Source organism: Paenibacillus sp. XY044, from assembly GCF_002257645.1.
Taxonomy (GTDB): Bacteria; Bacillota; Bacilli; order Paenibacillales; family Paenibacillaceae; genus Paenibacillus_AQ.
This window is the reverse complement of the sequence record NZ_NQMO01000003.1, coordinates 403700-461370: the sequence shown is the minus strand read 5'-3', so window position 1 is coordinate 461370 and position 57671 is coordinate 403700. Positions and strand designations below refer to the sequence as shown.

The 57671-nt window shown below is 52.8% G+C and carries 47 protein-coding genes, 1 pseudogene and 1 riboswitch (2 of these 49 running past the window's edge); of the genes and pseudogenes, 10 read left to right on the top strand and 38 right to left on the bottom strand.

The window, feature by feature from the left end:
- The 3 genes and pseudogenes from CJP46_RS15810 to CJP46_RS37405 all read right to left on the bottom strand — a co-directional run.
- Window positions 1-123 carry the 5' end (the start) of a GntR family transcriptional regulator gene (locus CJP46_RS15810; protein ID WP_094596554.1) on the bottom strand. Its footprint begins 243 nt before the window's first position, so the window shows 123 of its 366 coding nt (coding positions 1-123); the start codon lies at window positions 121-123; its stop codon lies off the left edge, out of view.
- A complete protein-coding gene (locus tag CJP46_RS15805) occupies window positions 120-776 on the bottom strand; it encodes an ABC-2 transporter permease (RefSeq protein ID WP_094596553.1) in 657 nt (218 codons plus the stop codon). Before CJP46_RS15805 ends, CJP46_RS15810 begins: the two co-directional genes overlap by 4 nt.
- Window positions 769-1621: pseudogene (locus tag CJP46_RS37405) on the bottom strand (ABC transporter ATP-binding protein). Before CJP46_RS37405 ends, CJP46_RS15805 begins: the two are co-directional and overlap by 8 nt.
- A gap of 349 nt (window positions 1622-1970) precedes the next feature.
- Between CJP46_RS37405 and chrB the strand changes: the two are divergent.
- The gene (gene chrB, locus CJP46_RS15795) at window positions 1971-2570 is read left to right on the top strand and encodes a chromate efflux transporter ChrB (RefSeq protein WP_256992357.1); all 600 of its coding nucleotides are present in this window, start codon (window positions 1971-1973) and stop codon (window positions 2568-2570) included.
- On the top strand, window positions 2554-3090 hold the full coding sequence (chrA, locus tag CJP46_RS15790) for a chromate efflux transporter ChrA (protein ID WP_094596552.1): 537 nt from the start codon (window positions 2554-2556) through the stop codon (window positions 3088-3090). Before chrB ends, chrA begins: the two co-directional genes overlap by 17 nt.
- Window positions 3091-3341: 251 nt before the next feature.
- On the opposite strand, the gene CJP46_RS15785 is transcribed toward chrA, so the two are convergent.
- The 10 genes from CJP46_RS15785 to CJP46_RS15740 form a co-directional block, all read right to left on the bottom strand.
- The gene (locus tag CJP46_RS15785) at window positions 3342-3782 is read right to left on the bottom strand and encodes a MarR family winged helix-turn-helix transcriptional regulator (protein ID WP_094596551.1); all 441 of its coding nucleotides are present in this window, start codon (window positions 3780-3782) and stop codon (window positions 3342-3344) included.
- Between the two features lie 217 nt (window positions 3783-3999).
- Window positions 4000-4668 (bottom strand): SGNH/GDSL hydrolase family protein, encoded by a 669-nt coding sequence (locus CJP46_RS15780; protein ID WP_094596550.1) that lies wholly within the window; start codon window positions 4666-4668, stop codon window positions 4000-4002.
- A 43-nt stretch (window positions 4669-4711) separates the two neighbouring features.
- Complete coding sequence (locus tag CJP46_RS15775) at window positions 4712-7756, bottom strand: alpha-mannosidase (protein WP_094596549.1); 3045 nt, start codon at window positions 7754-7756, stop codon at window positions 4712-4714.
- Window positions 7749-10340, bottom strand: a complete 2592-nt coding sequence (locus CJP46_RS15770; RefSeq protein ID WP_179281179.1) for a glycoside hydrolase family 38 C-terminal domain-containing protein — start codon at window positions 10338-10340, stop codon at window positions 7749-7751. Before CJP46_RS15770 ends, CJP46_RS15775 begins: the two co-directional genes overlap by 8 nt.
- A 2-nt stretch (window positions 10341-10342) precedes the next feature.
- Window positions 10343-11194, bottom strand: coding sequence for a sugar phosphate isomerase/epimerase family protein (locus CJP46_RS15765; protein ID WP_094596547.1), 852 nt, complete (start codon window positions 11192-11194; stop codon window positions 10343-10345).
- A 72-nt stretch (window positions 11195-11266) separates the two neighbouring features.
- Entirely contained in the window at window positions 11267-12892 is a 1626-nt protein-coding gene (locus tag CJP46_RS15760; protein ID WP_094596546.1) for a hypothetical protein, read from the bottom strand.
- Window positions 12893-12959: 67 nt separating this feature from the next.
- Window positions 12960-14579 (bottom strand): glycoside hydrolase family 183 protein, encoded by a 1620-nt coding sequence (locus CJP46_RS15755; protein ID WP_094596545.1) that lies wholly within the window; start codon window positions 14577-14579, stop codon window positions 12960-12962.
- Between the two features lie 58 nt (window positions 14580-14637).
- Window positions 14638-16269: a type 2 periplasmic-binding domain-containing protein gene (locus CJP46_RS15750; RefSeq protein WP_094596544.1), complete on the bottom strand. Its 1632-nt coding sequence runs from the start codon at window positions 16267-16269 to the stop codon at window positions 14638-14640.
- Between the two features lie 79 nt (window positions 16270-16348).
- Window positions 16349-17245, bottom strand: coding sequence for a carbohydrate ABC transporter permease (locus CJP46_RS15745; RefSeq protein WP_094596543.1), 897 nt, complete (start codon window positions 17243-17245; stop codon window positions 16349-16351).
- Window positions 17246-17256: 11 nt separating this feature from the next.
- Complete coding sequence (locus CJP46_RS15740; protein ID WP_373558009.1) at window positions 17257-18111, bottom strand: ABC transporter permease; 855 nt, start codon at window positions 18109-18111, stop codon at window positions 17257-17259.
- 585 nt (window positions 18112-18696) lie between these two features.
- Between CJP46_RS15740 and CJP46_RS15735 the strand changes: the two genes are divergently transcribed.
- Window positions 18697-19779: a GntR family transcriptional regulator gene (locus tag CJP46_RS15735; protein WP_094596541.1), complete on the top strand. Its 1083-nt coding sequence runs from the start codon at window positions 18697-18699 to the stop codon at window positions 19777-19779.
- Window positions 19780-19952: 173 nt separating this feature from the next.
- Here CJP46_RS15735 and CJP46_RS15730 read toward each other — a convergent pair whose 3' ends face one another.
- The 4 genes from CJP46_RS15730 to CJP46_RS15715 are packed head-to-tail and all read right to left on the bottom strand — an operon-like array spanning window position 19953 to window position 25228.
- The gene (locus CJP46_RS15730; RefSeq protein WP_094596540.1) at window positions 19953-21731 is read right to left on the bottom strand and encodes a glycoside hydrolase family 35 protein; all 1779 of its coding nucleotides are present in this window, start codon (window positions 21729-21731) and stop codon (window positions 19953-19955) included.
- Window positions 21732-21764: 33 nt separating this feature from the next.
- Window positions 21765-23297, bottom strand: a complete 1533-nt coding sequence (locus CJP46_RS15725; protein WP_256992356.1) for an extracellular solute-binding protein — start codon at window positions 23295-23297, stop codon at window positions 21765-21767.
- Window positions 23298-23335: 38 nt separating this feature from the next.
- On the bottom strand, window positions 23336-24223 hold the full coding sequence (locus CJP46_RS15720; RefSeq protein ID WP_094596539.1) for a carbohydrate ABC transporter permease: 888 nt from the start codon (window positions 24221-24223) through the stop codon (window positions 23336-23338).
- A 30-nt stretch (window positions 24224-24253) separates the two neighbouring features.
- Entirely contained in the window at window positions 24254-25228 is a 975-nt protein-coding gene (locus CJP46_RS15715; RefSeq protein WP_094596894.1) for an ABC transporter permease, read from the bottom strand.
- A gap of 424 nt (window positions 25229-25652) precedes the next feature.
- On the opposite strand from CJP46_RS15715, the gene CJP46_RS15710 reads away from it, so the two are divergent.
- Window positions 25653-27995 carry a helix-turn-helix transcriptional regulator gene (locus CJP46_RS15710; RefSeq protein ID WP_094596538.1) on the top strand — a complete coding sequence of 781 codons (2343 nt, stop codon included), beginning with the start codon at window positions 25653-25655 and terminating at the stop codon, window positions 27993-27995.
- Between the two features lie 131 nt (window positions 27996-28126).
- On the opposite strand, the gene CJP46_RS15705 is transcribed toward CJP46_RS15710, so the two are convergent.
- Both CJP46_RS15705 and CJP46_RS15700 read right to left on the bottom strand, forming a co-directional pair.
- Complete coding sequence (locus CJP46_RS15705; RefSeq protein WP_094596537.1) at window positions 28127-29017, bottom strand: aldo/keto reductase; 891 nt, start codon at window positions 29015-29017, stop codon at window positions 28127-28129.
- A gap of 268 nt (window positions 29018-29285) precedes the next feature.
- The gene (locus tag CJP46_RS15700) at window positions 29286-29771 is read right to left on the bottom strand and encodes a GNAT family N-acetyltransferase (RefSeq protein WP_094596536.1); all 486 of its coding nucleotides are present in this window, start codon (window positions 29769-29771) and stop codon (window positions 29286-29288) included.
- A 184-nt stretch (window positions 29772-29955) separates the two neighbouring features.
- On the opposite strand from CJP46_RS15700, the gene xerS reads away from it, so the two are divergent.
- The gene (gene xerS, locus CJP46_RS15695) at window positions 29956-31038 is read left to right on the top strand and encodes a tyrosine recombinase XerS (protein ID WP_094596535.1); all 1083 of its coding nucleotides are present in this window, start codon (window positions 29956-29958) and stop codon (window positions 31036-31038) included.
- 292 nt (window positions 31039-31330) lie between these two features.
- Here the strand turns inward: xerS and mobB are convergent, their stop codons facing one another.
- From mobB to CJP46_RS15660, 7 genes are all read right to left on the bottom strand, one after another.
- The gene (gene mobB / locus CJP46_RS15690; protein WP_256992354.1) at window positions 31331-31858 is read right to left on the bottom strand and encodes a molybdopterin-guanine dinucleotide biosynthesis protein B; all 528 of its coding nucleotides are present in this window, start codon (window positions 31856-31858) and stop codon (window positions 31331-31333) included.
- Window positions 31855-33129 (bottom strand): molybdopterin molybdotransferase MoeA, encoded by a 1275-nt coding sequence (locus CJP46_RS15685; RefSeq protein ID WP_094596533.1) that lies wholly within the window; start codon window positions 33127-33129, stop codon window positions 31855-31857. Before CJP46_RS15685 ends, mobB begins: the two co-directional genes overlap by 4 nt.
- A 127-nt stretch (window positions 33130-33256) precedes the next feature.
- Window positions 33257-34018, bottom strand: coding sequence for a DUF4247 domain-containing protein (locus CJP46_RS15680; RefSeq protein WP_373557998.1), 762 nt, complete (start codon window positions 34016-34018; stop codon window positions 33257-33259).
- Window positions 34019-34029: 11 nt separating this feature from the next.
- Window positions 34030-34536, bottom strand: a complete 507-nt coding sequence (locus CJP46_RS15675; protein WP_094596531.1) for a DUF4178 domain-containing protein — start codon at window positions 34534-34536, stop codon at window positions 34030-34032.
- A 48-nt stretch (window positions 34537-34584) separates the two neighbouring features.
- A complete protein-coding gene (locus CJP46_RS15670) occupies window positions 34585-34989 on the bottom strand; it encodes a DUF350 domain-containing protein (protein ID WP_094596530.1) in 405 nt (134 codons plus the stop codon).
- A 112-nt stretch (window positions 34990-35101) separates the two neighbouring features.
- Window positions 35102-35770 carry a PspA/IM30 family protein gene (locus CJP46_RS15665; RefSeq protein ID WP_094596529.1) on the bottom strand — a complete coding sequence of 223 codons (669 nt, stop codon included), beginning with the start codon at window positions 35768-35770 and terminating at the stop codon, window positions 35102-35104.
- 260 nt (window positions 35771-36030) lie between these two features.
- Complete coding sequence (locus tag CJP46_RS15660; protein ID WP_094596528.1) at window positions 36031-37053, bottom strand: NADH:flavin oxidoreductase/NADH oxidase; 1023 nt, start codon at window positions 37051-37053, stop codon at window positions 36031-36033.
- 265 nt (window positions 37054-37318) lie between these two features.
- On the opposite strand from CJP46_RS15660, the gene CJP46_RS15655 reads away from it, so the two are divergent.
- Complete coding sequence (locus CJP46_RS15655; protein ID WP_179281178.1) at window positions 37319-38161, top strand: polysaccharide deacetylase family protein; 843 nt, start codon at window positions 37319-37321, stop codon at window positions 38159-38161.
- A gap of 74 nt (window positions 38162-38235) precedes the next feature.
- Here CJP46_RS15655 and CJP46_RS15650 read toward each other — a convergent pair whose 3' ends face one another.
- From CJP46_RS15650 to CJP46_RS15635, 4 genes are all read right to left on the bottom strand, one after another.
- Entirely contained in the window at window positions 38236-38895 is a 660-nt protein-coding gene (locus CJP46_RS15650; RefSeq protein ID WP_094596527.1) for a 3D domain-containing protein, read from the bottom strand.
- A 3-nt stretch (window positions 38896-38898) separates the two neighbouring features.
- Window positions 38899-39052: riboswitch (cyclic di-AMP (ydaO/yuaA leader) on the bottom strand.
- A 237-nt stretch (window positions 39053-39289) separates the two neighbouring features.
- Complete coding sequence (locus tag CJP46_RS15645) at window positions 39290-40012, bottom strand: amino acid ABC transporter ATP-binding protein (RefSeq protein ID WP_094596526.1); 723 nt, start codon at window positions 40010-40012, stop codon at window positions 39290-39292.
- A complete protein-coding gene (locus tag CJP46_RS15640; RefSeq protein WP_094596525.1) occupies window positions 39999-40658 on the bottom strand; it encodes an amino acid ABC transporter permease in 660 nt (219 codons plus the stop codon). The genes CJP46_RS15645 and CJP46_RS15640 overlap by 14 nt, the downstream gene beginning before the upstream one ends.
- A gap of 166 nt (window positions 40659-40824) precedes the next feature.
- Entirely contained in the window at window positions 40825-41634 is an 810-nt protein-coding gene (locus CJP46_RS15635) for a transporter substrate-binding domain-containing protein (protein WP_094596524.1), read from the bottom strand.
- 469 nt (window positions 41635-42103) lie between these two features.
- On the opposite strand from CJP46_RS15635, the gene CJP46_RS15630 reads away from it, so the two are divergent.
- Window positions 42104-43852: an alpha-glycosidase gene (locus CJP46_RS15630; RefSeq protein ID WP_094596523.1), complete on the top strand. Its 1749-nt coding sequence runs from the start codon at window positions 42104-42106 to the stop codon at window positions 43850-43852.
- Window positions 43853-43952: 100 nt separating this feature from the next.
- Here CJP46_RS15630 and glgA read toward each other — a convergent pair whose 3' ends face one another.
- Both glgA and glgB read right to left on the bottom strand, forming a co-directional pair.
- Window positions 43953-45383 carry a glycogen synthase GlgA gene (gene glgA, locus CJP46_RS15625; RefSeq protein ID WP_094596522.1) on the bottom strand — a complete coding sequence of 477 codons (1431 nt, stop codon included), beginning with the start codon at window positions 45381-45383 and terminating at the stop codon, window positions 43953-43955.
- Window positions 45384-45395: 12 nt separating this feature from the next.
- Window positions 45396-47501, bottom strand: coding sequence for a 1,4-alpha-glucan branching protein GlgB (glgB, locus tag CJP46_RS15620; RefSeq protein WP_094596892.1), 2106 nt, complete (start codon window positions 47499-47501; stop codon window positions 45396-45398).
- A 196-nt stretch (window positions 47502-47697) separates the two neighbouring features.
- Here glgB and CJP46_RS15615 point away from each other — a divergent pair, with 196 nt between their 5' ends.
- A complete protein-coding gene (locus tag CJP46_RS15615) occupies window positions 47698-48918 on the top strand; it encodes a glucose-1-phosphate adenylyltransferase (RefSeq protein WP_094596521.1) in 1221 nt (406 codons plus the stop codon).
- Window positions 48919-48991: 73 nt separating this feature from the next.
- Here CJP46_RS15615 and CJP46_RS15610 read toward each other — a convergent pair whose 3' ends face one another.
- The 5 genes from CJP46_RS15610 to CJP46_RS15590 form a co-directional block, all read right to left on the bottom strand.
- On the bottom strand, window positions 48992-50440 hold the full coding sequence (locus CJP46_RS15610; protein ID WP_094596520.1) for a sensor histidine kinase: 1449 nt from the start codon (window positions 50438-50440) through the stop codon (window positions 48992-48994).
- Complete coding sequence (locus CJP46_RS15605) at window positions 50437-51135, bottom strand: response regulator transcription factor (protein WP_094596519.1); 699 nt, start codon at window positions 51133-51135, stop codon at window positions 50437-50439. Before CJP46_RS15605 ends, CJP46_RS15610 begins: the two co-directional genes overlap by 4 nt.
- Complete coding sequence (locus CJP46_RS15600) at window positions 51128-52459, bottom strand: hypothetical protein (RefSeq protein WP_094596518.1); 1332 nt, start codon at window positions 52457-52459, stop codon at window positions 51128-51130. Before CJP46_RS15600 ends, CJP46_RS15605 begins: the two co-directional genes overlap by 8 nt.
- Before the next feature lie 42 nt (window positions 52460-52501).
- Window positions 52502-53227, bottom strand: a complete 726-nt coding sequence (locus CJP46_RS15595; protein WP_094596517.1) for a phosphonate ABC transporter ATP-binding protein — start codon at window positions 53225-53227, stop codon at window positions 52502-52504.
- A gap of 117 nt (window positions 53228-53344) precedes the next feature.
- Window positions 53345-54532 carry an MFS transporter gene (locus CJP46_RS15590; RefSeq protein ID WP_094596516.1) on the bottom strand — a complete coding sequence of 396 codons (1188 nt, stop codon included), beginning with the start codon at window positions 54530-54532 and terminating at the stop codon, window positions 53345-53347.
- Window positions 54533-54653: 121 nt separating this feature from the next.
- Between CJP46_RS15590 and CJP46_RS15585 the strand changes: the two genes are divergently transcribed.
- On the top strand, window positions 54654-55571 hold the full coding sequence (locus CJP46_RS15585; RefSeq protein WP_094596515.1) for an ArsR/SmtB family transcription factor: 918 nt from the start codon (window positions 54654-54656) through the stop codon (window positions 55569-55571).
- 13 nt (window positions 55572-55584) lie between these two features.
- Window positions 55585-56349, top strand: coding sequence for an HAD family hydrolase (locus CJP46_RS15580; RefSeq protein ID WP_094596514.1), 765 nt, complete (start codon window positions 55585-55587; stop codon window positions 56347-56349).
- A gap of 71 nt (window positions 56350-56420) precedes the next feature.
- Here CJP46_RS15580 and CJP46_RS15575 read toward each other — a convergent pair whose 3' ends face one another.
- Window positions 56421-57671, bottom strand: the 3' portion of a protein-coding gene (locus CJP46_RS15575) for a type IA DNA topoisomerase (protein WP_094596513.1). Its footprint extends 999 nt past the window's final position; only the last 1251 of its 2250 coding nucleotides appear in the window; its start codon lies beyond the right edge, outside the window — the gene reads right to left on this strand; it ends in the stop codon at window positions 56421-56423.

Genomic DNA, 57671 nt, shown 5'->3' with positions numbered 1-57671 from the left:
TTGCCGGATCGGCGGTAAACTATAACCGCTTTCCAGCCCCCCTTTCAAAATTTGGGCGCTGATTTGTTCGAAAAGCTGCTGGTAGATCGGTTTTTCGGATGTGTTGGAAATGGCGATGTTCATTGGATCTCCACTTTATGGAACCGCTTAGCCGCAATCCGGTATGCAATCATCGTGAGCGCAATAAAAATAACGATTCCGGCGATCAGGATGGATGCTTGAAGTGCCGCATTGTGGACGCCGTCCCCATTGAAAATGTCGGACATCAAAGAATTCTGGATTCCGATCCATTGCGCAAGTCCGGCAAAAACCATCGCTCCGGCAACTCCCGCAGTCGCTGCCCCGCCAAATTTATACGCCGTTTTGTAATACATGGGGATAAAGAGCACATTGAAGATCGCAAGCATAACCAAGCACAGCCCCCAAAAACCTGGATACGGACCGAAGAAATAGTAGGTCAGATCCGGGTATAGCAGGAGATTGATGATACCGAAGATCACGGCCGGAACCAAATGCAGCAATTCCAGGATGACAATGACGAGCACCCTTGCTTTTACCATGTCCGTTTTGGTTACAGGCATCATCGAAGTAAACATCAAATCGTTTTGCGCCCGGAATTGGCCAAATATATTGGGAACCGTGATCCAGCAAAAATACAGCAGCACAATAAAATAGAGCCAGCTCGGAATGAGCATCAAAGCGCCTAACACGACAGGCAAAATAAAGAATAACGGATTGATTCCCAGTTTTAAATCCTTCATCACCAAGTTATACATACATATCCTCCTTTTTCGCGAAATAAATCATAATTTCCTCGAGAGTCGGCCGGGCCGCTTTCAAATCTAACGTTGGATCGAAGTCTTCGGCATGGATCAATCCCGTAAAACCGAACGAATTCGTTTTGTAGGAAATCAACTGCTCCTTCACCTGACCCAGTTGGCTTTCACTGCCGTTCAGCAAACGGTAGGAATCAATAAACTCCTCTTTTTCGGCGCTGTTGATGATGCGTCCGTTATGGATATAGGTAATATAATCCGCGCACTTTTCCAAGTCCGATGTAATATGCGTTGAGAACAGGATGCTGATTTCACCTTCTGCGACGAGCGATTGAAAAAGATCGAGCAGATCATCCCTGGCTATCGGATCAAGCCCGCTTGTCGGTTCATCGAGAATAAGAAGCTTCGCGCCATGGGATAAGGCAAGGGCCAAATTGTACTTTACTCTCATCCCTGTCGACAACTCGACGATTTTTGTTTTCATCCAATTTGAATCTTCTCAAATAATATGAATAGATTTCATCATCCCAATTCGCATAGAACTTCTTCACTACATCCGTCAAGGTTTTTATTTTGCTTCGGGTATAAAAGTCGATGCCGCCAAACGCATAACCGACTTCCTGTTTCAATTCGATTTCGTGTTCGGTGATGTTTTTGCCGAAAATACGCACCTCGCCGCTGTCGGTATGAATCAGATTCAAAATCGCTTTGATCGTGGTCGTCTTCCCTGCGCCATTTGCGCCGATAAAACCCATAATATAACCTTTTTCCAGCTGAAACGTCACGTCTTTCAACTGGAAATTCGGGTAGGTTTTACTTAAGTTTCGAATGTCTAATGCCAGCATACCGTTCCTCCTCGATAAATTGTGTATATCGTGTATGCACAATATACCATCACGAGAATGATGAAGTCAACGGATGGATACCCGATGGTTTGAAAAAGTTTTTTACATTCAGCCAGCATCCCGCTTTTACCCGCAAGCGGTAATTATTCTTCCGAACGATACGGATTGCTGCTAAAATCAAAATATTGAGCATTTTGGACATTCATAGGGATGATCCCCAGCTTCAGAAGCGGTCAAGCTTTCCTCCCATGCTGCCGGAGCTTTGCCCGAAAAGTGCGGCCCGCCCGCATCCCATCTAAACGGGGATTTGAATGTATCATTCGTTGAACGACAAGGAAGGAAGTGCACCATGCTGAAAACATACGCTGAATTATCCATCGCCATGTTCCGGACCGGAGTCCTCGGGTACGGTGGCGGTCCTTCGACCATACCGCTCATCCGGCACGAGGCCGTCGCCAGGTATAGGTGGATGGCCGATGAGGAATTCGGGGAAGTGCTGGCCATCGCCAACACGCTGCCCGGACCGATTGCGACCAAGCTGGCCGCCTATCTCGGTTACCGCCTGAAAGGAACCCTCGGCGCGCTGGTCGGGGTGCTGGCCCATATTCTTCCCAGCGCGGTCGCCATGATCGCACTGGTTTCTTTTATCGACGTCTTCAGCTCGTCGCGCATTATCCATGGCATGATCGAAGCTGTCGTTCCGGTCGTGGCCGTCATGCTGGCCCAGATGTGCTATGAGTTCGGCGAAAAGGCGGTCAAGGGCCTTGGCAAATATACCGCGCTTGCCTGCGGGGTTATCGCGTTTGTCCTGCTCGAGTGGGTGCAGCTGCATCCGGCGATCCTGATCGCCATCGCGCTCGCCTACGGCTCGGTCCATTTTAAACTCATCGGCAAGCTGAAAGAAGCCCGCGCGCGGAAGGAGGAACACCACCATGGAGACATGGATTGAGCTCCTGATCGGGTTCTTTCTTGCCAACGTGTTCGGCTACGGCGGCGGCCCCTCCTCTATTCCGCTCATGCATAGGGAGATCGTACCGCATTACCACTGGCTGTCTGGCGCCGAATTTTCCAACATGCTCGCCCTTGGCAATTCGCTTCCGGGACCGATTGCGACGAAAATCGCCGCTTACGTAGGCTATGATGCAGCCGGGTGGATGGGAGCACTCGTCGCCGAAGTAGCCACCATTGTGCCGTCCGCCGTTGCCTTAATCGTTTTGATGCGGATTTTGCAGAAATACAAGCAGTCCCAGGCGGTCAAAGGCATGACACTGCTCGTGCAGCCTGTGATCGCCGTCATGATGCTGCAGCTCACCATCCAGAGCTCCAAAGAATCGATCCTGTCCATCGGCTGGATCCAGTTCGGCGCCATCGCCCTCATCGCGTACTGGCTGATGCAGCGCCGCAAAGTTCATCCCGCGCTTGTCATTGTGGGGGCATTTATATACGGAGGCATCTTCTTGGGAAAATAGCCCGGTGCAGCCCTTTCGCAAGGGCTCGCCTTTCCATTCAAGGATCGCAAATAAGCATCCCCTTCGGCCGGTCGCCCCGGTCTCAGGAGGATGCTGCTGCGATATGGAGTTAGACGTCAGAGGCAAGCTGCCTTTTTTCCAGTATAGATCCGCAGAAATGGTGACTCAGGCGATATGGCCTAGGTATATGCCGATTCTGTTTTCTTTTGTGAATTTTTCATATATTGTTTTTTTTAACATGATTGATATAGTTAGCCTTCGAAGCCCTTTGCGTTCATATGGTCGATCAATCGGCTAAGCACGTTTACCGTTGTTTCGTATTCCTCTTTCGTGATCGGTGCGAACATGTGTACGCCGGCTTCCTTTACTTTGGCAGCCACCTTAGCATATATTTTGTCGCCGGCGTCCGTGAACTGCAGTTTGGTTTCGCCACGCTCGGATGGTTTAACGATCCGCACCCATCCCCTCCCGATCAATGAATCGATAACTTCATTCAGCTCATCCGCTCCGAGATAATGGCGGGCATACAGCTTTTCTTTGACGGCCAAGCCGCTCAGATGTATTCGGTTCATGATCTGCCAATGAAAACGGGTTAGGCCGATTGTCCGCAAAGACTGATACATATAACGCGTCATGGCTCGATCCGTTTCGTTCAGGTACCATCCAAAACCGTACGATTTTTCGCCTTCCATATACGATCCTCCTTCATTTCTTTATAAATGATTATAGGAGGATTCGCGCCAAGGAAACATGACCTTTTTAGACATCAGTTAATAACCCGGAGTGTATAAGCAGGCAAAAAAAAGCGATCGTACACGAACCGGTCGCCTTTTCCTATATCTATTGTGAGTTTTTCATATGCTGAATTATTAAAATATGACCAGATGAAATCCTTATTCGATTCATCAATCAAGCATCGCCGCCCATGCGCTTCCAATCGAAGCCGATCGCCTGCAGGAAGGCGCGTGCGATCAGCATGTGCCCGGTCAAGCTCGGGTGTACCCGGTCTGATGCGATGGCGGTAGGATGCACATAGCCCAGCATCGGTTCAAATACCGCTTGGGTATTCACGAATAGCGCTCCAAAGCGCTCGGCAACCCTTTGGGAAGCCCGGCCATACTCATCCATCCGCCGTCTCATCCCATCTTCCGCATTCGGTTCGATATAAAACGGTGTCATGATGACAAGACCTTTCAAGCCGGGGAGCGCCTGCTCCGCCAATTCCGCCAAGGTGTGTTCATACTCTTCCAGGAGCACATGCGATTCCGGAATCGCCGGTTGATCGAACTGCCGCCACACATCGTTGATGCCGATCATGATGGACAGCCAATCCGGCTTCAGGTCCAAGACGTCCGTTTCCCATCTTGCTTTCAAATCTCTGACCGTATTGCCGCCGATCCCCATGTTGGTTACGCGAATATCCAACTCCGGATATGCCGTCTGAAGCAAGGTATCCACCAGCGACACATACCCTTTTCCTACGCCTTGAAACAACCCTTCCCCGTAAGGAAATTTACGATCGCAGTCCGTAATCGAATCACCGATCATGACCAGGCGCTGTCCTTTATCCATCTTCATCTTCGCCATTCCTCCCATCTTTGGTCCCTTTGCTCTTTCACTGCTACTCATCGTGTAGTACAAGCCGAATCGTTTTCACTTCGAAGGGGCGGAACTCAAGCTTCAGCTTCCATTCAGCAACCGGCAGGTCGGACGTCACTTCCTCCAGCATGTTGGTTTCGTACGCTTTTTTGACGGGAAGACCCAACGCCAATCCGCACGATACCGTGGCCCCCTTGCTCTCATAGGCCCGGATGACCCAATCTCCCGAACCGTCTTCCGCAAGCTTGATCGTCTCCGCGATCACGTTTGCACGATCCGCCTGCAAGAGGGAGGTATGACCCAACCGGCTTCCGCTTTGGACGATGCTTACCGGGTAATTCAGCTCATACGCCTCCTGAACGACGGGACTGTCCAGAAACGCCCCGTTCCATACGAAAAATCCGTAAGTAAACTGATGCGTTCCCTGATCGGACCTCTCGTCCGGATATGTTGGCGAGCGAAGCAGCGTCAAGCTCATCGTGTTGTCCTGCACGGCAATCCCATACTTGCAATCGTTCAGCAGCGCAAAACTACGGTTGGCCTCCGCAAGCACCGCCCATTTATGCTGGCATACTTCGAATCGGTCGGCATCGTGCGGCCTGGAAGCATGATTCGGCCGTTTGACGTAACCGAACTGAATTTCCTGCATCGATTCTTTCGCATGAATGCGTACAGGAAAATCGACCCGGAGCATTTTGTTCTTTTCATTCCAATGCACCGTCGTATGAAATTCAATTCGGCGGCTGCCGGCCCGGATCCGGATGTCCTGAATCATTTTGGAGTGATGAAGCGCGCGTTCGACGCGGATATTGGCAAACAGGGGACCCTGAGCGGTGACATACACCTCGGCCTTCTCACCCAGCGTTACCGCAGATGCTTGATAGTCCCGGTCGATTTCCCACGCGTCGAACGCCGACGGCTGATCGCGGTACATCTTCATGGCGTTGCAATTTCCCGCCGTCCATTCCGTCCCGGTTTCCTTGTCCACAATGCTGACGATCTCGCCGCATTCATTGATGCCAATGGTCAGGTATTCATTCTCGAGGCGCGATTTCGTTGCAGTTATCACTGCTCTTCCCGGCGCTACCGGCGCTGACTCTGCCGCTGTAACCGTGTATGTCGCCCATCCCGTAGACGGCGTTTCAACCTCCGTGAAACTTATGCCGTCATGCCACTGCACAGGGCGCGGTTTACCGTCCCGATCCGCTATGCCTAGGGCGCCTTCGGGCAGGGCAACCAGCTCTTTTCTTGCCCATGAGAGCGAGTTAAACGCCGTGATGCCGGTACGCTCGCCATCCGCAAGCGCCTCTCTTGCACCGGATGCCATCGTATCGACGAGCCCGTTCAATTCCGTCAGCTCAGCCTGCGCCTCCTCATGCACGCGATGGATGGACGTGCCCGGCAAAATATCATGAAACTGATGCAGCAGCAGCTTCTTCCACAGCCGATCCATCTCCCCATACGGGTAGGTCCGGTGCTGAAGCAGACTTGCGGCGGCTCCCCACATTTCGGCATCGCGAAGCCCGATCTCCGCCTTCCGGTTTAACCGCTTGAGCTGAGCCTGCGTCGTATAGGTTCCACGGTGCGCCGGATAGTACAGCTCTCCGACGTATTTGGCATCGGGAATGCCTCTTTCGATCTGATCCTCAAAATAGTCGATCGGCGAGCCATGCGTCGTGCGCGGAACGCCTTCCAAATTTTCAAGCCGACGTAAGAATTCCAAGTCGTCCCGGTTGGCTCCGCCACCGCCGTCGCCGTGGCCGAACTGCACAAGTCTAGTCGCGATGCCGTCTTTCTGCACCCGCTCATTCCATTGACGGATGAGAAACGACGGGTTGACCCGTATCGGAAAATCACCATAATCCAGCAGATGGGTAAGCACCTGCGAGCCGTCGATCCCTTCCCACAGGAAGGTATTGTACGGGAACGGGTCCGAAACGTTCTCATACGTCTGGAACATTTTCACGGAAGCAAAGTACCGGAGCCCGCAGCCCTTCATAATTTGCGGCATGTTGCCGGAGTACCCGAACACGTCGGGGAGCCACAGCATTTCGTTCTCCTTGCCGAATTCCTCCTTGAAAAAGCGTTTGCCGTGCAGCATTTGCCGGATCAGACTCTCCCCGCCGGGCAAGTTGGTATCGGATTCCACCCACATCCCGCCTTCCGGAATGATCCGTCCTTCTGCCACTGCTCGTTTGATGCGCGCATACAATTCGGGATACAGGTCTTTGGCAAGCTGGAACAAATACGGCTGGCTCTGGACGTAGCGGTAATCGGGATATTCCTCCATAAGCGTAAGCTGATTGGACATCGTCCGGGCGATTTTCCGCTTCGTCTCCTCCATCGGCCACAACCAGGCGATATCGAGATGAGACTGTCCCATGAGGTACAGCAAGGGTGCTGTCGATCCGTTCACGCATGCCAGGAGCGGCGCCATCCGCTGCCGGCATTGTTGAACGTTCGCCGTCAGCGCATCCTTCGCAAGCCCCCAATCGATCGTCCGGACGACCTCTGTCAGGCAGCGGTCGATTTCCGCCGCGCGAAGCGAATCCGCATCGATATGATTTCTGACCTGAACCAAACATTCTAAATCGATGTAGAATTGATAGACCTCTTCTTCAAACAGGCAAAGATGCGATTCGCCGAACACCGGCTGTCGGCCCGAATGGCCGGCGTACGCTTCGGCGACGATTTCAAACCGCTCGCCGTGCTTAGCGCTGCGTGTCAACGTTACATCATGGTGCTGAAGATCCAGCGCCCCCCGTACGATTCCGTTCACATAGACCGTCGCCTCGGAACCGAAATCGGCCCGAATGACCAAACGTTTGCCTTCGGCCTCTAGGGGGGCGGCAACCGATGAACGAAGCCATCCATACATCCAGTCGCCGCCCCACCGGTCGCCGGGCCCTATCGCCTCAAATCGGATACCTTCTATGTTCTCGCAAGAAAGCCGCTCCTCTGTGACGAAGCAGGAAAAATCGACCGGCGAGATGACTGAGTACATGTAGCGGTGTTTATCCTTCAGCAGCTTCTCGACATGATATAGAATCTCTTTTCTCTTATCCAAATGACGGATCACATCCTATGATTTGATCTGGGTTGCAGCGGATGTCGCTGTACCGGAGCGTGGCGAGACCATGCTGCTGCAGCGACAGGTTTACTTGAGAGGCATGGTCCGGTAATGCTATGCTTTGTAACCGCTCTTTAAACTTGCCGTCCAGTTCGACGGCTGTAACGTCGCCGAATTCCGCGCTCATCTTGATGGAGAAGCTAGCCGGCTCGGACCCGGAATTGTACAAACGCACGAGGAGGTCCCGGCCGTCCCGCGTCACAGAGCTGACCACGATGGACGGGTCGGACACGTCCAACAGGGACCACGAGCCGGTTAATCCTGCATTTGTGCGGCCATACACCGCAAGGAGCGGCTCCGTCCAATTCGTGCATTCCTGCTGAATGCCGGCCCGGTCCCAGCGTCCGGCGTGAGGCATGATCGCATACCGCGTCTCTTGAACGCCGCGGAGCGGACGCTTGCCCCACCAGAAGCCGCCTTCCCCTCCCCAGCCGAGGGTAAGGGCTAGGGGGTCTTCCTGCGAGTGGGAATATCCCGTCGTATGATCGGAAAATATGGAAAGTCCCAAGTCGTGCTGCTCGTCATACACATCGACCCAATTCAGAATAACGCTGTGCACGATCTCGTCCCACCGCTCGAAATGCGTATCGTCATGACGGCTTTCCGTTACGTCGAACGCGGAATTTTTGTAGACCTTCCGGTTTCCGAGCGCAACCGGAAATTGGGCCTGCAGCTTATACCTTGCGTTATGATGCGACTTTCTCCGCTCCGTGGATCGATTTTCCGGCGCCATCTCCCAGGGATCGCCGATCCATATGTCTTCCTCATAACGGAAACGAACATGGCAATCGATCGCTCTCCGGCCTTTTGCGGCAATAAGTGTCGTTAAGAATTCGACATTCGCGAACCGTCCCTTCATCTCCAGCACGACCCGGAGCGGACCGTTCTCACTCACCGTGACGTCAACGGGGGACTCGGTGCTGCTGAACCAGCGTTCCTCGCGAATCAGGTAGCCGGTAAACTCATTGAACGGCCGGCTCACAGTAACGAAGGATTCGTTCAGCGCTTTGTCAAACAGCTGTGTGATGACTCCCCCGCGTGCTGTATCGATCCGGATCTCGTACAGATCGGTGGATATTTGAACCTCGCCGTCAAGAATGACGGCAAAGGCACCGTCCTGTACCCTGTTTGCCTGGTCATCCACCGGACCCGCAGGCAAGGCCTCCTCGATCAAGTATGTTCGGTAGCCCATCGCGGGAGCCTCCGCTTCGAAGATGAGCCGGCATGCTTGGACACTTCCGTCATCAGGACGGACCCTCGTCGGCACAATCTGATGCGGAATCGGCGTTCCATCCGTCTCCCGTAAATGAACGGTCTTCTCCCCTCCTTCAAGGGGGATTTCAAGCTCCGTAAGTTCCTTCCGCGGAGTGCCGGACGTATTAAACACCCGGATCGCGTATGTATTGGGCTGACCAACCGCCGCGTCGTCCTGCCGGAAGCCGTCCAGCGCGGATTCGCGGATCTCGTCTGACAGCAGCTCCGCCATCCAGCTTTGCGCGCCCGCCTGCCATGCCCACTGCTGGCGTCCTTCCCGGGTCGTCGCACAGATCCATGCATCATGATGCTGTGACAAGAGCAGTTGATCCCATGCGGCTTGAAACTTCTCCGCCGGATAATCCAATCCGCGGGCTACGCTCGCGACGGAAGCCAGCTTCTCCGCCGACACGATCGCCTGCTCTGCCGCCCGCACCTCCCGCGACATCCGCTGCAAGGTCCCTTCACCCCATGGCAGCGTGCACCGGATGTCCTCTTGGGTAAAATGCCATTTCGCGGAAGGCGCTTCCGCGATTTCATCCATGTACTCGCGCCATGTCACGTATTGGACATCTTCCCCGTCCAGCCGCGGATTCGCCGGCCAACCCAAATCCTGCAGAAAGCTGCCAACAGGATGAGAAATCCCGTGCGCGAGGCATTTACCGGCAAATGCCGGCTCCATTTGGCTTGCTTCGGTCTCCCAGCAGTTCTGCAATTCTTCGCAAGCATATCTCGGTACGCAAGGAATCGAGGTTCCGTCCGGCCCAACCCACAATACGGTTTCGTGGTTGATCCCGGAGGCATAGCCTGCCCAAGCGGTTCCGGGGTTTTTGAGCACGGCCCGTTTGTAGCCAAGTGACCTCAGCATTTGCGGGTAGCTGCTGCTCCAGCAAGGCTCCTGGGTGGCATAGGTGTCCACGGTCAAGCCCGGGAAATGCTCCTGAACGATCTCTTTGCCGCGGATCAAATGCCGGATATTGCTTTCGCCGCCGATGACCCAACCGAACGGCTGGGCATAGCTTGCCGCTACCATCTCCATCCGCGGTGTGCCGTTCTCCAGCAGATGTTTCCTGATCCATTCATACGAGCGCGGATCGGTTCGGCGCAGCGCCTCCCAAGAAATCGGTTCGATGTCGAGGCACAGCTTCCATTCCGGACTGAGACTGAGCCGTCGGATCACGTCCGTCCAGGATCCAAGGGGCATATGCCCCTTAATCCCGCCATGGTATCCGTCTACAAAATACGATTTTACCGTTTGCTCCTTCACCTTCATTTGCCTTCCATACCGATTCCGGCAGCGGCAAATACGCGCTCGAACCCGGCTTTGGAGCGGAGAATCAGCTGCTCCGGCGTATCTTCCGGCATAGCTGGCGTCAAAACTTCTTGCGATACGATACCATCGTATCCAATGCGCTGCAGCGATCTTAAAAAGCCCTCCAAGTCGATGACACCTTCCCCAGGGTACAGACGCTCGTTATCAAGCACGGCCTCGACCGGCAGATCCGGCGCGTCGTTGATATGCACGTGAACGATTTGCTGCGGCTGCAGCCGCTCAATGTCGTCTGCGGACAGTCCGTTCGTGTGCCAGTGATACGCATCCAGCAGCAAGCCGACATTCGACTCGCCGATCGCGTCGATCCAGTCCAGCGTCTCTTCCATCGTCCAGATGAAAGGGTATTTCCAGGCCGTCCGCAAATGATGCGGACCGACGAATTCCAGGGCAAGCCTGATGCCATAGGAGCCGAGAATTTGGGCGCAGATGCGCAGACGCCGGGTGGCGAGCGCCATGAAGTGCGCCGGTTTGGCGTCGGTCGATGGCAGGATGTACGTGCAGCAGCGCGTGCAGCCCAGCGACCGGGCTGCGGCCGCCGCTTCCGTTAGACCGGTCAGCCCTGCCAGAAACTCGTCCTCGCCAACCCTCCATTCCACGGGCAAGCCGATCGCGCCGATGACGACTCCGTGCTGCTCAAGCTTTTTTAAGGCCCTATCTGTTCCCAGCCGCTCGATCAATCCCCTGGCATCCACGTCAACCGCTTGAAAACCGCCCGTACCCGCCAGTTCGATGAACTTCTCTTCACTTTCGACTGCCCCCAAACCGGCAAGCGTCAATCCCTTCAGCATTTGGATGTTCCTCCCTCAATGTTGTTTAATAATGACTGCATGATTTCAAATCTGCCGGAGCGCCGAGGCGCTCTATTTCCCGGTCGTATCTTGAACCGGTGTCAGCCCAAGCTTCGGATTGGCCAAGTCGAGCTTATACATGACCTGATTGTAATTATAACGCGGCGTAGGCGCATGATCCGTAAACGTATTCGTATAGGTACCTTCGAAGTAGATGACCCGGCCGCCCTCCTTATTGAAAAACTTATGCTGGGCTACGTTATAAAAAGTATAGTTGTTATGCGTGACGATCTTTTTGGCCGTGATCCAGGGACCTTGAGGCGCAGGAGCTTCCGCGTACCAGATTTCCCCGAGTACCGACGTTTTGCCTTGCGTCTGCTGCCCGATCATCACGTAACGCTGCCGATAATCGTTCCATTCGAAGGAGCTTGAAGCGATTTTGACCGTATCGCCGGTATCGGCATCTTTCAATGAATAGTAGTGCGGGTCGTTCGCCTGAATCAGACCGGAATCGATCAGCTCCCTCTCTTGATCCTGGCTGAGCGGCGGAGTGTTCTTTTTCCAGCCCCATACGAGCTTGCCGTTCGCGTCGCGTTCGAGCGACGTTTGGGCCCCTTGGTATGACGTTCCCGGCGTTAGGCACGTAAACGATTCGTATTGAGTATAGTCGATGATGGCGTCATAGCTGGCGGCCACGCGCAAGTTCGGCATCTGATGTTCGGTAAAGAGCCAGTAACCCTTGCCGTTCTCCTCGTAATAAGTCGCCTGCCCGCCCGGGTGGCGCCAATCTTCTTTGGAAGGGAACTGGACGACCTGCTCGAACTCCTTCTTGTCGTCGTTAAAAGCAACAATGCCAAAGGCGCTGAGTTCGGGATTATGCGTGCTGTAGCCGGCGAGCAGGCGCTCTTGTCCGTTGCTGTCCTTGGCGGTCATCAAACCGAACACCCAGGCGATTCCGGCACCATCGGGCAGCTGCGGCACCAGACTTTTAACGAAACCGTCTTCTTTCGTAAAATAATCCATATCGACGCCTATATCGGGATCGAGACCGCCCTTTTCCGGCAGCTTCGAGGTGGCCCCCGCCACGCGGAAGTTCCCCAGCGGATAGGCCGGTCTGTCCGTATCGCCCCAAAACCAGTACAGACGGTTGCGGTACTTGATCGATTGGACGGAGTCCTGCCCCATCACCAGCCCGTTCAGGAGCGGCTCCTTGATCGGTGGCTTCTGGCCTAGCAGGACGCTGTCCCGATAGATGCCCTGGCCCGTAACCCGGTATAACCGCTCGGCGATATTGACCCGGTTCATCTTCAGCGTGACGCTTCCGCCCGGTGTCACTTCAACAGCCTGGCCGCGATAGCCGAACATGTCCGTCGGCACCTCGTAGCCGTCGCTGGACAGATGGAAGAACACTTGCTGATCCATCAGTCCTGGTTCGTTGAAAGCCACGATTCCGGCGCTGTCCGTGTAATATAAAAGATTGTTCGTCGTCTTCAGCTCAACGAGAGGAATCCCCCTGCCCGTCTCGGCATCCACAACCTTGATCATAAACGGCTTCCGGACAATCTTCTTTGCACCGCTTGCGTCCGGCTTGGCATTACTTCCCTCCGTCTGCGCTGCCATTGCGGCGCCCGGCGCCGTCATGACCATCAGCATAACGCAAGTCCATATTCCCGCGCTCTTCCACGGCTTCCATTTCATTTCGTTTACCTCCTGGGCGGATTGTCCTTTTGAGATCGAAGAATACGGTCCTATTCAGCGTCAACCCTCACTTGCTGCTCTGCACCGGCTCAAGACCAAGCCGCGGATCGTCAAGATCCAGTTTGTACATGACCTGATTGTAGTTGTAGCGCGGTGTCGGAACATGGTCCGTATACGTATTCGTATAGGTCGCCTCGAAGTAAAGGACGCGTCCGCCGTCTTTAAAGAAGAACTTGTGCTGGGCCGGGTTGTAGAAGGTATAGTTGTCATGCGTGATGATCTTCTTGGCTGTCGTCCAAGGGCCTTGGGGCGAATCTGCTTCCGCGTACCACAGTTCCCCGAGAACCGACGTCTTGCCCATCACCTGCTGTCCGATCATCACATAGCGCTGCCGGTAATCATTCCATTCGACGGAGCTTTGGGCGAGCGAAACCTCTTCGCCGGTATCGGCATCTTTCAGTTGATAGTAGCGCGAATCATCCACTTTGATCACGCCCAGCCCGATCAGCTCTTTCTCTTGATCCTGGCTGAGCGGCGGGGTATTCTTTTTCCAGCCCCATACCAGCTTGCCGTTCGGATCGCGCTCGAGGGACGTATTGGCGCCGTCGTAAGTCGCTCCCGGAGCCAGGCACGTAAACGCCTCATATTGGGTATAGTCGATGATAGCGTCATAGCTGGCGGCCACACGCAAATTCGGAATCCGATGCTCTGTAAACAGCCAATAGCCCTTGCCGTTCTCCTCGTAATAGGTCGCCTGACCGCCCGGATGGCGCCAATCGTCCTTGGAAGGGAACTGGACGACCTGTTCGAACTGCTCTGTCTGATCGTTGAAGACCAGGATGCCGCGCGCGACGATATCAGGATTGAGCGTCGTGTAACCCGTAAGCAGACGCTCTTTTCCCGTGCTGTCCTTTGCCGTCATCAGGCCGAAAATCCAAGCCATGTTCCCCCCGTCGGGAAGCGTCGGCACCATGCTTTTTGCAAATCCGTCCTCTTTGGTAAAATATTTCAGGTTAACGCCGACATCCGGGTCAAGGCCGCCGTTTTGCGGCAATTCCGATGTCGCACCCGTCGTTCGGAAATTTCCCAGCGGGTAGGCCGGTCTGTCCGTATCGCCCCAGAACCAATACAGCTTATCGTTGTATTCGATCGTCTGTACGGAATCCTGACCCATGATCAGTCCATTGATCACCGGCTCTTGAATCGGCGGATTCAAGCCGAGGAGCAGACTGTCGCGGTAGATGCCCTGGCCGGTCACCCGGTACAGCCGCTCGGCGATGTTCACCCGGTTCATCTGCAACGTGACGCTGCCACCAGGCGTGATCTCGACAGCCTGCCCGCGGTTGCCGAACATGTCGGCAGGGATCTCATAGCCATCACTGGACATATGAAAGAAGACCGTCTGATCCATTAACCCGGGTTCGTCGAACGCCACGACTCCTGCGCTGTCCGTATAATACAAAATGTTGTTCGTCGTCTTCAGCTGCACGAGCGGAATGCCCCGGCCCGTCTCGGCATCCACGACCTTAATCATGAACGGCTTCTGCACCTTTTTCACCGCAATTTCCGCTTCTTGATTCGCGCTGCTTCCTGCAGCCTGGGCTGGCGTAACTCCCGGTGCCATCGTAACCAACAACAGTGCGGCGCAGGTCCACGCTCCCGCTTGTTTCCACATCTTCAATTTCATCTTCGCTTCCTCCCGACGTTTTTGTCGTTTTGTCACTGGTGAAATTGTCATGATGTTGTTAGGGTGTTTTGGACAGGATTCTTTGAGCAGCATCGTTGTAAATTTTCAACACTTTGTCGATGTCCCCCATTTTTTTAACTTGGTCGATAAATTTGGGCCAGTTGTCAAAACTCTGCTTCCCGGCAACAAACTTCGCCTGCTCCTCCGTAACGAACGTTTTGATCGGGTTCATGATCTCGGATATTTCCTGGCTTTCGTCCGGTGTGAATTGGATGGCCGGCTCACTGTACCATGATGGTACATAATCGTTGTTTGGCATCGGTAAACTTGTTAAATACGGCGACTTTTCAAGCGGAACTTCCTCATACTTGTTATTAAATACGGTATAATCCGTTGCAGCAAAGTCTACGAACGCTCTGGCATCATTGACCATTTGCAAGCCTGGATTGTAATTTTTACTTGCCCGGATTCCGTATTTATCTCCTTCCACCCATGGATCCTTCGCCGTCTTAAACGAATCAACAAAGGTCGGATTGCCGTCCTCTCCGATTTTGTAGGTCGTTCCTTCGATTCCCCAAGTCACGAGTCTAATGTTTTCGTCAGAATATTGTAAATCGATAAGCTTGATTAATTCTTCCGGATTTTTGGCTTTGGCGCTGATGCAGAATGTGGCCCAGCCCAAGTCCGGGGTGTTTCCGTTCGTCGCTTCCTGCCACGCTGTTCCGTACTTCGGATTATCCGGGTACAGCGACACTGCAAAAATTTTGCCGTCATCAGCGTTCCTTGTGTAATCTCCCGGCTCAGTAAACCACTGTGTCAGCCACATGAAGGTATCCCCATTCATAGCCTTCTTCCGGATCGTATCGTCCGTATCAATCGTATACTCAGGATCCAGCAGTTTTTCCGAATACAGCTTATTTGCGAACTGAAGGGCGTCTTTATATCCCTCATTGAAAATACCGTATACGTATTTGCTGCCATCCCAGTAGATGTCGTCCTTGATGTGATTCGCGGAGAAGAGCGATCTCAAACTGTTCCACTTGGTATCCACCGGATACTTATCGGGATAAAGTTGTTTCAGCTTTTTGGCTGCGTTATAGAAATCATCCAGCGTTTGCGGAATATTGATGTTGTTCGCCTTGAATACATCGTATCTGTAAGCGGATACGTTTTGGATCAGCAAGCCTTTATCCTCAGGAAATCTGGGCGTCGAAGTTTCTTTGAAAGAGTACATTTTACCTTCGGAATTGGTTACTCGTGCCATACCATTCTTCACCTTGCTGAGGTAGTTCATATAGTTGGGCATTAAATCCTTATATTGACTGAGCTCGAGGATTTGGCCTTGTTTAGCCATGTCCGTGATATCGTAAAACAAAGGCGTCACAAAGAAGTCCGTCATATCATCGCTTGCAATCATGAGCTTCACTTTTTCGTCATATTCCGATGACGGAATATAATTAAACTTAATATTCAGTTTTTTGCCAAGCTTGGCTTCCATCTGCTTCTTCCACTCTTTTCCGATCATGCTGTTCTCGTTATCTACCCCGCTCGACGGAAGCGTAACGGAAAAAGATAAGGTGTCACCATCAGCAGAATCTTTGGAAGGTTCGTCGGACTTGGTGCAAGCCGTTACGGAAAAGGCCAGCATACATGCCATGATCAAGCTGAATATTCTTGCTTTTTTAATCATCCCAATTCCTCCTATGGATAAAGTTTTTATATATGGCGTAAAAGAAAATTCCCTTCTACATCCATCCTGAAGCCTCTCGTCAACCCTTAATCGCTCCCACCAATACGCCCTTTGTAAAGTGCTTTTGAAAGAATGGGTATATCGCCATAATGGGAAACATCGTAATGATGATCACACTCATTCGGATGGCCTTAGGATCTAGCGATGATCCCGATGAATTGATGGCCACGTTACCGGCGCCTACCCTTCCTTGTATCGCGTTGGTATCCAGCGTAAATAAATAGTTTCTCAGAATCATTTGCAGCGGATACTTATCCTGATCCTTGAGGTAGATTAATGCTTCAAACCAGCTGTTCCAGCTTCCTACCAAACCAAACAAAGCAAACGTCGCAAGAAGAGCTTTCGACAACGGCAACACGATTCGAAACAGGACGACGACATCGTTGGCTCCATCCATGACCGCCGATTCTTTCAGCTCAGCCGGCACATTCGAAAAGAACGTTCGGAACAAAAACACATTGTATGCCCCAACCGCGCCGGGAAGGATCATCACCCAAACCGTATCGAGCAGATGCAGACTGCGCATAAGCAAGTAGGTAGGAATTAATCCTCCACTGAAAAACATCGTGATCATCAGAAAGATGGTGATAAACTTCTTTCCCGCAAAACCGGGAATGGTCAGCGGATAAGCCAGTAAAGAGGTAAACAGCAGCATGATGCCGGTAGAACCTACGGCGTAAATGATGGAATTCACATACCCCTTATAAATCAGCGCGTCTTTGAATACGTCTGCGTAAGCCTGTACGGTAAAACCCTTCGGCCAAATCGTAACGCTTCCCGAGGAGATGTACTTCCCGCTGCTAAAGGAAGTAGCGACAATATTCAGAATGGGGTACAGCACAACGACAAGGATCAACAGCATGATGAAAATATTAAAAGCATCAAAAACTCTGGAACCGAAGCTGATTTTTCTCAAGATTCTCCCCCCTAAAACAAACTCGTCTCCGAAACTTTGCGGCTGACCCAATTGGAAATGTACAAAATGATAAAGGATATGACCGACATGAATAATCCGATGGCCGTGGTGTACTCGTATCTTGCGCCGAGAATCCCCTGACGGTATACATAGGATCCAATGACGTCAGCCACGCTGTAAGTTTCGGGCGAATACAGCAGGATAATTTTCTGAAAATCGGATCCCAGAATTCCTCCCAAGGCGAAGATCAGCAGGATGATCGTCGTCGGTTTGATCGACGGCCAAGTAATGTGCACGATTTTTTTCCACCGGCTCGCTCCGTCCACTTCCGCCACATCATAATAGGTCGGATCGATCCCGCTCAACGCGGCAAGGTAGATGATCGTTCCAAAACCAATCCCCTGCCATATGCCGGAAGAAATGAAGATCGTTCTGAAATAACCCGGCTCCAGAAGAAACATGATCGGGGTTCCGCCGAAGTATGTAATGATTTGATTGAACAGGCCGTCTCTGGCCGTAAAATCCTTAAGCATTCCCGCAACGATGACCACCGAAATAAAATGGGGAAAGTAAGAAACCGTTTGGACGAATTTTTTAAAGTGCTTGTTTCTCAGTTCGTTAAATAACAACGCGAGGATAATGGGAGCAGGAAATGACCACAGCAGCGTATACAGACCTAGAAGTAACGTGTTTTTTAATACACGGAAGGCCATCGGATCATGAAAAAACGTGGTGAAATATTTGAAACCGACCCAAGGACTCCCCATGATCCCCTTTGATGCGTTGTAATCCTTGAAGGCGATGGTGATTCCATACATCGGAAAGTAACTGAAGATAAGCACCGTAATCAAACCGGGCAACACCATCAGGTAAAGATATCGGTGTTTCCAAAGTTTGGACCATCGCTTTTTATTGGTTGCTGCCAACACAAACACCCCTTTTCTAGTAACTTCAAGCCATCGTTTGAACCCCGGCCGTTCTTCCACTAAAAAGTCACACGGGAGCGGACCTCAACAGTGGAAGCGCATTCAATTGCAGTTGTTTAATACCTGCATGCAAAATCGAAACGCTTTCAAACATGCGCGCAGGCATGGATCGCAAAGGATCCGCCATAACGATGATGAAACACTCGAGCATGCACATCATGCAGGTAAATCATATGCTTTTTCTCCGGAGTTATTATGCTAAGCGAAGGATAACACATACCATTTTTGACGTCAATATATAGATTTTAATTTTACAACAACAAAGTTAGTATACTTAGAAAAGATCATGGTAAACAGCTGAAATACACAACAAAAGTCTATATTTTGGAGTTTTTCGGTACCAAATCCCTGCCCGATTAGACCGGATTCATAAGTGATAGTTGAGTTTATCATTACAACTTGGTATACTATTTATTATAACTTTCGGTATAATTAAGTATATGTCCATTTAAGAGGTGACCCTGCATGAGCAAGAACGATACAACAATGACCAAGTACCAGCTGGTGAAAGATTATGTTCTGTCACAAATAGAGAATAATGAGCTCGGCGAGGATGACCGGATTCCTAGCGAATCAGAGTTTTCCAAATTGCTGGACGTCAGCTCCATTACGGTGAGGAAAGCGCTGGCGGAGCTCGTCAATGAAGGCGTCATCTACCGGATCAGAGGAAAAGGCAGCTTTGTCGCCAATCAGGCGGAATCTGTTAACCCAACGTCCAACTACGTGACCTTTATCATCTCCGGCAATGATATGTACGACAGTTCGTATATGAAGATCATCAAAGGCGTACAATCTTTTCTGAACCAACAAGGCTGCAAACTCATCATTGAATTCGTGGAAAATGATGTCGAGCAAGAGCGGGAGCTAATCCTGAAGCTGATTCAATCCGAGAACCGCGGGCTGCTTATTTATTCTGCCAATCCCGACGCGGCAAGGGAGTACTTGAACGAAATTCGAAAAAAATCCGTTCCGTTCGTCATGCTCGACCGCTTTCCCGCCGGTTATCCAGTCAACTGCATAACAAGCAATAACCATGACGGAGCTTATGAAGCCGTTGCTTATTTAATTGCCCAAGGCCATCGGAAGATCGGATTCGCCGCTTATGATTTTCATTTGAGCACGGAGGTTGAGCGGTACAACGGATACCGCCATGCCATGGCGGACGCCTCGCTCGGTCCGGATGACGATGTTTTGTATCTTCAGCGGGATTTAGATTATACGAAGCTGCAGCGGCAAATTCAAAGAGGCGAGCTGACTGCCCTCTTTTGCGTCAATGACAGACGGGCACTCGAAGTGATTGGGCAGCTTACGCAGCAAGGGGTCAACATTCCGGAGCAAATATCGATTATGGGATTCGATGACGTTGAGAGTTCGAAATATGCCAAAGTATCTTTGAGCACCGTCAATCAACCCTTCGAAACGCTGGGCTATGAAGGGGCGAAGCTGCTGTTCGAAGGCAGCAAAGACACTTCCGGCGGGTTCAAAAAAATCATGCTGTCCACCAATCTCGTCATCCGCGATTCGATCAAAAAAAATGTAGAGCTATGACGCTCTGCCGAACTATTATGAAATTTTCATATGATGAATGAATATCTTCAATTCAAAAAGGGAACGGCCACTGATGGCCGTTCCCTTTTTCCCGTTCAGGAGATGATGATCCTGATGTACACTATAAGTTCATGTATACTGCTCTTTATCGCAGGAATTAAACTTTGTTTGCTTTATCCCAGCCGTGCCTGATCCACAAGGGTAACGGACGGCTGCCGCGTGCCGTGCAGCTCGAACAGAATGATTTCATTCCGGCCTTCGCGCAGCAGCGGTGCCGGGATATACAGCGTGGACTGCGGTCCAACCTCCCAGTACCGGCCCAGGTTAAACCCGTTTATATAAGCGACGCCTTTCGTCCAACCCGTGACGTCCAAAAAGGTGTCGGCGGTTCCGTTTACCTCAAAGGTCCCTTTGTAAAATGTCGGGGTGTTCTGGCTCGCTGCATCCAATCCGGCGGCAACTTCTTCTTTCAGATGCGGCACAAAGACCAGCTGCTCCAGGTTGTTCAGCGGGAGGGTATGGATCGTCCATCCGAACAAAAACTGGTTGCCTAACCGGACCCCTTCGGTAATCCCTTTCGGATCGTGCATGAACGGCCCGTAATTAACCCTTCCGAGGTTCTCTACCAAGATTTGCAGCTTCGCGCCGCCGGCCGGGACCCTCAGCTTCAGGCTGCGCTGCTCGTCCCATCGCTGCACGACGCCCTGGTACTCCCCATCGACAAAAATGAGTGCACGGTCCCGCACTTCCTGCAGGATCAAGTCGGCTTCGCCGCGCGGTCCCGAGACGAAGGTCGTGTACAAAATAAAACCGTAGTCCTGATCCAGCTGCTCCATCGTTTCCGGCACAGCCCGCTCCACCGCGTCGGACAGATCGGAGAGCGAGTCGAATAAGTCTACCCGATCAGTCAGGCGCACCTCGCCGTATCCCTTCCGCTCAATCGGATCGGGAAGCTGCAGTTCCGGCAGGTCCTCATATTTGGCCAGAACGTCCCGGACCGCATAAAATTTCTCCGTCGGCTCTCCCCATTCGTTCAGCGGGGAATCGTAATCGTAACTGGTGACGGTCGGCGCGTACCCTTCTTCGCCGCAGTTCGCGCCGTTATAAAAGCCGAAGTTCGTCCCTCCGTGGAACATATAGAAATTGACCGAAACCCCGGCCGCAAGCATGTCCTCGAACACGTGGGCGGCATCCGCCGCATCGCGGGTATGATGCGGCTTGCCCCAATGGTCAAACCATCCGTTCCAGAACTCCATGCACATATACGGCTTGTCCGGCTGATAGGCCTCGAGTTCCTGAAAGGCTTCAACGGCACGCGACCCGAAGTTCACCGTCTCCAGTACGTCCTCAACCATGCCGCCCTGCAGCATAAAGTCTCCGGGGCCGTCCGAGGTGAACAGCAGCACGTCCACGCCGCGGGATGTAAGCCCTTTCTTCAAGTGGTTCAGGTACGTCTTATCATTGCCGTAGCTGCCGTATTCGTTCTCGATCTGTATCGCAATGATCGGCCCGCCGTTCGTGCTGAGCAGCGGAAGCAGCCTCGGAATGAGCACGTCATAATAATCATCGACGTGGCCCAGGTACCGCCGGTCATCGCAGCGGAGCCGGAGTCCCGGTTCCTTGAGCAGCCAGGCGGGCAGACCGCCAAACTCCCATTCAGCGCAAATATACGGGCTGGGTCTTACTATGACATGCAAGCCGAGTTCACCGGCCGTTTCGATGAAGCGAACCAGGTCCGCTCCGTGATCGAACACGAATTCCCCTTTTTTGGGCTCATGGATATTCCAGGCCACGTACGTCTCAACCGTGTTAAACCCGCAAGCCTTCAGCTTCGTTAACCGGTCCCGCCAGTACTCGGGAACGACCCGAAAATAATGGATCGCCCCGGAAACCAGACGGATGGGCTCACCGTCCCACACAAACTGCTTGCCTTGAACACTTAGTACACTCATCGTTTCGCCTCTCTCATGAATGGGATTTGGAGGTTACTTTCTTTCCATTTTTTTATGATAAGCCTCTGTCATCTCATCCGCAACCTGTTTCAGCGTCGGATCACTGCGGAGCTGCTCGATCAGCTTGTCATAGTTTTCGATCGTGTCTTTGCCGATGATCACCTTGGTCCGCATATCGCTCACTTTTTTCGAAATTTCCGGATAATATTTATTATAGGCCTCGGAGTACAACTCATTGCCTGGATTCGGGGTTTTGATTTGTTTACGCTCATTGACGATTTCCACATTGCGGTTGTACACCTCATCCGGCATGCCGACCGCCCCGATCGACATATCATCGCTGATGAGGTGGATCAGGTTGTTCATGTTGCCGTCTCCCACCTGGTCCTTGGCTGCCTGCGGCGTCGGGATTTTGCGGCCGTTCTCGACCGTGTAATCCACGCCTTCAATGCCGTACGTCGCCAGTTCATTGCCTTCTTTGCCATAAGCATAATCGAAAAATGCAAGGATTTTCTTCACCTTGGCTTCCGGCACTTTTTTCGGAATCAGGTACACACCGTAATACGGCGATCCGGATGGCGTATATTTCTCCCCGTCCGCGTTTTGCAGATAGGTAATCGGCATGTAATCTGCCGTCGGCACCACTTCCCTGATTTTGGAACCCGTCACCCAGGCATGGTTCATCGACTGCGAAGTGCCGCCCGATTTGCCGCCGCGGATCAGGTCGACCGTCTGGGAGTACTTCAGGATCGCAAAATCTTTCGGGAACAGTCCCGCGTCATACGCTTTTTTGATCCATAGGAGCGCATCCCGCGACGCATCTTCCGTAATCGTCGGCACCAGCTTGTCGTCCTTCAGCTTCCAGGCTCCCTGCACGCCGTTGAACACGCCGTACACAAAGCCCATCGTATCGCTGTTGGCGGCATACGGAACTTCGTCCGCCTGGCCGTTTCCGTTCGGGTCCTTGTCCTTGAACGCCTTCAGCACGTCGAAAAATTGGTCCATGGTGGTCGGGGTTTGCAGCCCCAGCTTGTCCATCCAGTCCTTGCGCAGAATCGGGAACGCCCCTCCTCCATAGCTCGGATAATAACGGGGAATGCTGTAATTTTTGCCGTCGACCTTCGAATCCGTCCACATTTCGGCTAGCGCGGGCTGGCTCAGGTTCGGATAATCCTTGATGAACGGGGTCAGGTCCCAGAACACGCCCTGGTCAATCATTTTCTGCAGCTGCGGATTCAGAAGCGATTCCACGAACGTCACTTCCGGCAGGTCGCCGGATGCCAGCATGACATTGATCTTCTCCTCGGACGTGGTCGGCGACAGCCAGGTAATATCCAGCTGCGTGTTCGTGCGCTTCTCGAATTCCTTCCAGATCGGGTTCGTATTGTCGATAAACTCCGTCGCATAATTCAGCGTTTGCATCTGAATCTTGGTCGGGGCCGAAGAATCCCCTGAGCCGCTCTTTCCCCCTCCGCCGCAGGCGGACAACAGCAGGCTGGTGCCCACCGCCACAACCAGCGTTTTGATGTACCAATGCCTGGCTCTCTGTTCTGCTTGTCTTTTCAATGCAGTAGCCTCCTTTTTATTGACCCTGTTATATATCATCATTCCTTGACCGAACCCACCATCGCTCCTTTGGCGAAGTGCTTCTGGAGGAACGGATATACCAGCATAATCGGAACCGTCGCGATGACCACCGCGGCCATTTTGAGCGTCTCCGTCGGCATCTGCCGGTTCATCGTAACGCTGATATTGGCGTTCTCGCCGCCGCCCATCGTCGTCGGATCGACGAGCATATTTTGCAGGAGCACCTGCAGCGGCCATTTGTTCTGCTCATTGATGAACATGATCGCGTTGAAATAGGTGTTCCAGTACCCCACCGCAAAAAACAGCCCGAAAGCGACCACTGCCGGCAGAGACAAAGGGATGATGATCCGCCAGAACACGCTGATTTCGGTGCAGCCGTCGATCCGCGCGGCCTCTTCCAGGCTGTCCGGGATGCTGTCAAAGAAGCCTTTCATCAGCAGCACGTACCAGCCGCTTGTCAGTGACGGTAATATCAGCGACCAGACACTGTCGATCAGGCCGAGGTTTCGGACCACCATATACAGCGGCACGAGTCCCGGCGTGAACAAAAACGTAATCAGGATCATGACCATCATCGTCTTGCGGAACCGGAGTCGGCGCACTGAGATGGCATAGGCCAGTCCCCCCGTCACCAGCAGGCTGAGCAGCGTGCCTACTGTTGCCAGAAACAGGCTGATCAGCACCGAATTGACGAACAAACCGTTGCTGAGCAAATAGCGGTACGCGTCCATCGACCAGTGGTGCGGCCACAAAATCAAATCCCTCGTATAATACTCCGTCGGATCCGTAAACGAAAGCACAATCGTATAATAAATCGGAAACACCATGGCCAGGCTGAACAAGATCAGCAGCCCGCCGTTGGACAGGCTGAACAGGCGGTCTTTCCAGGTCAGGGACAGTTCCATCCGCTGCAACTCTCCTTTCGAAGTTTTACCTTAGTACAAGCTGTCTTGACCCAGGCGCTTTGCCGCCTTGTTCGCAAGGACGACCAGAACGACGCCGACGACCGATTTGAACAGCCCGATGGCCGTGCTGTAACTGAACTCGCCTTGGCGGATGCCGACCCGGTATACATAGGTATCGAACACTTCCGCTACCTCCGTTACCGCCGCGTTCATCATCAGGTAGACCTGCTCGAAGCCTGTATCCATAATCGTGCCGAGGCGCAAAATGAACAGGATCATAATGACATTGCGCATCGCCGGCAGCGTAATGTGCCACATCCGGCGGAACCGCCCGGCCCCGTCCATAACGGCCGCTTCATACTGCTGGGGATCGACGCCCGCGATGGCCGCCAGGAAAATGATTGTCCCCCAGCCTACTTCCTTCCAAATGGACTGAACGGTCAGCATTCCCCAGAAATAATGGGGATTCGATAAAATATCGACGGTGCTCCTCCCACTCGCTTCCAGCAGCTTATTGATCAGACCTTCCGACTGGGAGAACATCAAATACGTCAGCCCGTAGATCAGCACCCAGGACAAAAAATGAGGAATATAAATCAGCGACTGAACCGACCGCTTCATGATCTGGCTTCTCACCTCGTTCATCATCAGCGCCAGAATGATCGGAGCCGGAAAGAAAAACACCAGATTCATCAAGCTTATCCCCAGCGTATTGCGGAGCAGCATCCAGAAGTCGGGATTGGAGAAGAAGCGGACAAAGTGCTCAAACCCGACCCACTTGCTGCCCATGATCCCCAGGTAAGGGGAATAATCCTGGAAGCCGATCACCAGATTCGTAATGGGGATGTATTTGAAAATAATGAAAAACAGCAGCCCCGGCATGGCCAGTAAATACAAATACTTGTCGCGCCGAAGTTCCGGCCACAGCCTCCGCTTCTTCAACGTGACGCCTTCCAATGGGGAAGGGTTTCTTGGGGCGGACCGCCTCTCGGACTGCCCGCCCATGGATGTTTCGCTCACTCGCGCTCCCTCACTTTCGTCAAAATAATCTATCACCTGCTCGCCGGTTCGCGGCACTCGGGATGGCTGGGTTTGCCCAGCTAACGGTCCATCTTGAGGTTTTGAACCTGCCTCCCCAAGACCGCTTATGTGAATCATGTTAGGGAGCGTCCGGATTTCCGGCAATTCGATTTTCTTTCCCGATCGAACGGGTACCTTATCCAAGGCCATGCCCATTTCCTTATGCAGAGCGGCTAAGGCCGCTTTCAATCAAGGATTTCTGCATGTCCGTTTCTGAGGATTGCACTTTTTTGACTGGCGGAAATTCATGGGTTAAAGGTCTATTCAACCCCGCTGCCGTTCGATATGATAGACATACTATCGTCATGATCAGACATAGGCCTGAAGCAAACGAGCGGGAGTGGATACCATGTTGTTAGACTACTTGGCTAGAAGGTTCGCATCGAAAGGGACCATGTACTGGAAAAGCATTGCGTTTGCGATCCTGCTGACCTGCATTCCGATCACGATTGTCAGCTGTATTGGCGGGTATGTCGGCAACCGGTACCTGATCCAGCAGTACCAGCAAAATAACGAGATCATGCTGCGGGAATCCGTGCGCAAAATCGACGGCCAGTTCTCCCAACTGGTCCAGTACGCCCTGCACATGATGGCCAATCCCATCTTTAAGCCCGCGATCGCGGACATGAACTATATCGATGAGTTCGAAAAGACCCAGGAGCTGCTGGATACGATGTCTCTGATCGAAAACGGGGAATCGCTGATCGATCAGGCTTATTTGTACATACCTAAGCAGAACGTGCTGCTGCAGCCGGTCCTCGGCCTGCGCGCGCTGGACGACCCGGCGGATCGGGCCGTCTGGAACAGTCTCATGAACGGGGACAAGGGTATCTTCTGGACGAATCATCTCACCCGGCCGTTTGGACGCAGCGGCTCCAAGCATGCGATCGTCATGAAGCTGCCTTTTAACGGCCAAACCTCTTACGGCGCGCTCGTTCTCTACGTTAACCCGGCCATGCTTCAATTGAACGTGAACCCTGACCAGGCAGCCTATGTCCTCGACGGCAGCGACGTGGTCATTGGTGAATCGGATGCCGCCAAGTCGTATCCCGAGCTGCTGCCGCGGGTCCTGGAACAGCTCGGCTCGTCCAAGCGCACGTACGACAGCCAGTCACGCTTTCAAATCCGCGCAGACCATGAGCAATTTCTCATGAATGCGGTTTCTTTTGAAAAAATGAACCGGATCTGGACCTTTGTTACCGGCACACCGTCATCCAAAGTCACCGCGCCCAACAGTGCCTATACGCACGTGGTGGTCGTCTATTGGATCGTGTCTCTCATCGCCGCGCTCGGGCTGAGCTGGTTTGCCTCCAATCGGTTTTATCAGCCGTTCCGCAAAATCATGGACCTGTTCAAGGACGGCAAAACGGATGAAGATGCCGACCCGTCCGACGAAATGGCTTACATTGAAGCAAAGTGGAAGCAGTACCGGTTCGCCAACGACTCGCTGCAGAACCGGCTGGATCAATCCACGCCCAAAGTCAGGGAAGCGCTGATCAACCAGTTTGTGCTGGGACAAGCCGCCCATTTATCGGAGGCGGAATTGACCGAAAAGCTGCGCGCCCTGCAGCTCGACGTGACGGGCTGCCTGTTCTCGGTCGTGGTCTGCCAGCTGCACAGGCTCGATGGTCACAAGGTCCCCCTGACGGAAAAAGACAGCCAACTGATCACCTACGCGGCCATCAACATCGTCGGCGAAATGTCGGAGGCGTCGGCCTCCTATGTGCATACGATCGATCTGCTCGACGGCTCGATTGCCGCGGTGCTGATTTTCCCGGAATCCTCGGCCATGGCTGATGCGCGGAATGAACTGCTTCGGCTTGGCGGGGATATGCTCCGCACGCTGGAACATGTGCTGCGCATGCCGTCCACGATCGTTGTGAACGGACCGGTTGCGCCGTGGATGGACATCCCTTTCCTGCTGGAACAGTCGCGCAAAGCGCTGAGCTACCGCACGTTTACGTCGGAGAGCCAGCTGCTGGAAGCATCCGCCGTACTTGAGCAGGCGAATCCCGAAGTCGATTTTCCGTACGATCTGGAGCAGGAATTTACGCACACGCTGAACCTCGGCCTCGAAAACGAAGCGGCTGACATTCTGGAGCGATTTGTGACCGCACTGAAAAATGAAGGTGCTCCGGAGTGGGTCGTCCATCAGGGACTGATGCGGCTCAAAAGCAGCCTGTACCGTTCCATGCTGCAGTCGGGACATAACCCGTACGCCCTCTTTGACGGCGTCCAGCTGGAAGAGGAGCTGAGGACACTGAGAGACTCCGAAGCCTGCATCCAATGGTTCGGCAAACGGGTGATCCGTCCTTACATCGACCTGCTGTCCAAGAGCTACCAGCATGCCATGAAGGATGTCGTCGATCAGGTACTGCAAACCATTCATGACAATTACATGTGCGATATTTCCCTGGAGACGTTTGCCATGGAAGCCGGGGTCAGCGTGTCGCATCTCAGCAAGGCGTTCCGCCAGATGACCGGCTCGAATTACATCGATTATTTGACGGCGCTCAAAATCAGCCACTGCAAAATGCTCCTGCTGACGACCGACCTCAAAATGAACGAAATTGCCAAATCGGTAGGCTATCAGCCGCCGTATTTCAACCGGATGTTCAAAAAACTGGAGGGCATGACGCCCGGCCAGTACCGCCTTCAATACAGCGAAACGAAGCTCGGAAAGGCCGAATAACGGGGGTTCCCGATCTGCACGCACGCAAAAAAGGCTCCCTTCCCGGAACTTGCAGTTCCGGAGGGAGCCTTCTCTATTCGCAAGCGAATCATTTAACGGCGCTTCGTCACCAGGCGTGCATCCCGAACCGCTTACGTCAGGCCGACCCAGTCTTTCGGGGCCACTTGCTTCCAGCGCGCCCGGATCTCCTGGTACCGGTCATGGCTTAGGCTCGTGCTCGTAAGCATCTCGGCGTTCTGCGACCAGCGCCCAGGCTTGTTCGTTCCCACGATCGCGGTATCCACCCCAGGCGTATCCAAGGTAAAATGAAGGGCATTCGCCACCGCTTGCTCGCCGTCCCGCAAAAAGTCATACTGCAATTCCTTCAACCGCTGCCAGTATTTATACGGGTAAGCGTTCTCGGGTAGCTCATCGTATGTCCAGGCCACATTGGCGATCGGCCGCTTTGCGATGATCCCCATTCCCCGCTTGCGGGCTTCAGGCAGCGTCAGGTCGATCACTTCCTGGTCGGCGATGTTGAGCGACATCATCAAGCTGTCAAACACGCCGGTTTGGACCGCATACAATGCGTTAATCGAATCGCCGCTGTATCCGATAAAGCGCGTCTTCCCCTGCTGCTTGGCCTTTTGCAGCACCTCGATCACTGCGCCCTGTCTCAGTACGTCTTCCGAGCAGCTGTGCAGATGGATGCAATCGACGTAATCGGTCTTCAGCCGCTTCAGACTGCGGTCTATGCTTTTCTCCAGCAGCTCGGGATCCCAATCTTTATAATCCAAGCCGGAGGCATGGCCGCATTTGGTGAACAAATAATATTCGCTGCGGCGGTTCGCCATCGTTTTGCCGATCAGCTCTTCGCTGTCGCCGTAGCACTCCGCCGTATCGATCATGTTAAGGCCCGCATCAAGCGCGCTCCCCAGCAGCTGCTCAACTTTGGAAAGATCCGTTTCCTTGCCGATCTCAGCGCCGCCAAAGCCCAGAATACTCACTTCCATGCCTGTTTTGCCGAATGCCCGTCTTTCCATAATGAAATCCTCCCTGGTTTCATAATTGGATGCGTACATGGATACGATGTGACTTTTACGCAATATATCAGTTGTTTACCCATACCGGAGAGCCGCTAAACGCTGATTTCCGCGGTGGTAAGTCCCGAGCCTGCTTCGATTCAAGAAGGGCTCACCGCCCTTCCCTTCCATTGAACCCCTATGTATTTATATAGAATGAACTAAAGAGAATCGAACACGGGAGTCCGTCTTCAAAAGGTTACAAATACCCAACTCTAGTTCAATCTATTCAGCTGGTAAAATACTGGCTGATGTTCCCGTATTGCGGATGAACCTTCTCCGAATACCGCTCGCTCGTATAGCTGCCGATCACCTTCCGCCAGAAGGTTTGGGCCGGCAGATTGTTTTTGATCTGGGTTACCTTCCATCTGCCCTTGAACCGCTCGAACAGCGCCTGGGCAGCCCAGGTTCCCATGCCGCTCCGGCGGTATTTTTGCATAATAAAAAACTCCGTCATGTAAAAGTCGCCTTCAACCGGGTCATACAGCCGATCTATCAAAGCAAAACCGGCCGGCACCTTATCGTACGAAATCAAAAAAGCGTGTTTGCCGGTTCCCCTCCGCCAGTACTCGTCGATTCCCGGGTATTCGGGAAATTTGCCGTTGTCGTCCACCACGATATCCTGGTAGCGGGAAAAATCGTACATATACAGCTGCATCAAATTGTAGATCACTTGCCTGCGCTTATGCGGAACCAGGTCCAGCCTGAACTCCATAACTTCACCTTCCTATTTTCCGGTTCACGATCCTGACTTCTTTTCCACTATATAACTTTGTCATCGGACGGGCAAGGTTATACGCGAGCGGATTCTCCTGCCTTGATCAAAAGAGGCGGACACCTGTTCGCCCGTTGTGTTAAAATAGTAGGAAACGACGAATTGAGAAAAGGGAGGGATGACGATGAATGTTCAAAAAGAACAAGACCGAAAAAAACTGGACGCCAAAGTTTTGACCATGCCTTGGTATGTCCAGCAATTTATCGATTACAAGCTGCCTGATCTGTCGCCGTCCACGCTGCTTGAATATATCCGGGATTACGAAACGTTCTTCAACTGGCTCCGGGCCGAAGGATTGTCCGCTGCATCGGTCAACGGCAAGGTAACGCTGGAAGAACTGGAGGTGCTGCGGATGGAAGATGTAGTCAGCTACCGCTTGTATTTAACGACCCGCCGGGATAGCGCCAACTCCAAAATTACCGTCTCCCGCAAGCTCTCCTCGATGCGTTCGCTGTTTCACTATTTAAGCCAAATTGCCGAGGATGACAACTTCTATCCGCTGCTGAAGCGCAACATTATGGCCAAGGTGGAGATCAAACGGATCCATAAACCGAAAGATACGGCCGCCAAGCTGAAAGGAAAGATTCTCGAGGAAGACGAACTGCTGGAGTTTATCGGCTATATTATGGACGGCTATGCGAAGGACGTCGCCAATAACAAGCAGGCGCTGCATGCGCATGAGCTGAATAGGGAACGCGACGCCTGCATTGCCAGCCTGATTTTGAATTCGGGGCTTCGGGTATCCGAGGTAGTTAACCTGAATGTTGACGATCTGGATATGAACAACAAGATGCTCTATGTGTACCGGAAGGGCAATAACGACGAGACGTTCAAGACACCGGTCTATTTTCGCGAGCAGGCCAGGGATGATATGGCCCAGTACATTGCCCTGCGTCAGTCCAGGTATAAGGTGCCCAAGAGGGAAAAGGCGCTGTTTGCTGCGCTTCCGAACGGCCATCAGGAAGGCGGGCGCATGACCAAGCGGGCGATTCAGGCGATGATCATCAAGTATGCCAAACGCTTCGGCAAACCTTATCTCACCGTACATAAGCTCCGGCATTCCTTCGCCACCGACTATTATTTGCAAAACGATATTTACAAAACGAAGGAACAGCTCGGCCACGCCTCCACCGAAACGACGGAAGTGTACGCTCATCTAACGGATAAAACGATGTCTGAAGCGATTGAGCGAAGGCTGGAACCGTAACGGATTGGGCTAGGTTCATAAGAAATACGTCTATCGACGTACCTTCAAAGAAGACAGACCGCGTTTAATGGTAATTTTTCTTGCAATATCAGGAAGCCATGGCTCTGGAGTTTATACTTTCTGATATTATAAGAAAAACGTCTATCGACGTACCTTCAAAGAAGACAGACCGCGTATAATGGTAATCTTTCTTGCAATATCAGGAAGCAATAGCTCTGGAGTTTATACTTTCTGATATTATAAGAAAAACAGCACTGCCGCATCCGCTGCATCGGAGTTGGCGTGCTGTTTTTTAATGTCCATGATTGCGAAGGAGCCATTCCGCGATCCGGTCGATGTCATCGACCCCAAATACCGGAACGGAACCCTGCTGCAGCTCCATCCTCCCCTGCACCACGTCTGCGGCAAACCAGGAGACGACGGCTTGTACGGATGTTAACTGGGAAGCCAGTGCATGGTCTTCCAGGCTGCGTACTATCACGAGTTTGGGATACTCCGCCTGCTTGAAGCCCTCCACCAAAATAAAATCGTAATCGGAAAACCGCCCGATCAGTTCGTCCAAACCGGTCTCCCTTTCCTCGATCACGGCCGTTCGCCGTGAGGACACTAAGGCAATCGCAGATGCACCTGATTTGCGGTGCCGATACGAGTCCGTTCCCGGATGATCGATATCGAAATCATGGGCGTCGTGCTTAATTACCGCCGTCCGCACGTCCTTGGCCGTAAACCGTTCGACGAGACTGCAGACGAGCGTCGTCTTTCCGCTGTTTTTATATCCGACGATTTGCCAGACGGGCGGCATCGCTTCTTGCGGCCTCATTTCTGTCCCACGCTAAGCAGCAATATTCGGACCTGGGTTCCGGCCGGCGTCGTTCCCTTGGCGGGAGGGATGACGATCAAGCAGTCGCTGTCCTTAATCGTCACCATGACACTCGATTCATCCACCGCGGCCGGAATGGCATACACCTTGCCGTCACGGACTTCCATTCTTCCGCGAACGTAGCGCGTAAAGGCGTTCACCTTGGTATAATCGACGTCCAAGACGGCGTTCCATTCCGTAAGGTAGGCGTTCTTTCTTCCCATCATCCCCTGAATCGTCGGCCGGACGAACAGTTCAAAGCCGACGAAACAAGCCCCGGGGTTGCCGGACAACGCAAAGAGCAGCTTGCCGTCCTTTACGGCCGCCGTCGTTACGCTGCCGGGGCGCATGGCGATTTTGTTGTACAGCATCTCCACCCCACCGCCGCGGACGAGATCGCCCATAATGTCGTAGTCGCCAACCGACACGCCGCCGCTCGTCACCACCGCGTCGTAATTCCGCAGAGCGTCTTCGACCCTTGCTTGCGCCAACTGCAGATCGTCCATAATCGCTTCCAGAATAAACGGGTCTCCCCCTGATTCCCGAACCTGGGCGGCGAGCATGTACGTGTTGCTGTTGCGAATTTTCCCCGGCTGCAGCGGCTCTTCGACGGACAGCAGCTCCGATCCCGTCGAAAAAATCGCGATTCGCGGCTTGCGGTACACTGAAACACGGTGAACGCCAAACGTCGCCAGAACCGATATTTCCCCAGCCGAAATCCGGGTTCCAGGACTTAGCAGCAGCTGTCCTTCTTGAACCTCCAGGCCGATCGGGGTAATATTTTGTCCCTCCTGGATTTTTCGCTTCAGCCCTACCTCAGTCCGACCATCTCCCTCGCGCAGCGTCGTCATCTCCAGCATGACGACGGCATCCGCGCCCTCCGGCACTTCTGCGCCCGTCATGATCCGCGCAGCCGTTCCCGGCCGGATCACTTGGCTGGACACGCTGCCGCAAGGAATTTCATCGACGACTTCCAGCCAGACCGGGTCGTCCGAGCTGCAAGACGCCGTGTCCGCCGAACAAATCGCATACCCGTCCATCCCGGATCGGCGGAACCGCGGAAACGGATGCGGGGCGGTGACAGGCTCGGCCAAAAAGCGTCCGACGCTCTCCGCCAGCGGTACCGTCTCCACGGCGCCAGCCTCGACATAACCGGCGATGAGCCTCTGGGCATCCTTGACCTGCATCGGCTTCCGGTGAAATTTATCGTAATCGGTTCGAGTCTTATCCATTATGTATCATCCTTCCGTAGCTGAATATCTCCACTCCCTATCATGACACAAAAAAACGCACGAATCCATGCTTCGTGCGTTTTCGTCTGCCGTGTAACGCGGCATGTATCAAATTCGCGGCTTTCACTCACCTGCGCCTTGTGATCTTACCCGACCCGACCCGGGTCTTGGGCTTCGTATACGACCGCTTCGGTGCATCAAATATGCTGGAGCCGCTGCTGCCGCCCCTTGATATGCTGCCTCTGCTCGGAGTCTTGGTATCTTTTTTCCGGTCAAAGATACTGCCGCCGGAACCGACGCTCGTATTCGTGTCGCTGTTTTTGCCGCGGCGGAAAATCGAGCCCTTCTTGTCGACCGTCAGCGGCGGCGCCACTTTTTTATCGTTTGTCGTCGGCGTGTGGTACGTTCCCTGCTTCGGCTGATAAATATCCCTGCTCGTATACCCCCGATAAGAACCGCCGCCGAACGAATCAAAAAGTTGTCCGATGAGCGCGGCAGTCAGATATCCCTGAAGGAAGCTGGAATCGTAATTCCGCTGCACATATTGCTTCGAGTCGATTTCGATCAGCGTATCGCTTGGCTTGGCGGTATCTTTCTGCAGATGGTACCATTCGTTGCCGTACACCAGGAACATCCGGTCGGCATCTTCCGGTGAAATCTGGTCGGGTTTCTTCTCGTCCGTTAGTTCCTTCGCAACCTCGGGAACCGTCTTATCCGCAGCCCGGTACACATACGACGTGGCGTTTCCATCTCGGTTCACCGACTCCAGCGGATACGTCTCTTTGACGTTCGGCGAGCCGATGCCGCATCCGGTCAGCAGAGACAGCACAAGGCTGGCGACAAGCAGAAGCTTCAGGCCAAGAAACCGGCTTCTCTTCTTACTCATCATTTGCCCCACCTCTAATTGGCCCGGATGACTTTCACATCACCTGGGATCACTTTTTCTCCTTCATACAGCATAAAGCGTCCATTCTGCCACTCGATCCGCAGCAGATGATAATCGTCGGATTGATACTGCCATACATGCTGCTCTCCTCCTTGGGTGAACGGGGTCTTACCTTGAATCAACACATGACCGATGTATTCTTCTTCCATATAGTATACCCGGTCGTCCAGCTCGATCTCGGTCGGTACTTCGGCAGGATTGTCGAGCCGTCCGTCAATGGGAGCATACAGTTCATATTCCACGGTCTCGCGCTCCTCAATATGAAGATAGGCAATCGTGTTCCCGTCCCGGAGTGTAAGCAGCACGGCATTTCTTCCGCGGTTATGCACCCGCCCGGTCACTTCATACGTGACCAGCGACACCTCGCAAATATCTCCCGGCATCAGCGCCAGCATGCTTTTCTCCGGTTTTGGCGGTTCAGGCTTCGCAAACAGGTTGCCGATTCTTTTAAATACACTCATATGCTATAACTCCTTAGGTAATCAAACTTTAATATATAACGGGTCATGCTACAGGCAGGCTGTAATAATAAGGGCACCCACCAAATGAAGAGTACCGGCAAACAAGCCGTAACCCACTTTGCCCTGCTGCGTGCCGGCATCCAGGTCAAGCTTTGCCCACCATCTCATCAAGACGCGCACGATCGCTTCCAGCACGAGCAAGATCAAGAAGGAGACGATCGATACGACCAGCGCTTCCAGCAGGTTATTCGAGGTCCGAATCGAAACAGACAGAATGTACCCCTGCGACAGCAGCTTGATGACCAGGCGCGAGGTGACCGCCATGTTGCCCGCCTTCACTTCTTCAAAATCTTTGTACTTGGTAAACAGCGAATCCACAAACATCAAAATAAAGAGCAGGATCGCCCCGGAACCTGTCCATACCAGAATCCCTTTAATGATATTAAAATCCATCTACCATAGCCTCCACATCTTCTCAGCGTCTCACCCTCATACATAATAAAAGCGAAGGAGAAATATGACAAATGTTCCCCTTCGCTCTTCATCATACCCGGTTTACGGCAGCTTATTTGTTCTCGTACTGCTTCATGAGCGCTGCCAGCTCGTCATCAACTTCTTTATCCTTGCCGAGCTGCTCAAACTCGTCGTCCAGCGATTTGCCTTTGGCCGACATTTCATTGCTTGCTTCGGCCTGCGCTTCCATCTGCAGCATCTTCTCTTCCATCCGCTTCATGCCGTTCGTCGCGGAATCGGTGCTGAAGCCGTTCATCGCCTTGTTGATCTCGGTTTGTGCCTTGGCTGCATTGTAGCGGGCTACCAGCGTCTCTCTTTTGTTCTTCATTTCGGTCAGCTGCTTACGCATTTCCTCGAGCTTGGCGCGGAGATTGTCAGCGGAAGCTTTGTTCTGATCGTAACTTGCTTTGTATTCGTTCATTTTCTGCTCAGCCGATTTTTTTTCTTCCAGCGCACGGCGGGCCAGATCAACGTTCTGGGCCTGGGCAGCGGTGTGTGCCTGCTGGGTGCGCTTCTCAACGAGCGCCTGCTGCTCTTCGTACAGTTGCTTGAATTTTTTCTCGATGGCGATTTGAGCGGCTACAGCCTTCTCGGCATCCTCCAAATCTTCGGTCATATCGCGGATGTATTGATCCGTCATCTTGATCGGGTCTTCTGCCTTATCGATAATCGCATTAATATTGGACATTGTTAAATCGCGCAGTCTTTTGAAAATTGCCATGGTTTCTGTTCCTCCTGAAAGGTTTAATATGTTCTTCTTGATACCTCTTTTACGCAGCAGCTTTAGGACCGTTTCAAAAATCGCAAAAAATTTTACGGCGTTCGTTCATCTTCCATAATATAGCAATGAAGAACCACCGTTCAAGGCACTGTTCATAAAAAAAGCTTTATCCCGTTTAAAAAAACGCAGGAGCCGATCCAACCGATTCGACTCCAGCGTTTTGTTTGACTGCCTTATTCTCTTAGTATCCCATGTACCGCTTAAAAAGCCCGTAAATACTGCTTAGGGATTTTCTGTTCCCCGTTCAGCGCTTGGGCTGCATGGAGGGCCCAGTAAGGGTCCTCCAGCATACCTCTGCCGACCGCAACCAGATCCGCCTTGCCTTCCAGCACGACCTGCTGCGCTTCCTCGTAATTTTCCAAGCGGCCGACGGCGATGACCGGCACATCCAGCTTCGCCTTCATTTGTTCCGCCAACTCCACCTGGTATCCCGCTCCAGATTTCGGACCGCCGTTTGATCCGATATGGCCTTCGCCGCCGGAGGATACATGAAATACGTCCACACCCGCATCCCGGTATCGTTTGCAGACCTCCGCGCAGTAATCAACGTCATAACCGCCGTCTACGTATTCCTTGGCGGACACCCGCATCAGTACGGGCATGTCTTCCGGTACCGCCTTCTTGACGGCTCTAACGACTTCTTCCCCGAACAAAGCCAGGTCTTTACCGTACGCATCGTCCCTGCGGTTGGTCAGCGGCGAGTGGAACTGATGGATCAAATAGCCGTGAGCACCGTGAATTTCAACGGTATCAAAGCCGGCCTCCGCCGCGCGGCGGGCGGCTTCCCCGTAGGCGGTTATCAGCGATTGGACCTCTTCGGTAGACAGGGCTCTCGGGATTTTATATTTCTCGTCAAAACGGATGGCCGAGGGGGCAACAGGCGGATTCGCATCTTCCGCCTTGCGGCCGGCATGCCCCAGTTGGATACCGATCCTTGCACCATTGGCGTGCACTTCGTCGACGATTTTGCGGTAAGCGGGGATTTGTCCGTCATCCCATATTCCCGTATCCTGGTTCGTAATCCGCCCGTCGGGATGAACGCCCGTCATCTCCACGATAATCAGTCCGGCACCGCCGACTGCGCGGGATACATAATGGACATAATGCCAATTATTAGGGATTCCGTCCTCAGCCTTTACCGAATATTGACACATCGGAGGCATAACAATCCGGTTTTTCAGGGATAATCCTTTAAGTACATAAGGTGTAAATAGATCTGCCATTGCTTCGTGTCTCCTTTATGTTGTATGTCCTTATATGACAACAGGGTTTTATGATTGCAGCACCGCCATTCATTGTCCATGCCTGCCGGTCACGGCCAATGTGCAGCTACCGTAAACCATCTGTTCTATTATACACGCTTTGCCGGATGATATGAAAACGCGGCAGCCTACTGATTTATAGCAACATAATTGCATCACATTATGGACATAACAAGCATAAATCATACTTTCGCTGTTTGTCCGCAGTGGAAAGGAGCCAAGACGGATGAAAAAGAATCTGTTATGCAAAATGCTGTCTTCACTGCTGATCTTGTTGCTGATCTGGCCATTGCCAACTGAGCGGGCGGCTGCAACGGCTCACGGCAATGAACCAACGGGACATCCGCCGGGTTCCGAGCCCGCACGGGAAACCAGCAGCCGTGAGGCGAAAGAAAAGAGGAAAGAACAGCAAATCCTCACGCTCGGCCAGCTGATCAAAAAGTATCCCGAAACGTTCAAGATTCACGGTCCTCGCGTCAAAGAGGTAGCCCTTACCTTTGATGACGTCCCGGATCCCCGTTTCACGCCGCAGATACTGGATGTGCTTAAAGCTCATCATATCAAAGCCACGTTTTTTGTCATGGGCAGCCGGGCGAAGAAACATCCCGAGCTGGTTGAGCGCATCGTCCGTGAAGGGCATGTGATCGGGAACCACTCCTATAATCATCCCGTGTTTCACAAATTGGAGATGGATGAATATGTAGCCGAGATTAAGCGAACGGAGAACACACTATACGGCATCGTCGGCTATAAGCCCAAACTAATCAGGCCGCCTTATGGAGACATCACGGAACGCCAGCTTCGCTGGGCCAAGCAGCAAGGCTATAAAATCGTAAATTGGAACGTCGATTCTCTCGACTGGAAAGGACTCGGCAAAGAAGCGGTCAAACGCAACGTGCTGTCCACTGCCGGGCAAGGTTCGATCATTCTTCAGCACGCGGGCGGCGGAACCACGTCCAATCTCAGCGGCACGATCGATGCTCTTCCGGACATCATTCAGACCTTGAAGAAAAAGGGCTACTCCTTCGTAACGCTGCCGAGGTTACTTCATGTTCCAAAAGACAAATAACGACAGACCGTACAAAAAAACCGGCTTTTGCTCAAAAGCCGGTTTTTTTCCATGTTGTTATGAATCGCGGGTGACTATTTAATAAAGTACAGCTCAATGTCCTGGAATCCGAAGGCGCTGACGCTTTCCGGGCTGCCTGGCACGAAAATGTCGATGCGCTTGCCTTTAATCGCGCTGCCTGTATCCTTTGCCGTCGCCACGAAGGCTTTCTTCGGAAGGCCCGGGAAGCTATGGCCGGTTACCAGCACTTTCGTTCCCAGCGGAATGACGGACGGGTCAACCGCGATCGTACCCAGTTTCAGCGGGTTACCGAAGTAGTCCACTGCGCCCCATTTTCCGTTTTCGCTTGCGGCGGAGGAATAGGCTGTAGCTCTTACGTCCAGCGTTTTGGAATAATCAAAGGATTTGCCCCATGCTTCCACGACTTTGTCATCGTTGTTTACGTTCAGGGAAGCGGTTGTGATGATCGAGCCGCTGTCCTCTGCGGCAAATGCCTTGGCTGTGCTCGCTCCGGGAACGTTTAAATTCAGCCCCGGGTAAATATTGGTTGCCTTCACATTCGGATTTGCATTCATCAGTTGATTCAAATTGACGCCATAATGTTTAGATAATGTATAGAAGGTGTCTCCATCCTTCGCTACGTGGACCGAGTCCGCAAACGCGGGTACCGTTTGTACCGCCAGAGAAATGCCGATAATAGCTGCTAGTGTCTTGATTCCTTTAAATCTTTTCATGGTTCCTCCTTAAGTCGTGATGCCTGCGAAGTTAGCTGTCGGATTCGGATTGAGGAGACAACCCTACGCCCCATTGGTGCGATTCACCCCAAGCGTACTATGTACACATAATTACATCCCCCGCACTTTACCTTAAAAGTTTCGGCTCAACAAATATATCACAATTTTGTAACCTGTGCGCATGAAAATGTTACCAAAACGTAAGCCTTGAATTATAAGGCTTTTTAAAGAGTTGTTAGCTGACATTAGCAAGCAACCAATCACTCAAATTCATTAAAATAAGTTACAACATTTTCATTCATTTTAACTATTTCTTCATTTAAAGATACAAAAAAAAGCCCTGGACGAGAATATCACTCATCCGGGACTTTATCATTTAAATGCAGGCCGTTCGTCAAAGAACCTTGCTCAGAAAATCCTTGGTGCGGTTGTTTTGCGGGTTACCGAACACTTCGGCAGGCGTCCCCTGCTCGACGATTTGCCCGCCGTCCATGAAGACGATCCGGTCGCCCACTTCCCGGGCAAACCCCATCTCATGCGTCACAATGACCATGGTCATGCCGCCCTCCGCAAGCTTCTTCATAACCTCCAGCACTTCGCCGACCATTTCCGGGTCCAGTGCCGAAGTAGGCTCGTCAAAGAGCATGACGTGAGGCTGCATGGCCAGCGCCCGCGCGATGGCGATCCGTTGTTTCTGCCCGCCTGAGAGCTGGGACGGATAGGCGTCCTTCTTATCCGACAATCCTACCGTACGCAGCAAGTCAAGAGCAATTCGCTCCGCCTCGGCCGGCGACTGCTTTTTCACCTTAACCGGCGCCAGCATGAGGTTCTGCAGCACCGATTTATGCGGGAATAGGTTGAAATGCTGGAACACCATGCCCATTTTTTCACGGGTGGCATTGATGTTATGACGCTTGTCCGTTATCGGCTCGCCTTCAAAGGTAATCTGCCCGGCTGTCGGCGTTTCAAGCAGATTCAAGCAGCGGAGAAAGGTACTTTTTCCCGAGCCGCTTGGGCCGATCACGACGACCACCTCGCCTTTAGCGATATCGATGTCGATCCCTTTCAGAATCTCCAGTTTGCCAAACGATTTGCGCAGGTCCTTAACGTTGATCATCGGTACTCAGCCTCCTTTCGAATGCCCCCAGCAGCTTGGACAGGGTGAACGTCATAATAAAGTAGATGGCCGCAATGACCAGCAGCGGACTGAGGTAATCATACGTAATCCCTTGAACGGCCTGCGATTGGTACATCAGGTCGGCCACACCGATAAACGATACGATGGATGATTCCTTAATAATCGTAATAAATTCGTTGCCGATCGCCGGCAGCACGCTTTTCACCGCTTGGGGCAGCACGATATACCGCATCGTCATGCTGCGCGTCATCCCGAGGGAACGGGCCGCTTCCGACTGGCCTCGGTCCACACCTTGGATCCCTGCACGGAACACTTCCGCAAGGTACGCGGAGCTGTTAATGGACAGCGTGATCGCACCGGACTCGATCGGCGTAAGTCTGATCCCGAAAGCCACGAGTCCGTAGTGAATAATAAACAGTTGAACAACCATCGGGGTGCCGCGGAGAATTTCCACCCACACCGAACCGATCAGCCGCGGCAGCCAAAATCGGGACATGCGCAGCAGGGATATAATAATGCCCAGCACGAAGCCGCAGATGACGCCAATGGCCGCCAGGAGCAGTGTATACTGGATGCCTGTTGCAAAATACGTCCGGTACTCCCAAAAAACGGAGAATATATTCATAATGCCCCATTAACCTCCTTTGTCATTACCTGCCTGTCTCATCCTTTACCTGTTTACAACAGATGGGACGCTTTTGAAACGGGGTAGCCCGCTGTGAACAGAAAAAATAGCGAATTTGCTTCGCTATTTTGTCCGGTGTATGAAATGAGAACAGTCAGCTTAACCTCTATTTCTGTGCAGCCAAATCGCTCGCTTCGGCGACGTACTGCTCAATCTTGTTTTCGGATTTCAGACGGTCCAGCGTTTTGTTGATTTGGTTTACCAGCTCGGTGTTTCCTTTTTTGATCCCGATGGCGTAGCCGTCTTCCTTATAGTCAGGGACAGCATCCGCAATCGCCAGACCTTTGACGTTTTTGATGTATGCTTCGGCTACCGGCTTCTCCATGATGGAGGCATCCACGCGGTTCGAATTCAGCTGCAGGACGATGTCGGAAATTTTATTCAGACCGGTTATCTTCGCCCCTTGGATCGTCTTGGCGATGTCCTCCTGAATGGAACCCTTCTGAATACCGAACGAAACACCTTCCAGGGCTTTCATCGTGCTGTATTTGTCTTTGTCGGCTTCTCTGACAACAACGGCCTGCTCGGCCTTATAATAATTGTTTGAAAAATCGATTTGTTTTCTGCGCTCATCGTCCGGAGTGAGACCGGAAATGACAAAATCGACGCGGCCGCTGGATAGCTCGCCGAGAAGCGCGTCAAAGCTCATGTCTTTGACTTCGAGCTGAGCTCCCATGTCCTTGGCGATTTCCTTGGCGATTTCGATATCGAAACCGACGATCTGGTCCTTACCGTTCACCATTTTATGAAATTCATACGGCGGGAAGTCTGCGCTTGTCCCAAGCACGATCGTTTTGCCTTTGGCAGGTTGGTCGCCTGCTGCCGTGCCCCCCTCTGTCGAAGGTTTACTTCCGCATCCGGCAAGCAGGGAGCCTGCCAGCAGAATGCATGCCGTTAGAATACCCCATTTTTTCATATCTATCTCTCCTGTCCAATTTCAATGATACTTATTGTTGTTCAAAGGTATGATCCGTATCCGGCCAAGCCCGAAAAACCACGGTTCTAATCATACAATAAAAATGCATGAATATGCAATGACATTTTCATACAGTGGTCAATACATTTCAATAAGGGCAAAATAAGGCGTATTATTGCTATGAAATTCCAGTATTCCTAGTTCCATAGCCCATTTTTCTTCTCCTCCCCCCTTTTTTCGAATAAATATGTAATTCGCCTTACTAAAGCCCATGACCCAAGCTAATAATGATGCATAAATCGCTCCGAAAACCTGCACCCTTTGAAAGAAAAGCTTCTTATTATGTAATTACACAAAACGGATACTCTTACGCAAAAGTTTACTGCAGCGTCATCATGCGGCGGCATACATGGTTCATCATTCCGGGATTGAGGTATTAAATAGCTAGATATTTAGTGGAGGTGTAGTCATGCTGCTGGAAGCTTTATACCATGTCCCCCGGGATAAATGGGCTTATGCATACGATCCGAAGACGATACATCTGCGTGTCCGCACCAAACGAAATGACGTGGATACCGTAGTGGCGATGACCGGAGATAAGTACGATTGGGATTCGACCTATTTTGAAATTACGATGGAAAAAACCGCAACCGACGAAATGTTCGATTATTGGGAAGCCGCTGTGCTGCCCAAATACAAGCGTCTCAGCTATGCGTTCCGGATCACGTCCGGCAAGGAAACGATCTATATGCTCGACAACGGCCTGTACCGTAATTGTCCGGCGCCGACAGGCGGCTATTACGAATTTTCTTACATACATGAAATCGATGTGTTTAAGGTACCGGATTGGGCAAGGGATGCGATCTTTTACCAAATCATGCCCGAGCGTTTTGCGAACGGGGATCCAAGCAATGATCCGAAAGGCACTCAGCCGTGGGGCGGGCAGCCGACAACGGGCAACTTCTTCGGCGGCGATCTTCAGGGCGTCATGGATCATTTGGACGATCTGATCAAACTGGGCATCAATGCGATTTATTTCACGCCTTTGTTCAAGTCGCCGTCCAACCATAAATACGATATCGTCGACTACAAGCAGGTGGATCCGCATTTTGGGGATAACGCGCTGCTCAAGCAGGTCGTGGAAGCCTGTCACAGCAAAGGAATCCGGGTCATGCTCGATGCCGTGTTCAACCACTGCAGCGAACTCTTCCCCCCATTCCAGGACGTCCTGAAACACGGGGAAAAATCCAAATATGCCGATTGGTTTCATATCAACCGGTTTCCGGCCCGCGTTGAGAATGGTATCGCCACGTATGACACGTTCGGGTTCTTCGGCAATATGCCGAAGTTCAACACGGCCAATCCCGAAGTAAAGCAGTACTTGCTGGACGTTGCCGAGTACTGGATCAAGGAAATCAAGCTGGACGGCTGGAGGCTGGACGTGGCGAACGAGGTCGATCATCATTTTTGGCGGGACTTCCGCAAGGTCGTCAAAAATGCGAATCCGGAGGCATATATCGTCGGCGAAGTGTGGAGCGACTCCCTGGCCTGGCTGGTGGGGGACCAGTTCGACTCCGTCATGAACTATCCTTTTGCCGACAAAGTGCTGGAGTTCTTCAACGGCGGCATGGACGGACTGGCGTTTGCCAACAGGATGGGAACCATCCTGATGCGGTATCCGCAGCAGACGAACGAGGTCGTGTTCAACATGCTGTGCAGCCACGATACGCCGCGTCTTCTGACGCGCGTCGGCAACGATAAGCGCCGGATGAAGCTGGCGGTCGTCTTCCTGTTCACGTTCATTGGAACGCCATGTATTTTCTACGGCGATGAGATAGGCTTGGCCGGCGGCGGCGATCCGGACTGCCGCAAATGCATGGAGTGGGATCCAAAGAAGCAGGACCGCGAGCTGTACGATTTTTACAAACTGCTCATCGGTCTGCGCAAGCAGAACAAAGCGCTTCGCGAAGGCCGTTTCCGGTTTTTGAAGGCGGAACAGGGCAATCCGAACATCATCTATGAGCGTTTGGACAGCCGGGTTCATTTCACCATCTGGATGAACAACACCGACAAGCCTCAAGTCCTGTCCCACCCGATGGTTACAAACGACTGGAAAGACGCCTTGTCAGGCGAAATCGTCCCTACACAGAACGGGATGATGAACGTCAGCCTGGATCCCTACGGTTACCGGATTTTGTTCCGCAATCTCACGAAATAAGTCGTTTCTTCATAACAAAAAGCCTTCCGGAGTTCCGGAAGGCTTTTTCCATTGAATTCAGAGCGGCGGCCGAGTTTTCGGCTGCACCTGCTTCGTCTGCTCAAACGGTGACGCGGTCATAAATGTCCATGTATTCCTTGGCGGACACGTTCCAGCTGTAATCCCCGGCAAAAGCGTTCTTGACGACTCTGCTCCAATGCTCCGGCTGCTGGTAGAACGACGCCGCACGCCGGATCGTGTGCAGCATGTCGTGGGCGTTGAACGCTGTAAAGCTAAAGCCGTTCCCCTCGCCCGTAAAATCGTTGTAGGACTGCACCGTATCGTTCAGCCCCCCGGTCTCACGGACGATCGGGATGCTGCCGTACCGCAGCGCCAGCAGCTGGCTGATGCCGCACGGTTCGAATTTTGAAGGCATGAGGAACATGTCGCTGCCTGCGTAAATTTTGCGTGACAGGGCGTCGCTGAACGTAATTTGCGCCGACATTTTGTCCGGATGCCGCCCTGCCGCTTCGCGGAACCAATGCTCATAGGCGGAATCGCCCGTGCCGAGCATGACGAACTGGATGTCGTCGTAATGCAGCAGCTCATCCAGCACGCGAGTGATGAGATCAAGTCCTTTGGACTCCACCAGCCGGGTCACCATCGCGATAAGCGGCACGTCCGGTTTCACCGGCAAGCCAAGTTCCTCTTGAAGCCCAACCTTGTTCTCCCTCTTCTTCGCCAAGTTCGACCGGTATTTCACGTAAAGGCTCGCATCGCTTGCGGGGTTATAACTCTTCGTATCAATGCCGTTCACGATTCCGCTCAGCCGGTCTCCGAGCGAATACAGCAGCCCTTCCAGTCCGTATCCGTAGTGGGCCGTCTGAATTTCCCTGGCGTAGGTCGGACTTACCGTCGTCACATGATCGGCGTAGACGATCCCGCCTTTCATAAAGTTGACATTGCCGTAAAACTCAAGGCCATCAGGCGTAAAATACGGGTGCCCCAGCTCCAGCAGTTCGCCGAGTACATCGTAAGGATAGATTCCCTGGTACAGCAAATTATGTATCGTAAACACGGTACGGATCTGCTGATAGTACTCATTATGGCGGTAGTGCGCCTGTAGCAGAACCGGAATAAGCGCCGTATGCCAGTCATGGCAGTGCAGCACATCCGGCTCGGAACCGATCAGCGGAAGCACCTCAAGCACGGCCCGGTTGAAAAAGGCGAAGCGCTCGCCGTCGTCCATGTAGCCGTACACGCCATCCCGCCCGAAATAGTATTCGTTATCGAGAAAATACACCGGAATCCCGTCGTAAACGAGCTTTTCGATGCCGCAGTATTGACTTCTCCAGCCAACCGGCACGTTCGTTTCTGTAAGATGCTCCATCTCGTCCCTGAATTGCTGCGGGATCCCTTTGTATTTGGGCAAAATGACCTGCACATCCACGCCGCTGCGCTTGAGCGCTTTGGGCAGGGCACCGATCACGTCGGCAAGCCCCCCGGTTTTGATAAACGGTGTCGATTCCGCTGCTGCAAATATGACTTTCATCTCTTCTGCCTCCTATTCGCCCATTTGCGGGCCGTCGTCCGCCACCGGTTTCCTGCCGGTGCCTCTGCCCGTTCTTTTGTTCGTTTCTGCGTTGGGCTTCTCTGTCACTTCCTTGGCTTTTGGCGCCGAGACCCGGCTTGCTGCACCGGATTTTCCGGATTTTACCACGGCGCTTTGCTTGCTTGGTTTGGTCTGTTTGGCCGGGACCGCCTTCTTGGTTCGGGTCTGCTCCTTTTTATATATCAGCATACTGAGCGGCGGCAGCGTTAATTCCAAACTGCAGATTTGATCATGCCATGGGATCTTCTCCGTCTGCACAGATCCGGCGCTACATTCACCGCTTCCGCCAAACCTGGAATCCTCGCTGCAGAACACAGGCACATACGTGCCGGACTTGGCAACCCCGATCCGGTAATGCTCGCGACGCACCGGTTGAAAATTGATAATAACGACAAGGGTATCCCCGGCCTTCTTCCCTTTTCTCAGGTACGAAATGACGCTTTGCGTTTGATCATGCGGCGTGATCCATTGATAACCCTCAAGCTCATGATCCCGCTCCCACAGCGCCGGTTCGCATAAATACAGCCGGTTTAACTCCGCGGTATACCGCTGCATGCTGCGGTGGCTCTCGTAATCCAGCAGCAGCCAGTCAAGCTGCTCTTGGTCCTTCCATTCGATAAACTGGCCGAACTCTCCGCCCATGAACAGAAGCTTTTTGCCGGGGTGGGTCATTTGGTATCCAAGCAGAAGCCGGAGTCCAGCGAATTTCTGACCGTAATCCCCAGGCATCTTACTGAGCAGCGACTTTTTGCCGTGAACGACTTCATCATGGGATAAAGGCAGCGCATAATTCTCAGAATACGCATAGGCAATCGGGAAGGTCAGCAGATGATGTCGCCCGGGCCGCCGATCAAACGGCGTCTCCACATAATCCAGCGTGTCGTTCATCCAGCCCATGTTCCATTTGTAATTAAAGCCCAGACCGCCTTCATGTACAGGAGCCGTAACCCCCGGCCAGGCGCTGGATTCTTCAGCCATCATCAGGGTGTTCGGAAAATAGCTGAAGACAACGGTGTTCAGCTTCCGAAGAAATGCGATCGCCTCGTTGTTCTCAAGGCCGCCGTCCTCGTTGCGCTGGAACTGTCCTTCCTGCTTCTCGAAATCGAGCCGAAGCATGCTGGTAACTGCGTCGACCCGAAGCCCGTCAATGTGGAACACGTCCAGCCAAAAAATCGCATTGGAAATCAGGAACGATTGGATCTCCGGTTTGCCGAAGTCGAAGCTGAGCGTGCCCCACCCGGGTTTTTCGGCCTTATAGGGATCGCTGTACTCAAACAGCGGTGTCCCGTCAAAACGGCGGAGCCCGTGGGCGTCTTTGGCGAAATGCGACGGCACCCAGTCCAGAATGACGCCGATATCGGCTTGGTGCAGGGCATCCACTAAATACATAAAGTCATGAGGCGTACCGTAGCGGCTCGTCGCGGCAAAATAACCGGTTCCCTGATATCCCCAAGATAAATCGTATGGATGCTCCGCAAGCGGCATAAACTCGACATGGGTATAATGCATTTCCCTCAAATAAGGAATAAGAAGATCAGCCATTTCCTGGTATGTATAAAAGGTTCCATCTTCCTTCTGCCGCCACGTGCCGAAATGAATCTCATATATATTCAGCGGTTTGCGGTAAGGTGCTTTTTTCTTTCTTCGCCAGGGTCCGTCCTTCCATACATATCCCGAAAGATCCGTGACAACCGAAGCGGTGGCCGGGCGAAGCTCCGCCTGAAACGCATAGGGATCTGCCTTCAGGAACCTTTCTCCGTCAGGCCCGGTAATGTCATATTTGTAAAAAGTACCTGAACGGATTCCGGGAAAAAAGCGAGTCCAAAAGCCTGAATCGGGTATCTTAAATAACGAATCCTTTTCTCCGTTCCAGTTGTTCCAGTCTGCCGCCAAGCCAACGGCCTGGGCATGCGGGGCCCAGACGGTGAACCGGACGCCTTCCTCGCCTTCTTCCACAGCAGGATGAGCGCCCAAAGTCCTGTGACTGTGATAGGAGGTCCCTTCATGAAACAAATAGATGTCTTCCGCGGACAGCGGCTGACCCGGCACCTTATTCATGTTCTCCAAATAATCACCTGCTTTAGAAATATAGTGCATGTAAACCATTACCCCATTGTAGCCAAAATGAAAATAAAAATGACTTCTGAAAAATAAAATTGTAATTTTTCAGCGGGATTTCAATATAATCGTTTCAGATGGGCGATAGTCGTTTATTTATGTACTACATTGACAAATTTGAATGGGAGGAAACGACATGAAGAGAAAAGATTGCATCGCCATGTTGCTTGCCGGAGGTGAAGGGCGCAGATTATCACCTCTGACATCGAAACTGGCAAAGCCCGCTGTTCCGTTCGGCGGTCGTTACCGTATTATCGATTTTCCTCTCAGTAACTGCGTAAACTCAGGCATTGACACCATTGGTGTGCTGACGCAGTACGAGGCTGAATCGCTTCATCTGCATATCGGGGAAGGCGAGCCTTGGGGCCTCCAAAAAAATGGAGAGGACGGAATCACCCTGCTGCCTTCATACAACACAGGATCCTCGGAATATTTAGGAACTGCTGATGCCATCTTTAAAAATATCGCATATATCGATCGTCACCAGCCAGAGCATGTGCTCGTCCTGTCCGGTGACCATATTTACCACATGGACTACAATCAAATGCTTACGTTTCATCAGAACAAGGGAGCCAAAGCCACCATTTCTGTCATGGAGGTGCCTTGGGAGGATGCCAGCCGGTTCGGCGTTATGAGCGTGGACGACGCGCTTCGCATCTCGGACTTTGCCGAGAAGCCTGCCGAACCCGAGAGTAACTTGGCTTCCATGGGCATCTATTTGTTTGAATGGGAATACCTCCGCAAGCACTTGATGGAGGACGCCGCTGATGATGCATCTAGTCACGATTTCGGCAAGGATATCATTCCTAAGATGCTGGCGGATCAGGACGAACTGTTCGCTTATCGCTTCGATGGATACTGGAGAGATGTCGGCACGGTTGCCAGCCTCTGGGAAGCGCATATGGACCTGTTGTCCGGTGAGCTGGACTGGAAACTGCACAACAGCGAGTGGCCCATGTATACCCGTTCATGGCGCACGAAGCTTGGCGCGACGCGGACCCGCAGCGGCATGGCGACCAACTGCCTCATCTCGGAAACATGCACGCTGGATGGCACAGCGCATCAGTCCGTCATGTCCTGCGGCGTTGAAGTCGGCAAAATGACCGAAATCAAGGACAGCGTCGTCATGCCGAATGTCCGGATCGGACGCAACGTTCAGATCGAGCACGCCATTATCGGCGAAGGAGCGATCATCAAGGACGGTGCGGTGATCATAGGAACGCCGGGTCAGGTGACGGTAGTCGGCCCTTACGAAACCGTTATGCCCAAACCAACTATCCGTACCCAGCCTTCCCGGCTCCTGCAGGATGTATACGAAAAAACCGGACGTCTGCGTGCCGAAGGCCTCTCCTCCTGATAAAATACGGTTTGATATACAAAGAGCGAACCCCCTTTCTTCTGGGAGTTCGCTCTTTGTTGTGTATAGATATTCATGATAGGTTCTCTTCTGCGGGAGGCAGCTCGGTTACGCCATCCGTCTGGGCTGTGTTCTCCGGCAGCCGCGGCAGGGACACGACGATCGTCGTCCCCTCCCCCAATGTGCTCTGAATGAGCAAAATTCCTTTATGAAGCTCAACCAGCTGCTGGGAAATGGCAAGTCCGAGCCCGGTGCCGCCGTTGAGCGGATCCACCTGAAAGAACCGGTCGCGCACTCTAATCAAGTGATCTTCGCTGATGCCGATACCTGTATCCCTGACTTCGGTCACGACCTTGTCGCCTTCGAAGTACACGACCAGATCGATCGCCGAAAGTTCATGCGAAAATTTAATCGCATTGTCCACCAGGTTGAGGAATACCTGCTTTAAGCGGTTCGCATCCCCGGCGACGAGCGGTCGATCCCCGGATTTCAGCCGGAGCTCGATCTGCTTGCTCTCGGCCTTCGTCCACAGGTTCAGCATGATTTCCTGAAGCAGCTCTTTGATGTCGACCCGGCCGATCGCAATCTTCATCTCATTCTGCTGCAATTTGGAGAAGTCGAGAATTTCCTCGACCAGGCCGATCAGGCGCTCGGTCTCCTTGGTGATGATCTCCATGCCGATTCGTGTCTCCTCGGGATCATAGCCGCCCGAATTGATCGTTTCGCTCCACCCTTTAATACTCGTCAGCGGTGTCCGGAGCTCGTGCGAAATCGACGAAATGAAATCGTCCTTGACCTGATTGCTCCGGACGATCTCCTGGGCCATATAGTTCAGCGTGGATGCCAGCTCGCCAAGCTCGTACTTATAGTCGCCCTTAATGCGCTGGTTGAACTTGCCGCGGGCCATTTCGGCGGAGACGGCCGTTATCGTGTTCAGCGGCTGTACGATCGAGTTGGCCAATCCCATACTGAATACGAGCACGATGGCAAGCACGGCCGCTCCTACGCCCGTCGCCAGCATCGTCAAATTGAACAACTTGTCGTTGACCGTCTCCAGCGAGGTGACATAACGGACGATGTAGGCATCCTGCCCGCTGTTCTGCTCCATTTTCGACACGGCCATCACGTTCTCACCAGTGCTGGCCTGGCGCCCGACCCAGCGGCCGACATTGCCGGACAGCGCCTGGGAAATATCCGCCGTTTTGACGGACATGTCGGGCTGAAATTCCGAAGAGTTGATCAGCACATTGCCCTGGGAATCCAGAATTTGCACGTTCGCCGAGTTGAGGTCGTAGTACGTCAGCATAGATGCGAGATCACGCTTCCCGTCGAGACCCGGGTTGATCCGCTGGTAATAATAATCTTCCACATTGTCGATATGGTTTTTGATATGGCTATAAATACTGTCATAGTAGTACGTTCGTATGGCTAATAAAAAAATGACTTCCGCCAGCAAAAGCGCCGAGAACACTACGATAAAGTAGTGCAGGACGATCTGCCTGCGTATGCCTTTCTTGATCATTGTCCCTGACCCTTCCATTTATAACCGTGGCCCCAAACGGTTTGCAAAAATTCGGGGTCCGACGGATTCTCCTCGATTTTTTGGCGGAGACGGCGGATGTTCACGTCCACGATCTTAGGATCGCCCATATATTCTTTGCCCCATACGTGATCAAGCAGTACGTCCCTGCTCAGGGGCGTGTTTTCTTTTTCGAGGAAAAACTGGATCAGGGAAAATTCGGTCGGTGTCAGTTCGATCGCTTGCCCATTCTTTTTGAACTGCTTGGAGATCAGGTCCAGGCTGAACGGACCGGAGTGGAAGCTGACCTTCGCCGACGTTTCACGGTGAACGTTCACCCGGCGCAGCAGCGACTGGATCCGCGCGATTAATTCAGTCGGGCTGAACGGCTTGCTCACATGGTCGTCCGCGCCGACGGACAGGGCGTACACTTTGTCCTGCTCCTGCACTTTCGCGGTCAAAAAGATAATGCCGATCCGTTCGTTGGTTTCGCGGATGCGGCGGCATACCTCAAAGCCGTCAATCCCCGGAACCATGACGTCCAGCAGCGCGATATCGATATCGGGGTTGGACGTCAGTTTATCCAGCGCCTCGTTCCCGTTTGCCGCCTCCAGTACATCAAAGCCGTTGCGTTTCAAGTTGATCACAATAAAACTGCGGATGGAATCTTCGTCTTCCAAAATTAAAACTTTACTCACTGATCTTTTCCTTCCTTTCAATCGGGGGTACCTCGTTTTTCAGCTGCTTCCGGCTGTTGTCGATATCAAAGTCCCCGTATTTCTTGTAGCCGATCACCTTGTCGTTGGTCCGGTACAGGTACTTCCACTCCTCGTGCTGCTTATCCCATTCGGCCAGCGTAAAAAATTTAATTTCGGCCACCGTCTTGCCGGTATCGACCATTACGAAGCGCAAATACTGGTTTTTGATGGACTTGGTGTCCACCGTCACTTTGTTATGCCACTCCGGCGGGAAGAAGCCCAGCTCAAAACCGTTCTGTAAATCACGATACTGCTCGGCGACGAATTTTAGTCCTTGTTTGCCGTCCCACTGCGAATACACGAAGAAGTTCGGAATTTCATCCGGCTTGAAATAGTTCCAGCCGATCGGCGGTTCCACGGTGCCGATTTCGATGATCCCGTCGTTGTTCACGTCGCCGCTCTTGACCGGCATATCCTTGAAGGTGGTGTCCTGGTTGCCCCCGAACACGGACTCCAGCTTCCCGTCCTCCATTACGATGATGTTGGAATAAGAGGCGTCTCCCCCGCCGATCGAGGTATCGATCACAATGCCTTCCTTGGCTCTACCTTCTGGATCCTTATAGACGTTACCTGCGACAATATTGTAATAATTCGAAACATACGGATCCATATCCAGCTTGTCGATCTCCACGTAGCTGCCGTCTTCATACTGGTAAGTGGCCACATAAGCCTGGTCGTTCTGCTTCAGGCTAATAATCGTCAGGTCGTTCTTTTTGTCCCCGTTCAGGTCCATAATGACGAAATTGGTGTAATCCTGCATCAGGTCTTTCTTGATGCTTCCCTCCGTATACGTATAGACGAACAAACGGTTCAAAGGGTTTTCGTCCCTTCTCGAATACCCGGCAATGATATCGGGTTTGCCGTCATTGTTCAGGTCTTTGAATTGAAGGGATTCCAGCACCCTTCCCTCACCGTCAAAAGACGTTTGTTTCGTCCAGATGCCATTGACAAGCTTGAAAATCATGCTATGGATGACCACCTGCTGATCCGGCGTTTCGTAAAATACGACCGCTTCGTTGACCTTGTCTCCGTCCAGATCCACGAAATGGATCAAGTTCGTATCGGCTTCTTCCCTCGAGCGGATGAGGTCCGCCCCTTCAGGAAGCTGAGCGTGAATGATCGAGCTCAGCGTCTCTTTATCCGCGGACAGCATCGGCGTCTTCATCAAGCTGACCGGATCGCTGATAAACGTGCATCCGCCCAGCACGAACATCAGCAGAACCGCAGCTGCCGCACGTATCCAGTTTGTTTTTAAAAATTGCATTGCATCACTCTTTTCTATACCAAGCCCTACCAGGCGCAAAGTCTAAATCATGTTCTTCTCCCGCATCGTCAGACGGCGGCCGCGGATGTCGAATGCAACCTCGCCACCGGACACCCCGATGATACGGGTGGCAAATTTCTCGGCAAGCTCGAGCGGAAGTACGGTAATGACGGTGACGCGCTCCTCTTCGCACAAATTCTTCAGCGTTTCCATCACGCTTTCCGCCGATTTCGGATCCAGCCCGACCACCGGCTCATCGGCAAGAATGACCTTCGCCCCATGAACCAATGCTCTCGCAATGGCGATGCGCTGCTTTTCCCCGCCGCTGAGCGTACTTGCCTTCGTACGGGCTTTATCCAGAAGCCCCATCTGCTCGATAACGTCCATCGCGCCCATATAATCGTCCGAACGCACCATCCCGGTAACCATGCGCCAAATCGGCGTTTGGCTGGCTTGGCCGATCAGCACGTTCTTCAGGCCCGTCCGGTTCGGATACAGCTGCGGATTCTGCTCTAAGTATGCCCATTCGCGTCTAATTTTTCTTTTTCCGCCGAGAGGATCCTTCAGCACATCCTGGCCGTCGATGACAAACGTCCCCCCGTCCCATTTTTCCTTCAGCGCCAGACAACGCAGCAGCATACTCTTGCCGCTTCCACTGGCACCGACGACGGCGATGAGCTCGCCCTTCTGGATATCGAGGGATACCCCTTTGAGTATCGGAATTCTGTCCACACCGACTGACTTGGTTAAATGCTGAATTCGTATCATGACATTTCTCCTCTTGTCCTGTGATCTCTATCTCTTCTTGGCTTTGAACAATACGTTTCTATTATATCGATTATATAGAGTTTTCGCACATTATTGAACCATTTGGGCAAAACTATTCTATAGCGGCTCCTGACTGCGCCCAGCCGGAGATCGAAAGGCCGTACCTACGGCGCCGAATAAGGCGAAAGCGAGACCCATGATGATGAACACGCCTCCGTTCCACCCGTACTGCATCATGATCCCTCCGATGTTCGGGCCGGTGATGCTGCCGATATTAAAATGAAAGGAAGCGACGACATTCGCCGCAGGAAGCAGCACCTTCGGCAAAATATCCGCCGCGTAAGCCAGACCGAGCGAGAAAAACGAGCCGACCATTCCCCCTGCCAGGCACAGGAGCAGAACGAGTCCGGCCGTCGTCGTTCCTGCAAGCGGCACGGCCATAAAGGCGGCTCCGCCAATCAGGCCGCTAGCGATGAGCACGTTTTTGCGGCCAAATCGGTCGCTCAGCATGCCCAGCGGCAGCTGCAAAATCAATCCGCCGATGCCGATGAACGGAAGCAGGAACGCGATCTGGGACTCGCTCATCCCGGTTCTGAGGCCATAGACCGGAAAATTGCTGTTGATTCCGGCTTCCATGTACCCATACAGCAGTGCAGGCAGAAGCGCGTACCAGGCGAGTGCATAGATTCTGCGGAATCGCCGCGGAGGCTGCGCCTCCCCTTCCGTCCGCTCCGGACGGAAATCGGGCAGCTTCGCCCAGACCAGCACCAACACCAGCAGCATCAGTATCGCCAGAACGACGAAGGGCATCGCATTCCCGAACTTCAGCAGCTGGATGCCCAGCGGCCCGAAGCTGAAGCCGAGGCCGTACGACATGCCGTACAGCGAAATATTCCGTCCCCTGTATTCCGCCGGGGTGACCATAAGCACCCATAATTGGGCAGCATAATGAACGGCGCTGTCGCCGATCCCGACCAGCAGCCTCAGGACAAACCATACCTTTACGTTCGGCACAAGCGGAAACAATATGACGGAGACGATCACGAGCACAAGGCCGGCGCTGACCAGCTTTTTAAAGCCAAGCGCGCCGAGCGTCCTCTCGGCGACCAGCGTCATGGCAAACGATCCGACGTACAGGGCGGCGGCGTTCAATCCGTTGACGGAGGACGCTACGCCTTTTTGCTCCAAAAATATGGACAGGACCGGCAGCAGCAGCCCCTGGCTGAGCCCTGCCGCAACGATCACGATAATCAGAATGAGGTAATGGAAAGATAACCCTCGGTTTGTGTTGTTCTGTGTTGACAATGAAAATATCCTCCTTGAGTGCAAATCCGTTCAAACTCCCTGAACATTATAGTGGACAACCCCACTATCAACAAGCCATAATGGAATGAGCGCACAGATTTCATAGGAGGTTATTGGTTTCATGAACTATGAAGTAAAGGTTGACGTTTCACCGATTTACGAGCTGCTCAGCAGCTTTATGGTGTACATTTCGAAGAAATGGATTCGCAACCTCGACATCGGGCCCGAATGGATCGGTGATGTGAGCGGCAAGCTTCCTCCCGAAGTGACGTCCGCCTTAGGCCCGGCCGCAGCTTGGCCATTCGACGATTACGACGTGCTGTATGCCTGGGCGATACACCGCGGCAATGGAGATACTGTCCGCGCCTTTTTGGATTGCCTGCATGAAACGCCGGCAGAGGTGCTGTACCAAGCCGCCTCCCCATACTTGCCTTCTTTAACCTTAAAGGAAGCTGAACGAATTCGTGATTCATATACACCGCTGCTCGAGTTATGGTATGAGCATTATTTCAAGCACGAGGAGCCAGCGATTATTCCGCTGATCGAAGAGGATGCGGCGGAGAAGCGCATGCTGCTGACCAAGATGGAACCCCAAAGCCTGGTGGAGTACGCTTCCGGCGGGCTGGTGGTCGAAGATGTTCCCGGTCTGGAGACCATCGTGTTATTCCCGACCGTGCACAACCGCCCGATCAACGCCTACTGCTTTTACCGGAAAATGATGCTGATCCAGTATCCTGTCGACGTCCCGGAAGAGCAGGAAGACGAGCCGCCGACCTGTCTGCTGCGCATGACGCATGCGCTGGCTGATCCGAAGAGGCTGCGCCTGCTGCGGTATGCAGCAGAGAAGCCGCGTTCTTTGGACGATATGATGCGGGATCTGAATCAGACCCAGGAGCTGCTTAAGCATCATTTGATGATCCTCAGGGTAGCCGGTTTATTGCGCATCCATTTGGGTTCCTACAACACCGAGAAATTCAGCATTCGTCCGGACGGAGCGGCAGAGCTTCAGATGTTTCTGGAGTCCTACATCCGTCTTTAAGGAGTGACCTATTGTGAAAGCACCTGAGCAGCATATTCTATTCGATCTGGATGACACGCTGATCCACTGCAACAAGTATTTCGGCATCGTCCTCGGGGAGTTTTTTGAATGGGTACAAAAATGGTTTGAGCCCCACCAGATCAAGACGGAAGAGATTCGCAGCAAGCAAATCGAAATCGACGTCGCGGAAGTCAGCAAAGCCGGCTTCAACAGCGCCATCTTCCCCAAATCGCTGATCGAAACGTACCGCTTTTTCAGCCGCAAGTTTAACCGCCCCGTCCAGCCGGACGAGGAAAAACAACTGATGGAGCTCGGACTGAGCGTGTACGATCAGGAAGTAGAGCCTTATCCTGGCATGGTGGAGGCGCTGGATGCGCTGAAATCACAGGGACATCACCTGTACCTGTATACCGGCGGGGAAACGGCGATACAACAGCGGAAGATCGATCAGATGAAGCTGAGTCAGTATTTTGACGACCGTATCTACATTACGCAGCACAAGAACGAATCGACGCTGGAGAACATCCTGAAGCAGGGCCGCTTCTTCCGCCCGTCCACCTGGATGATCGGCAACTCTCTGCGTACCGATGTCATGCCGGCTTTATCGGCAGGCATTCACAGCATTTATATCAAGCAGCAAAACGAATGGATTTATAACATGGTGGAGCTGCGGAAGAAGCCGGACAGCTCCCTTTACACCGTCACAAGCATAGAGGAAGTTCCCGAAGTCATCCATAGCAAAAGCATTCGGACTTCCGCAAACGCTCTGAGGCAGTGAGTTGTAACGTTCAATAAAAATAAGGCAAGACAAAAAGAACGGGCCGCTTGGGTCCGTTCTTTTTGTCCTATTTAAGTCGAACGCTCGATGCCCAGCTTACCGGCGCTTTTGTCCTGCAGCACAATCCGTGCTTTGAACGGCTCACCGGTTCCGCTGAAGGACAGCAGCTGCGTACGGCCGGATTCCAGCAGCGATTTCAGCATGTTCGCGCTGATTTTTTTGCCCGAGAACTCCTTCCAGATCACAAAGCCGCAGCCTTCCTTGAACGCGGTGCAGCCGTAACCCTTCTTGCCTTCGATAATCTGGCCGTGGCAGCCCGGCCGCGGGCATGGCCCATGCGTCAGCCGTTCCCCTGGCGGTGAAGGGGCAGCGGTTTCCGTGCGGGCCGTCCGCGAAGCGGATCCTGTGCCGCGTTTGGCTTTGCCCACAGCGCTTTGTGCGCGCGATTTTCCTCTGCCCTTTTCCTGCTCCGTACCGAAGAGAGAAGATGGCGCCGCCTGCTGGACGCCAACCCTTTCGATGATGGAAACCGTAAATTTCCGGACATTGTCCATAAACTTGGCCGAAGCCGCCTCGCCCTTGGATATTTGATGAAGTCGTCGTTCCCACTGCCCGGTCATCTCGGGGGACGTCAGCAGCTCAACGCCCGCCTGGCGGATGAGCTCGACCGCCGTCCGTCCCTTCTGGGTTATCGTGATCTTTTTACCCTGCATGGCGATATACCCGACCTTCTTCAGCCTTTCGATCGTCGCAGCCCGGGTGGCCGGAGTACCGAGACCGCTATCTTTCATCGCATCCCGCAGCTCATCGTTTTCCATCGTCCGGCCTGCGCTTTCCATCGCTTTCAGCAGCGTTCCTTCCGTATAGCTCTTCGGCGGCTGCGTAGCCTTTTCCTTGGCTTCGCTCTTACCGCATTTCACCGGCTTCTGAGGATCCAGATCGAAAGCCCGGTCATTCCACTCCAGATTTTCTTCCTCTTCCTCCTGCTTTCCGGATTTTCCTTTCTTGCTGCTCTTATCTGTGCTTGGCAGCAGCACCTTCCACCCCAGCGACAGCAGCTCCTTCACGTTCGTTTTAAACAGGTCCCCCTCCACCTCGGTCAGGACCGTATGCTGCTTGTACAAGGCCGGCGGATAAAACTGGGACAAAAACCGCAAAATGATCAGGTCGTACAGCTGCTGCTCCTCCTTGCCCAGCTGGCCGGGCCGCTTGAGGGTAGGCAGGATGGCATGGTGATCTTCGACTTTCTCCGGATTGCAGATCGCCTTGTTGTTTTTGTGCACCAGGCCCGGATTGGCCCCTTGAACCTGCTCCTGATATGA

Coding starts and splice junctions, on each gene's coding strand:
- CJP46_RS15805 (WP_094596553.1), bottom strand. CDS start 776: ATGTATAACTTGGTGATGAAGGATTTAAAACTGGGAATCAATCCGTTA.
- chrB (WP_256992357.1), top strand. CDS start 1,971: ATGCTGAAAACATACGCTGAATTATCCATCGCCATGTTCCGGACCGGA.
- chrA (WP_094596552.1), top strand. CDS start 2,554: ATGGAGACATGGATTGAGCTCCTGATCGGGTTCTTTCTTGCCAACGTG.
- CJP46_RS15785 (WP_094596551.1), bottom strand. CDS start 3,782: ATGGAAGGCGAAAAATCGTACGGTTTTGGATGGTACCTGAACGAAACG.
- CJP46_RS15780 (WP_094596550.1), bottom strand. CDS start 4,668: ATGAAGATGGATAAAGGACAGCGCCTGGTCATGATCGGTGATTCGATT.
- CJP46_RS15765 (WP_094596547.1), bottom strand. CDS start 11,194: ATGCTGAAGGGATTGACGCTTGCCGGTTTGGGGGCAGTCGAAAGTGAA.
- CJP46_RS15760 (WP_094596546.1), bottom strand. CDS start 12,892: ATGAAATGGAAGCCGTGGAAGAGCGCGGGAATATGGACTTGCGTTATG.
- CJP46_RS15755 (WP_094596545.1), bottom strand. CDS start 14,579: ATGAAATTGAAGATGTGGAAACAAGCGGGAGCGTGGACCTGCGCCGCA.
- CJP46_RS15750 (WP_094596544.1), bottom strand. CDS start 16,269: ATGATTAAAAAAGCAAGAATATTCAGCTTGATCATGGCATGTATGCTG.
- CJP46_RS15740 (WP_373558009.1), bottom strand. CDS start 18,111: ATGGTGTTGCCCGGTTTGATTACGGTGCTTATCTTCAGTTACTTTCCG.
- CJP46_RS15735 (WP_094596541.1), top strand. CDS start 18,697: ATGAGCAAGAACGATACAACAATGACCAAGTACCAGCTGGTGAAAGAT.
- CJP46_RS15730 (WP_094596540.1), bottom strand. CDS start 21,731: ATGAGTGTACTAAGTGTTCAAGGCAAGCAGTTTGTGTGGGACGGTGAG.
- CJP46_RS15720 (WP_094596539.1), bottom strand. CDS start 24,223: ATGGAACTGTCCCTGACCTGGAAAGACCGCCTGTTCAGCCTGTCCAAC.
- CJP46_RS15715 (WP_094596894.1), bottom strand. CDS start 25,228: ATGGGCGGGCAGTCCGAGAGGCGGTCCGCCCCAAGAAACCCTTCCCCA.
- CJP46_RS15710 (WP_094596538.1), top strand. CDS start 25,653: ATGTTGTTAGACTACTTGGCTAGAAGGTTCGCATCGAAAGGGACCATG.
- CJP46_RS15705 (WP_094596537.1), bottom strand. CDS start 29,017: ATGGAAAGACGGGCATTCGGCAAAACAGGCATGGAAGTGAGTATTCTG.
- CJP46_RS15700 (WP_094596536.1), bottom strand. CDS start 29,771: ATGGAGTTCAGGCTGGACCTGGTTCCGCATAAGCGCAGGCAAGTGATC.
- xerS (WP_094596535.1), top strand. CDS start 29,956: ATGAATGTTCAAAAAGAACAAGACCGAAAAAAACTGGACGCCAAAGTT.
- mobB (WP_256992354.1), bottom strand. CDS start 31,858: ATGAGGCCGCAAGAAGCGATGCCGCCCGTCTGGCAAATCGTCGGATAT.
- CJP46_RS15685 (WP_094596533.1), bottom strand. CDS start 33,129: ATGGATAAGACTCGAACCGATTACGATAAATTTCACCGGAAGCCGATG.
- CJP46_RS15680 (WP_373557998.1), bottom strand. CDS start 34,018: ATGATGAGTAAGAAGAGAAGCCGGTTTCTTGGCCTGAAGCTTCTGCTT.
- CJP46_RS15675 (WP_094596531.1), bottom strand. CDS start 34,536: ATGAGTGTATTTAAAAGAATCGGCAACCTGTTTGCGAAGCCTGAACCG.
- CJP46_RS15670 (WP_094596530.1), bottom strand. CDS start 34,989: ATGGATTTTAATATCATTAAAGGGATTCTGGTATGGACAGGTTCCGGG.
- CJP46_RS15665 (WP_094596529.1), bottom strand. CDS start 35,770: ATGGCAATTTTCAAAAGACTGCGCGATTTAACAATGTCCAATATTAAT.
- CJP46_RS15660 (WP_094596528.1), bottom strand. CDS start 37,053: ATGGCAGATCTATTTACACCTTATGTACTTAAAGGATTATCCCTGAAA.
- CJP46_RS15655 (WP_179281178.1), top strand. CDS start 37,319: ATGAAAAAGAATCTGTTATGCAAAATGCTGTCTTCACTGCTGATCTTG.
- CJP46_RS15650 (WP_094596527.1), bottom strand. CDS start 38,895: ATGAAAAGATTTAAAGGAATCAAGACACTAGCAGCTATTATCGGCATT.
- CJP46_RS15645 (WP_094596526.1), bottom strand. CDS start 40,012: ATGATCAACGTTAAGGACCTGCGCAAATCGTTTGGCAAACTGGAGATT.
- CJP46_RS15640 (WP_094596525.1), bottom strand. CDS start 40,658: ATGAATATATTCTCCGTTTTTTGGGAGTACCGGACGTATTTTGCAACA.
- CJP46_RS15635 (WP_094596524.1), bottom strand. CDS start 41,634: ATGAAAAAATGGGGTATTCTAACGGCATGCATTCTGCTGGCAGGCTCC.
- CJP46_RS15630 (WP_094596523.1), top strand. CDS start 42,104: ATGCTGCTGGAAGCTTTATACCATGTCCCCCGGGATAAATGGGCTTAT.
- glgA (WP_094596522.1), bottom strand. CDS start 45,383: ATGAAAGTCATATTTGCAGCAGCGGAATCGACACCGTTTATCAAAACC.
- glgB (WP_094596892.1), bottom strand. CDS start 47,501: ATGAATAAGGTGCCGGGTCAGCCGCTGTCCGCGGAAGACATCTATTTG.
- CJP46_RS15615 (WP_094596521.1), top strand. CDS start 47,698: ATGAAGAGAAAAGATTGCATCGCCATGTTGCTTGCCGGAGGTGAAGGG.
- CJP46_RS15610 (WP_094596520.1), bottom strand. CDS start 50,440: ATGATCAAGAAAGGCATACGCAGGCAGATCGTCCTGCACTACTTTATC.
- CJP46_RS15600 (WP_094596518.1), bottom strand. CDS start 52,459: ATGCAATTTTTAAAAACAAACTGGATACGTGCGGCAGCTGCGGTTCTG.
- CJP46_RS15595 (WP_094596517.1), bottom strand. CDS start 53,227: ATGATACGAATTCAGCATTTAACCAAGTCAGTCGGTGTGGACAGAATT.
- CJP46_RS15585 (WP_094596515.1), top strand. CDS start 54,654: ATGAACTATGAAGTAAAGGTTGACGTTTCACCGATTTACGAGCTGCTC.